The sequence below is a fragment of the Streptomyces sp. NPDC047079 genome, from assembly GCF_040643755.1.
GTDB lineage: Bacteria > Actinomycetota > Actinomycetes > Streptomycetales > Streptomycetaceae > Streptomyces.
Genome location: NZ_JBEYUZ010000032.1, coordinates 1 through 47,429 on the forward strand (window position 1 = coordinate 1; position 47,429 = coordinate 47,429).

Sequence of the window (47,429 nt, forward strand, 5' to 3'; positions counted from 1 at the left end):
CTTGGTGCTGGTCATGAGGGGGTGGTTCTCCTGTCGTGCCCTCTCAGGCTAACCCGACGAAGCGGGACGTCTCACCCAAGGCTGACAGAGAGGGCTCTGTGCGAGTGGCTGCGGACCCGCGCAGGCGAGGAGGGTGGCGCGTATCCCCGCATCTCCATGAACTCGCCAGCGCCGGTCGAGCTCATCAGGGACTCCGAGTTCAACTCACTCCTGGACGACCTCGACGGTGGCAAGGAAGCCCTAGCCCGCACCACCTCCAGGATCCTGCCGAACGTGTTCCGCGACCCGCAGGCCGGCCTCGACGAGATGCGCCGCACCGCCAAGGCTTCGGCGTATGAGGCTCGGATCATCGGGGAACTCGTTCAGCCGCTGGGTGACCCGGTATGGCGAGCCGAGTGGAGCTACCCGTACCACGTGGCGGCGCTGGCTCGGCAGTACCGCATAGCCACGACACTTGCCCAACGCAAGGACGCGCTGCTCAAACTCGCCGAGAGCGTGGCGCGCTGTGTCGGTGGGCTCGCCCTCGCGGTCCGGATCCACCGTCGACAGAGCTTCGACGACACTCTGCGCGGTCCCTTCAAGAAGGGCGGCGGAGCAACCTTCTGGACGTGGCAGAGTCAGATTTCAGATCTGGTCAAGGACGGACCCGTCCCCGAACTTCCGGAGCTGGAAGGGGCGCTTGACTCCGACGGTGTATTCACCCTGCTGGATCAAATTCGTGGGATGAGAAACGATTCTAGTCACGCGAGCAGGGTGCAGCCGGAGCACGAGCTGGAGCGGGAGGTCAGTCTTCTGGAGCCGGTGGTCGTATCAACCCTGGAATCAGTGGGATGGCTATCCGGCCTCCATTGGGACCTCGTTGACACATGCGCGTACACAGGCAATGGCGGGTTCACCCTGATCGGACGCCGCCTGAGGGGCAGCCACCCTGATTGGGAGCCCTTCGAGCGACCGTATCCAGGCACCGTCGAGCCGAACCGTATCTATGTACAGAGCCCCTCATCCGCTCAACCATTGACGTTGTGGCCCATTGCACGGGCTGAGGTGTGCACGGAATGCGACGCGCGGGAGCTGTTCCTGCTGCACAAGATTGATAGGACCAGTGGGGCAATTATCTTGCGCTGTGGCAGGGATCACACGTTCCCGCGGGACAGTACCTAGAGGAGGGGATGACCTTGAGCCTCCTTCTACGCGTTGACAAACGACTCCGCTGTTCAAGCCAGTTCTGCAGCCAAGTCGCGCAGCATTGGTACGAGTTCCGGATGGTCCCCGCGTGAGGCCGACTGTAGTAGCTCGGTGATGACGATGATTTGAGCGATGCGTCCGAGCTCTGTCTTCAGTACAGGGAAAGTGTTGCGGACGCGGTTGGTGAAGGCCGGGACGAGCAATGAGTAGGCCAGCAGCATGGCGGCGTCGTAACCGACCGGAGCCATGCCGAAGCCCTCCCAGTCGAGTAGGTAGGGGGTGGTGCTCGTGAGGTTGGCGGTGTGCAGGTCTCCGTGGGCCGTCATCCAGCCGGTGATCCGGGGGCCGGGCATGTCAAGGAAACGCGGGACGGTGCGGTCCACCCACTCCTGCCGTACGGCCACGCGGTCAGTGGAGACGCTGTTCACGTGCTCCAGGTCGGTGCGTAGGGAATCCCACCACTCGGTCGGAGGATCCAGGTCAGTGCGCAGGACGGGGCTGGAGGAGGTGATGGGCTCGGCGATGTACTGGTGCAGCTCGGCGCGGTACGTGTAGCCGTCGTTGCCTGACTTCTTGGTGTCGTAGAGCAGGGGCTTGTGGATGCGCCCGTCGAATAGCGCGGCGGCTTGGCGATTGCCCTCCCAGATCTTTCCCGCTGCTTTGTCCTGTGGTGCAGAGAGCAGTCTCAGCCAGCAGGCGCCTCGGTTCGGGTGCGCGACGTGGCTGCTGAGGGTTCGGCCGTACCAGCCCCAGACTTCGGGGCCAGTAATCGTGGCGCCCAGCGTCTCCGCTGACCGCGCGAAGGCTCGGCGCATGCGCTGCTGGTCCGCGAGGTCAGGCGGTGGCGAGTACATCCAGCACCTTTCGCAGCGTGGGGGCCGGGATGGAGGGGCTCCGCAGGGCTTCTTGTGCCTCGGCCCAGTGTGCCTGGGTTGAGGCGGAGAGCAGAATTCGTGTCACCCCCGGGCATGAGGCTGCCGCGAGGAGGCATGCCTGGGCGGTGGTGAGGTCTGGGTTCAGCAATGCGGTGAGTTCGCGCGTTGCCAGGTCGGCCAGCTCGCCGCCGAACAGAGGTGCCGAGGCGTATACCTGCCATCCGAGCTCGGCGGCCTGTGCGATCGGGCCATCGCCGTCCAGGGCTTGGACGAAGGCGGTGACGGTGACGAGGGATACGGGCAGTTGGACGGCTCGCAGGTGGTGCTGCTCCGTGCCAGCGGCTTCAACCGCCAGTTGGTGCAGGACGGGGGTGCTCAGGACACCAGTTTCGAAGCCGTCCCAGGTGGCGACGCCATACGCGGTCAGGGCGCCGGCTGTCGCTTCTGTTTCGAGGGCGGTGAAGGCGTCGCGCAGCGCTTCGTGTGGGTCGCCGTCGGTGCGTTCGGGGTTGTGCACGAAGACGAGGTCGAGGTGGTCACGGCCGAGTTCGGTTCGGTTGCGGGCGCACTGCCAGTGGACGTACGGGAGGCTCAGGCAGTGCCCGCGCTCCGCGTCACCGGTCGCGATGACTCCGTCGTCAACGGCGTCCTCCGCGGTCTGCGTGGTGAGGAATCCGATCTTCGTTGACACCGGGATCGGGTGCCGAGCGAGGGTCGGCGCCAGCAGCGACTGGGCCTGCCCATCAAGGTAGTTGGGCGCGGTGTCGATCCACGCTGTCGCTGGATCCGCGGCTACGCGGGCCACGGCGTCGCTCAACGCGGATGGCCGAATGCGGTAGGTGCCCAGGCCCAGGGCTGCCTTCGTCATCGCTCGCTTTTCCTCTCCATCGTGATCGCTTGGCCGACCATGAGTTCGGAGACGACAGCCGCCACATCTGCGACCGAGATTCCGGCTGCCTCGGCCAGCTCGCCGAGAGAGACGGCGGCCGGCGCGGCCGACATCAGCCGTTGGAGCAGCGGCACGGCCTCCTTCGCCATCTCCCACTCGTTGTCGCACGCCCGGAAGATCACCCCGTCCCCGTTGGACCCCAAGAGTGCCCGGGCGGTCGTGAGCCTGACACGGACGTTCGGGACTGCGGGGACGCTGGTGAGGTGGGGGAGACTCGGCCGCAGGCGGGTGAGGTCGGTTCCGTCGCGCATCGCCGTATACCGGAGGATGAGGTCTGGGTCTTCCAGAGCGGTGGTAACCGCGTTGCGCAGCCGCTTCAGATAGATCGCTTGCGCGGCGGCGGTCGCGTGTACGGGCAGGTCTTCGCGCAGGACGTCGTGTCGGCGCAGGTCGTCAGCGAGCCAGGACAGGAGCTGGGCACCGGTGGTGCTCTGGACGCCGAAGGTGAGGTGGAGCGAGTGTTCGCCCTCGGAGGCCGCCACCGAGTGCCACCAGCCACGGGGTAGATACAGCACGTCCCCAGGCCGAAGCACGAGTTCCGCGACCGGCTTCTCCGGCGGCGGTTCGGGCTCGTCGGTGTCCTTGTACATGGGGGCGGTACGGGTGGGGCCGTACAGCTTCCAGCGTTTGGCGCCGTCGATCTGGGTGACGACGACGTCGTGGTCATCCCAGTGCACGCCGAAGCCCTCGCGCGCTGTCCACGAGGCGTACAGGTTGGCCTGCACCCCCGTGCGCAGCCACCGTTCCAGCTCCATGGCTGCGCGGGCGACGGGCGGGTGTAGTTCGTCGACGGCGTCGATGACCAGGGAGGCGCCCTCGGCGAGCCGGGCGTGCAGCTCTGCGGGGTGCAGGCGCTGCCAGATGGTGTGCCGGCGGGTGGTGACCGGCGCGGTGTAGCGGTAGGCCGGCAGCATCTCGCCGTCCGCGGACAGGCGGAAACGAGGTGGCTCCAGGCGGTGGGTGGCCAGGATGGTGTTGACGTCGTCCCAGGTGATCAGCTTGTCCGGGTCCTGGATGGCTGCGGGGACGTGGCGGTAGCGGCGGTGGAGCACCTGGGCCAGGAACTCGTCCTGACCCAGGCGCGCCGCCAGATTCAGCGGCGACAACGCGTTTCCTCCCGGATCAGTCGTTGCCGTCGGTGCGGCCGGTGCTGCCGCCGTCGGACGGAGTGACGCCGCGCTCGCGGGCGGCCTGGATCCGGCGGCGTGCCTTGACCAGTCCGGCCGGGGTCGGCCCGGTCGTCGGGGCAGTGGCGGTGTTGTTCTGCATTGGTCCTCCTGTGGTTGGGATGAAGTGGTCTTGCGGGCCCGCCCCGGACGGTGCTCGACCTGTCCAAGGGCGCGGGCGGTTGATCAGCCCGGGGCGGGGGTTGGCGGCCCGCCCCTGCCGGGGCTTCTCGAGGTGGGGAGCCTTCCGATCAGCTACATCCGGCAGGGACGGGGACTCAGGGGCCGGCCTGGGCGGTGGAGACCGCGACGCCGATCACGAAGCCGCACGAGGCAGAGATCAGCACGATCAGCAGCGGGCCTGTGTAGCGGGCCAGCCGGCCCACTGTGTGGCCCATCACGGCTTCCACCACGCCTGTCGCGGACGGTTGATGACCTCCGACACGGCTGCGTGGGTGTTCACCGGCTCGCCTCTTCCAGAAGGGCGCCGATATACGGGTGCTGGAGGGCGGCGTGAAGGGTGTCGGCGTCGGTGAGGGTGTCGTCGTCGGGGAGTTCGCACCAGCCGCCGAACCAGTCGTCGATCAACTCCAGGCTGGGCGCGACGAGCCATGAGTTGATGGAGAGGTGCCGTACCGGCAGGTCGCTCCAGCTGTCGGAGGCGCCGGTCTGGATGGCGTAGTAGAGGCGTTCGTTGGGCCCGTCGTACAGCACCGGGCCGATTGCCGCTCCAGTAGCCCGCAGGTGCGCCAGGGCCAGGAAGCCCATCTCTGCGGGGGTTCGTACGAGGTCCCAGCCGTCGCCGACGCGGAGCAGGCGCAGCGTGGGCACGTCGTTGACCATGGGGGCGCTGCGCAGCGCGTCGCGAACGGACATCAGGTATCTCCCAGGCGCTGGAGGTCGGCACTCGCTCCGAGGGAGGGCGCGGAGGCCATTGTCGGCCTGGTAGTGGAGCGGACCACGAGCAGACGGGCTCTCGACACCGTTATCTGCCGCTTCCGTTCGCTGGCAACGCACTTCGGGCCGAGGTGGCTGAGGGCGGGAACCACGGCGCCATAGGTGTCGGGTAGTTCGAGCGCGTCGAGGAGTCCGACGAAGGCGGGGGAACGAACGGCCACTGCTGTGTCGCGGTCGGTGAATACGCCGCACAGGGTCAGTTCATGCTGTCGGCAGTACTCGGTGAGGCAGCCGACGAGCGCCGCGTGGCGGGCCAGGCCGCCGGTCACGTGGCGCAGGTAGCCGAAGACCTGGGGGAAGGCTACGGAGCGGCGTTCGGTGATGAGTTCGTCGTCCATGCCCACAGCTTCGATCGCTGTGAACGGCCTTGAAATGACCTGCTGTTGTACTTCCGTTGCACTTCCCGCCCCATGTCGTCACCGAGAGTGCTTCCATACGTGACGGAGGGAGGTCATCCGTGGTCAGCGTGCAGCAATGGACGGGTCGGGAGGCGAGCGCCCTGCGCGCCGCGCTGCGCATGAGCACGCGTGCTTTCGCAGAGCACCTCGGTGTCGCACTGCGCACGGTGGCCAAGTGGGAGAGCCTCGGGGCCGAAACGCAGCCCCGGCCGGACACGCAGGCCATCCTCGACACCGCCCTCGCCCGTGCGGACTCTGCCGCCCATTCCCGGTTCGAGGCGCTGTTGTTCCCCGAGCGGAGGAGCGCGCGGCCGGCGGACTACGAGGCCTGGACCGAGGACATCGAGCGCGCTGTCGTCTGCGTCAGCCGCCAGAACTTCCCCTTCGCTGCCACGCTGTTGAACCGCTGGCTGGGCAGCCACGACCCGCATCGCCTGGACGACAAGGGCCTCTACCTCTACGGCCGTTCCCTTGTTCTTCTCGGCGACCTTCAGCGTGACCAGGGATCGATCCTCGGCCCGCTCTCTGCCCGGCACTCGTATCTGAGCGCCCGCGGCATGTTCTCCGAGCTCGACATCCCGCGCCGCGTGGCCCAGATCGAGCTCTCACTCGCCGTGGTCCAGGAGATGTCCGGCCAGCTGGAGGTCTCGGCCCGCCAGTACGAACTCCTCGCCGCAGACGAGCGCTTGAGCCCCCGCGACCGTGCCAGGGCTCGACTCTGGGTGGGAACGGCCCTGAGCAAGGAGGGCAACAACGAGTACGCCACGAACGCGATGACGGCTGCCACTCGTGCCTTCGAGGATCTGGGCGAGCCGGAGGACTGGTCGGTCGCCCACCAGAAGCTGGCCCTGGCCTACCGCGGTGCCGGCGACCTGAAGCAGGCCCTGCACTACATCGACATCGCGCGCACCACCGGCACGGTCGACTCCCCGATGCAGCGGGTGAGGCTGGACACCGCGTACGGGCACATCCTTCTGTCGGATGCGGCGACCCGGAATGATGGGCTGTCCGTCCTCGATCAGGCGGCACAGGTGGCCCGGCAGTACGGGCTGAGCCACCAGCTGCGCAGTATTGAGGGCATCCGAAAGGGCCAGCAAGGATGAGCCAGGGAGTGCCAGTGCCGGAGCACCAGCAGCGCCAGATCACCGACGAGCAGTTCCACGACGCGACGCTGATCTGGAACTACCACCAGATGGGCCACGAACTGCGGCCCTGCTCGGCGGCGATCGGTCTGGGCAGCCACGACCTCGGGGTCGCGACTACTGCGGTCGACCTTTATCGCGCTGGCCTTTTCCCGGTCGTGGTCTTCAGCGGCGGCAACAGCCCCACCACCCGCGCTCGCTTCCCGCGCGGCGAGGCCGTCCACTACCGCGAGCATGCGCTGAGCCTGGGGGTGCCAGACGAGGCGATCATCGTGGAGCCGATGGCCGCAAACACCGGCCAGAACATCACGTTCTCAAGGGAGTTGCTGTCCGAGGCCGGCATCGCGGTCGAGTCGTTGCTGCTGATCTCCAAGCCGTACATGGAGCGCCGCTCGTACGCGACTTGCCGCAAGCTGTGGCCCGAGGCCGAGGTCGTGTGCGCCTCGGAGCCGCTGGAGTTGGACGACTATATCAAGTCCATCGGCGACGAGAAGCTCGTCGTCGACATGCTCGTCGGGGACCTGCAACGGGTGATCGAGTACCCAAAGCTCGGCTTCGCCGTGGAGCAGAACGTACCGGGGGATGTGCATGACGCTTATGAGCGCCTCTTGGGCGCCGGCTTCGACAGCCGCCTCATCAGCACCTGACACACGCCGACTCCAGGCGCCCGGCGGGGTGTGCGCGATCCATCAGCCGAACCTGTTCCCGCGGCTGTCCACGCTGGCCAAGCTGTACGCCGCCGACCGGTGGATCGTCCTCGACGACGTGCAGTTCGCGCGACGCGACTACCAGCACCGTGCACGGCTCGCCGCCCCGGACGATCCCGACCGGCAGCAGTGGCTCACGCTCCCTACGTGCCTGCCCCACGGGCGTCCCACGCTCGTCAATCAGGCACGACTGGCCGACTCACGACGCTCCCGGCGTACTGTCCGGCTGCTCATTCGCCAGTTCTACGGCCGTAGCCCCCACTGGGCCTCGGTGGGAGAGGTTCTGGACGCCGTCCTCGACCTGTTCGAGACCACGGACCGTGTGGCAGACCTGGCCAGGACGTCCACGATCGCCTTGCTCACCGCTCTCGGCTGGAGCGGGGAAGTACTGGACAGCAGCGGCGTCCCGACCCGTGAAGGCCGGTCGGAGCGCCTCGCCGATCTCGTCGTGACCAGCGGCAGCACGCACTACCTGTGCGGCTCCGGTGGCCAGCGCTACCTGGATCACCAGCCGTTCGCCGCCCACGGCATCTCCGTTCTTGCTTTCCACACGCCTGTGGACACAGAGGACCGGCTCTGGAGCCGGGCCCGGCGGATCAGCAGCCTCTGGGCATTGAGCGAGCTCGGGCCGCACAACCTCGCGGCCCGGCTGGATGCCGTACGAGAAGCTCAATTCCTTGGAGACTCCGCATGACCAATCCGAGTGCCTCCCACAAGAAGCCCTTCCTGTACGTCGTCGTGTGCGCCTGCGGCATCGCCGGCGACGTCGGCAGGCTGATCGCCGCCGCGCAGGAACGGCACTGGGACGTCGGTGTGGTCGCCACCCCGCAGGGTCTGGGCTTCCTGGACACCGAGGCGATCGAAGCCCAGACCGGCTATCCGATCCGCTCGGCCTGGCGTACGCCGGGCGAGGCCCGACCCCTGCCACCTGCGGACGCCATCGCGGTCGCGCCGGCCACCTTCAACACGGTTAACAAGTGGGCTGCCGGGATCTCCGACACCCTTGCCCTGGGCGTTCTGTGCGAGGCGTACGGCATGGGCATCCCCACGGCCGTCCTGCCATACCTGAACACGGCCCAGGCAGCCCATCCCGCCTACCGCCGAAGCCTGGACCAGCTGCGCGAGATGGATGTTCGGATCGGCAGCTACGAGCCGCATCGACCCAAGGCGGGCGGCGGCGCAGATCGCTTCCGTTGGGAAGAAGCCTTGGAGCTGCTGGAGCCCAGGCTCCCTGGTTGCCCCTGAGGGGCGGCTTGGTCAGGAGCTGGGAAGCAGAGCCAGGACGGTGGATTGGACGAGCTGGGCGGCGCCGAGGAGGTTGGGGATGCCGCCGCAGCGTTCGACGAGGTTCTGGAGCATGTAGCGCACCGTGCCGGGCTCGCGTTCGGGTTCGTCGAGGCGCGGCGTGATCATGTCGAGGTCACGCAGGGCGGCGTCTGCTTGGGGGTACTGGCCACGCAGTCCTTCCAGGCGTCGCCGGAGGTCCTCGATGCTTTCGCGGGCTTTGTCGACGGCTTCGTTGGTGATGTTGTTGGTCTGGGTGGCGTTCTGGGAGAACGGGGCGGCCTGGGCGGGCCCGGTCATGTCGCCGTTGTTGATGATCCCGAAGTTGGGACCGTTGGGGACCGGGTCGGGTTGGCGGCGGACGGTCATGCGGGGCTCCTGGGGGGCTTGCGGCTCAGTTCGTCATGGAGGGGTTGGCGGAGAACGGAGTGGCCTGTACGGGGCCGGTCATGGTGCCGCCGTTCATGACGCCGAAGTTGTAGATCGCGGTGGCCTGTTGCTGGTAGGCGGCGATGTCGACGTTGTGGTCGCGCAGGAAGATCTCGGTGGAGTCGAAGACGCGGCGCTGCATCATCTGCACGTAGTAGCGGGCGTCGTCGTTCATGTGCATGTCCTCGAGCCAGCGGACGCTATGGACCTCGCGGAGGCTGACCGGTCCGCTGCCGGGATCGAGTTCCGGGCGCTTGCGCGGCTTGTGGCGTATCAGCCGGTCGAGTCCGATGTAGATGTCGCCGAGGGCGTTGAACGCCGTGCGGGCGAGCCACTTCAGGCTGCGGGGGTCGGCGGGCTTGAGTCCGGCCACCTTCGGGTTCAGCGGACCCATGATGTGCGGGCGGACGGTGACGCGGAGGAAGCCGCCCTGGTAGGCGAAGTGGACGAGTATGGCGGCGATTAGTTCGCCATTCCAGGCGGTGACCCGCGCCCAGATGTAGCGGCGGGCGATCTCCTCGGCGGGCTTGTCGCCGAAGCTGTCCACGGCGAGGGTGTGCAGGCTGCGCCAAGTGTCGTCGTCGGTCTCGTCCCACCGCTTGTAGTGGATGCCTGCGATCCCGATGACCTCCATGCGCGGGATGGGGTGTTCGCGATGGTGAGCGGGTGCCGGGTCGTCCAGGCGGCGCGCGACATGAGCGTGCAACTGGGCGACGGCGAAGTGCTTCAGCGGCTTGCGGGCCACCGGCTTGTTGTGCTTGGCCAGCGCCTCCAGGACGGCCTTGGCCACGTCGGCCATGTCGGGCTGACCCGGGCTTTGCGTCGGTGAACCGAACCCTGGGGGTGGCCCGGTGGTGTCATTTTCCTCGTCCTGACCCTCGGGCGCGGGCTCCACGTCGATGCCGATGACTGCCTCGTGCCATGCCTGAAGACCTGCTCCGAGGAATCGGTGCCGGTCGCCGCTTGGACGGCGCTCGTAGAGGTACGGCAGGGCGTGAGCCTGCACGGCCGGCGTGGGCGCGTGCAGTTCGCCAGCCAGCAGGGCGTTGAACCGCATTTGTGCCAGATAACGCTCGACGAGGTAGACGCCCCACACACCGCCAGGCAGGACCAGAGCCGCCCAACCCGCCGTCAGAGCGCCGGCCATCGCCTGCCAGACCCCGAGCGCGATCATCGCGGTGACAGCTATTCGTCGTCTTCGCATGTGGCGGATGGCACGGTCGCTGGCGTGGATGACGGGTTCCTGGTGGAATCCGTAGACCGGCACCGGCCGCGGCGACTTCTTGATGCGGCGCCGGACCCAGACCGCGTAGTCCTCGCCCAGCACGACCGACGGAGGCGCTGGCTCGGACGCGTCAGCGGACTTCTCTTTCTGCTTCGCGGGAAACAGCCACCGCAGGCGTTTCCGCACGGCTGCCTTCAGCTTCTTCCACAGGTCTGCGAGTTGGGCGCGGAGCACGGCCAGCCAGTCCGTGCGGGCGAAGGCGGCGGCACTCAACCGGCGGGTGACGCCTTCGGTGTACACGCCGTGACGGATCACGTCTCCGGCGACATCTGCCGTACCCAGCGGTACCGCAGGCGCCGAAAAGACCGACTGATGCTCTGCGAACGCCAACTCCCCACCCCCGTGTCCACCGAGCCGGCCGGGATGACGTCTCGGCAGGCACAAAGGGGCATCGTCCACGCACGCGGCGAGTGCGGCCATAGCGCAAACCCGCACAAGCCGTACGCGGAGACGCTCATGTTGAACATTGACCGAAAGGTGCCTCTAGCCCGAAGCCACTCAATGCATGGTTCGGGTGCTCGGACCTGAACCAAGTGGTGGCGCCGTGGATGGAGACTCCTCGGCTCTGAGTCGAATGCTCCGGACAAGAACCCTTTCCTTCTCCAAGAACTGGATTTCGGATCAGGCCAGCCAGTGTCAGTGCCTACCCGTACGATCTGGACACTTGCGAGTCGTGGAATGGAAGTGACAGGTGGCACGACAGCGACCGTGGGCGATAGAGGACATAGCTATCGCTCAGAGTGATCAAGATCGGTTCGATCACCGTTCGGTGGCGCGACAGTTGACGCGCACGGTCAAGGAGGTGACGCAGTCCCTGGCGATCGGCCTACTGGGCCCCTTCGGGAGCGGCAAATCGTCCGTCGTGCGGCTGTTGACAACTGAGCTGTCTGTAAACGACGACTGGGCCGTTCTGCATGTGAGCGCGGAGCACCACAGCGGAGTCGCCCGAGCACGGGCGTTGATGTACGCGTTGTTGGACGCGGCTCATCAGAAGGGCTTGATCGACAAGGACACGTATCTCGGCGAGCGTGCCTGCCTGGAGGGCAGCCGACAGCGGACGCTTCCGCGTGCGGATCGCGCGGCTGGCACTGCGGGGAAGCCTGATCGATGGCGGTATCTTCGTGCAGCTCGTGACGGTGCTTGCTGGGTACTCGCGATGCTGCTTCTGCTATGGCTGCTTGGCGTTGGTGCTGTCGCAATTGTTCATCTCCTGGGGGCAGGCGGACGCGTGTCGGCCTGGACATGGTTCGCGCCAAAGGGCGCGACCTCGCTCACAGGAGTGCTGGTCAGCGCTGCTGCTGTTGCGGCTGTTCTGGCTGCGGGCAGGGAGGGAGCTCTGCAGTCCCTGAAGGCATACGAAATCACTCTCAGTACTCCGCGGCCCGACTCCACCGATGAGCTGGAGCAGGCATTCGTGCGGCTTTTGCAGCACATCGACCGGCGGTTGGTGATCGCCGTGGACGACATCGACCGGCTGGCCGCTTCGGACGTCCTCGAGGCGCTCGCCACGGTCCGTAGCTTGCTGTTGACCAGTACTCAGCACCGACGTCCACCGGTATTCATTCTGTCCTGCGACGAGGACATCGTGCGCGAAGCCATTGTGGGAGTCCGCCCTGGCCTCGCTCATCGACCGACCACAGGCGTCCCGGAAACCGAAACGGCCGAGCAGCAGTCGGCGCAGACAGGGGATGTCGCTGAGGCCGCAGTACGCAAGGTGGCTGAGGAAGCCGCACAGGAATACCTCAACAAGCTCTTCACCATCCGTCTGGTCCTGCCGGAGCACTACGACGCAGATCTACGCGACTACGCGGAAGAGCTGCTGCTGGGCACCGCACCACCCCACCCCCTGGTGGCAGAGCTTGGCGGTTCGACAGCGATCCGTACGTTGTTGCAAGTACTCGTCCACCGTCAGGTGCGCGACCCTCGACACGTCATCCGACTGCTCAACTCGTTCTGTGCTGACTTTCAGCTTGCCCAGCGCCGAGAGCAGCCAGTCGGGAACCGACCCGCGAGGATTGCGCCAGGAGAAGTCACGGGGCACCCCATTGAATTGGCGCGCCTGACCGTGCTGCGCTACGACTTCCGTGAAATGTACGACGCCGTTCGCGCAGAGCATCGCCTGCTCCATCTCCTGGACGATGCCCTTCTTGGGTCCCAGCAGGCGCTCAGCGATCCGCTTGTCGGCCCTTACAGGGCTTCCGGCCCGGGAGTCCGTCTCGACCTGGACCGATTCCCAGCCCTGGCCTTCTTGAATGCCACGGTCGCCCGTGCCCGCACACAGCGGCCCTTCCAGATCGGGCCTCTGATCACCTTGGGGTCCTCCAAGGCGAGCCGCCTGCTCGGCAGCCAGATGGCTACCGAGATCGACAACGAACTGGTGCAGCGTAACGGGGCCGCCCTGGCCGTCCGTCTTGCTGAAGGCGGACAACGCCTACGCGTGTTGCAAGCAGCGACCGCCTCTTTGGAATCCATTCGACGCGGACAGGACCTCGATAACGCCATCACGGCTGCCCTCGATGCCCTCGGATCCAACGTCGGCACCCTTACGACCGATCCGAGCGAGGAAGAGCAGCAGGCTGTGCATGCTCTGACTGACTGCATCGTCCGTCAACGCGACCACCTCAGCCTGCCCCTGCCCAGCCATCTACTCATCCCGCTGCTGAGCTTGAGCGCTCCCGCACACCTTCCGCGTCTTCGTGAAGCGCTGCGGCCGACACCATCTGAACCAGGTGAAGCCAGATCGTGGGCTGTAGCCCTCCTCACGTTGCCCCTCGGCAGGGATGCCGACATCCTCGCCCCATCCCTGGACGCCTACTTCGACGCTCTTGCTGAAGAAGGTGACAGCCAAGAGTTGGCCTTTTGGAGTAACGAGAGCCGTCAGCAAGTCGCCTCCGACTGGCCGCCCGCGGCACTCGGCGCATTGCTGGCGATGGCGGCGCGTCATGAAGACGTCGAAGTGACGCAGCAAGTCAGCCAACTGATCATCGACTTCGAAGACAGGCATGACTGGGACCGGGCGATCTTGCTGAGCCTGCTCGAATGCTTGTCCTCAAGCCGCGCGGTGCGTCAGGACGCGCTCCGAGTCCTGGCCCACGTCCCGGAGCTTTCTATGGACTGGGGACAAGGACTCGAGCGCGCCGACAACGTTACGTCCTTGGCTGCGCAGCTTGTTCTGGCCGTCGCTCAAGTCCTGCAGGAAGACGAAGACCGCGACACTCAGCTTGCTGCCATGGATCTGCTGATCCAATGGTTCCCGGCGGCGGAACGGCTGTCGGAGGCCGGCGTCGTCACGCAGGCCATCGCAGACGCTGCTGCTGCGTCGGCCACCGTCCATGCCGATCTCGTGGCCGGCGCTGACACGATCCTGGAGCAGCTCGGCGAGGAACAGGGGGCACCCTGCGTTAGAGCCATGGCTGAGCACTTGGCCGCTCACCGCGATGGCAACGACGCTGTTGGCGTCGCCTTGCGCGATCTGTTGATCGGATATGTGCGACGTGGTGAAGCCGTTGACTCAGAGCCGGTAAATCGTGCCGTAAGAGCGTGCACCGAAGCACTCACTGCCGACCTGGAGACTTTTACAACTGCTGGGCGATTTGCGCGGACCGCTCTGGTCATGCTCTTGACCACGGAATCCGGTCGGGATTTGTCTGCCGCTTTGGCGCAGCGGCTCACTACCGCCGTGCCGCCCAGTGACCCGACTCGAGCACAGGAACTGCTCCCTAGCCTTCACTTGCTTTTCCAAGACCAGTCGGTTCGAGAGGGTCAGCTTCCTCCTGCCTTGCAGCACCTCCAGCAGTTTATCAGCTACGGCCACCCAGCGATTCCGCTCGACTTCGCTGCGCACTACATCACCGATCCCATCATTGATGTGAATTGGCTGAACCTCTTCGCTGGGCATTGGGGCAGTCTCCCGCAATCCACGCGTACCCTTACGGCGGCCGTCGCCGAGCGTCCCGAACTGGGAGGCGTCCCGGCTCTGCGGGACAATCTGGTGCAGCATCTACTGGAAAGCGAGGAAGAGGAACCGTGGCGCTACGCAAACCTGCTGTGGCCCCTGGTATCTGCGGACCAGCAAAGCAGTCTGCTCGCCCGGGCCCGCACACGGTGTCCAGCGCTTGGCGAGTGCGCCGACCAGGCCGATGCGGAGTTGTTGAGCGCGGCAATGGTGAAAGCGGGAGATGAATTTAAAGAACTACTTTCCCTGATCGAAAATGCGCCGACATTCGACCATGCGGTCTTGCTGTACCTCAATCACTGTCTGGTGCAGCCAGAGTGGAAGTCCGCCGCAGCAAGGGGAGCTGTTAACGCGTCTAGCGCCTCGGAAGTTATTTGGGATCACGTCTTGTCCTTCATGGGTGAGGATCAGAGCAGCGCGACCCGTGCAGCCGATCTCATGGCCGAGCTCATCGAAAGCTCCCCTGGCGCGCTGCCTAACGATGTCGTCAGCCGTCTGTCTCCCGTGTTGATGAACGCCGAGCCTGATCTGGCTAGGGCCCTTGGCCTCGCCTTGCGGCCCCTTCCGAAGACGGCTCAAAGACTTCGTAAGGCCATGGATGGCAATAGCAGTACCCCCACACAACGGGCACGGAACACGGCGTTTAGGGAAGGAAGCGGTATCTAACAGTGGACTTCCGGCATCCAAACTACGGACGGCGTGGGTGGCGCCAGCTCTGTCCCGCCTACTGAATGCAGCCCACCCTGGATGCGGATGGGGTGGGTGAGATGTTTCTGTATCGGCATGGCCGTATCGGACTGGCAGTTGGCTGGCTGGCCGTGCTGCGGATCACCTCCTGCGGAAAAGGTTTTGGCCTTAAGCCTCCACATCTCAGGATTAGCGACGCCATGCTTGTTGCGGCTTCGGGGACGACGTGGCCGACGTCGTGGGGTTTGACCTGGCGCCGGCCTTCGCTGCCTGGGCCTGTGGTCCGGGGGCGTGGCGCTGGCCGAGGCGGCGGATGCGCCAGGTCAAGGCGCGGGCGGTGCTGCGGGCGTCGTCCAACGAGCGTTGGCTGAGCGCCTGGTTGAGGAGGCTGGACGCGTTGTGTCCCGCGGCCTCCGCTTCGGCGAGCACGGTGGCCAGGGCATCCCAGGCTCGGTCGTTGAGGATGCGTTCGGCGTGCTGGGGAGCCGCCTGCTGGATGTGGAGGGCATAGCGGCGCTTGGTCTGTGCCCCTGGTGTCCGGATGGCGAGGCCGACCAGGACCGGCTCGGCGACCTGCGCATACGCGACCTGCAGATGGACGAGGGCTTGTTCCGCTGCTGCCTCCTGTTGGGCGTGCTGGCGGGTGCGGTGCCAGTGAATCGCGTAGGCGACCGCGGTGAGCGCGACGTCCAGCAGCATTGCCAGCCCGGCACCGTCCCCGTGCCGTGCGGGGTCCTTCCAGATCGCCTGGACGCTGCGGCGCAGGACGCGGGTGCTGTCGAGGTCGGCGGCGATGCGAGAGCGGGTGGCGCGCTCGAAGACGGCCGCGGCCTGTTCGAGTTCGGCCTTCAGTGCCGCCGGTGCGGTGACCGGCAGGAGGTCCAGTACGGCCCCGAGCGCGACCAGCTGTCCTTGCCCAGTGGGGTCGTCGCCGTGGGTGAGGTCGTGGGGGATGCGTTCGGTGGCGGCGGTCGCCTGGTGCCACGGGTTGCCCGGCCGGACGGTGGCCGGTTCGGGGCTTGTGGTGGCGAGGCGTCGGCGGATCTGGGGGAGGGAGAGGTCCGGGGCGAGGGCGGAGCCGGAGTAGAAGACCGGCTCCCCCTTGTCGTTGGTGTCGCCAGGCAGGGCGAAGTTGCAGCCGAGTGCGTCGCCGGACGGGCCGCGCTTGAGGCGCACGGTCACACCCGTTGCCTCCAGCAGGGCGAAGAACTCCGCCTCGTCCCCTGCGGCGGCGACCGCACGGCGGACCCGCCGACGCAGGACATCGCGGGAGGCAGCCTCCTGGCCCAGGCGCTTGGCCTTGAAGTGCTCCTTACTGGTAGGGCGCTTGGCAGCGGTGCCGTCGCCAGGCTTCAACCGCCTCAGTCCGTAGTCGATTTCGATCTGGCGGGCCTCGCGCTGGACGGCGCGCTGGTCGTAGTCGCGCTGGGGGCGGCGGCCGTCTTGCCGTACGAGGGTGGCGGCGATGTGGATGTGGTCGTCGGCGTGGCGGACGGCCACCCAGCGGCAGGCTTCGTCGTCGCCTGCGGGGGCTATGCCGGCGGCGGCCACGATTCGGCAGGCGATGGTGGCCCATTGATCGTCGGTGAGGATGGGGTCTTCGGGGGCGGCCCGGACGGGGCAGTGCCACATGGTGTTTTTGGGTGCCTTGTCGCCGAGCATCTTCACGGGCTGGTCGAGCTGCGCGGCGAGCTGCGCCTCTACCTCCTTGGGGTCGCGGCGGGGGCTGCGGCCGGGGTCGGGGGCGAAGTCGTTCCAGGAGGCCACCAGGTGCGGGTCGATGTGCTCGTTGGCCCGGCCCTTGCCGAAGAGGTAGGCGATCGTGCGGCGCGTGGCCTCTGGCCCCTTGCCGAGGATGATCTTCGGGATCAAAGGCTCACCGCCCCTCGGTGATCTGCGCGACCGCGGTGTCCACCTCGGTGATGGATGCCTCGACGCGGTCCAGGAGTCGTTGGACGGTGTCGGGGTGGGGCCAGGCGCCGTCCTTGTTGAGGTGCCAGGTGAGCTGGTTGAGGTTGTTGCCGATGCCGCCGAGCTGCCGGTTGGCGGCCAACAGCGTCTGCACCATGGTGCGGTAGTCGGCGACGGCCGCGGTGGGGTCGTCGGCGCGGGCGGCGGCGAGCGCGCACTCGGCGACGTAGCCGCCGGGCTGCATGCGGCTCAGGGCGGCGGCCTTCTGGACCAGGGCGAACTCGTCGTCGTTGTAACGGGGGTGCACGCGGCGCTCGCGCAGCTGCTTGTCACGTAGACGGCGACGCGGCGCAAACTGCTGCGGCACATTCGACGACGGCTCGCTGCCCCCACTCCCGGTCGGCTCCCCCGGGCCGACCAACTCCGGTGCCCCTGCGCCGGATGCCTCCGCCCCCTCCAGGGCGGGAGCCGGGTAAGGACTCCTTACCCGACAACTTGCTGCGCGTGTGACGGGGGTGCGGGGCATCTGCTTCTGGGGCATGGGGTGTTCGGGGTGCAGGTCGCGCATCGGAGTACTCCGTTGGTGAGGGGGCAGCAGGTGTGTCACGTGCGTCGCATCCGTCCCATGCCTGGTCAGGACAGGTACGGACACTCGGGCAGGTACGGAGAAGTCCGTCCCGGCGAGGACATCCGTCCCCGCGCTGACCTGCGCGGGGACGGATGCGACGCATTGATACGGACCCTGGGGGAGGCGGGTCAGCGGGCGGGCTTGGGGCCGGCGGGTCCGCCGGGCGGGCCGATGGGCAGCTGGCCCGCCGGGGCGGCGGGCGGCTTGCCCTGCGCCGGGCGCGCGAGTGTGGCGTCGTGCGTGGGGGCGGGCGCTGTCTCGGTGAGGTCGGGGCAGTGGCGGGCCCAGCTGTCGAGGAACCGGTTACGGGCGTACCCCTTGGCCTGCCTGCCCTTGTCGAACCGGTAGTTGGCCGGGCGGATGTCGAAGTCCCGGAGCATTCTGCCCAGGTGGTAGGCGTTGAGCCCGTTGGTGCTGTGTTCCGCCCAGGGTGCGTCGGGGTCCTGGAGCAGGGCGGTGACCAGATCCAGGGAGGACAGGGCTTCGGGGTTGCCGTGTGCCTCGAAGACGCGGTGGATGTCGCGCAGCAGCCGCGTCTTGAGGTTGGTCTGCTCGTCCTGGACGGCCTCGAACCGGGTCATCGCCACGCAGGCTGCACGGGCATGGGCGGGCCAGTGGCCGCCGGCCAGGTCGGCGATGATGACCAGCGGTTCCCAGGTGTCCGCCGCCCGGTCCTCCACCGGCATGGTCGGTGCCATGCGCGCGGCCGTGCCGCGCAGCGGGCCCAGCCAGGCGGCCAGCTTGTCCCGCAGCGCGTTTAGCTCCGGTGTGGCGTAGCGCGAGCGGAACGGGGTCACCTTCTCGCCGGGCTTGCGCTTTTGCATGCGGAGCACGACCGCCCGGTCCGTGATCGTGTCGGGCAGGTCGCCGATCGAGGCCAGTGCGGCCATGGCGAAGGTCGGATACGGGGTCGGCTTGTGCTCTGGACCGGAGATGCGCCAGGCGGGCCGGTTGCGCTGGTGTCCGGCGTTCAGCAGGCCGCGCAGTTCCTCGTTCTCGCCGGCCTTGCTGAAGATGGTGTCGGCCTCGTCCACCAGGATCGTGCGCGGGTTCTTGCCGATGACGCGGAAGAGCACTGCCGTGGACATGTTCACCGTCATGATCGGCTGGTGGACGGTCTCGTGGAGTACGTCCAGCACCCGGGACTTGCCGCAGCCCTTCGTCGGGCCGACGACCGCCAGGCGCGGCGCGTGCTGCAGGACGCTCTGGATGTGCGTGGCCGCTACCCACAGGGTGACCGCGGTCAGCGCCTCGTCACTGGGCAGCACGACGTACTTGCCGATCGCTGCCCGCAACTCATCCAGCAGTACGGCACCCTCACCGGAACCCTGTTCCGAAGGGGCTGCCGGTCCCCGAGGAAGCCGGGGACCGATCTCGTGATCCGGTCCCCGTGCGTCGACGGGACCGGTCCCCTCCTGCTGGGCGGTGTCCGCCACGGGGTTGTCGGTCCCCATTGGTTGGCGGGGACTGTGCTCACGGTCCCCATTGCGGTCCCCTTGTGCACCTGCAGCCTCTTGGAGACCGGTCCCCGATTTCACGGCGTTGGCCTGCGGGTTTGCACCGGATGTCGATTCGGGGACCGGGGCGTGCGGGGGCCGAGTGCCGGGCACGTCGCGGGGACGGTCCCCAACAACGGCATCAGCAGACGGCTGGGGACGGTCCCCGTCTGCCTCCGCATCCGCCGGGTGTTCGGCGGTCCCCGACGCGGTGGACCGTGTTTCCTGCTGATCCCGGCGGCGCCAGGGGATGCCCTCGCCGGGGACGGCTGGAGTGGGCCAGGCGGTGGGGGAGGTGTTCGTGGTGTTGGGGGACGTAGAGTCCATAGGCGTTCCTCTCCGGTGAGGGGCAGGACGGGCAAGGTCCCGCCCCTCACCAGCTTGTTCGATCAGGGATGGGCGATCGGCAGGTGAGTCTTCGGCCCTCGGCGTTGGCGCGCCGGGGGCCGCTTCGTCGTCCGCGTCGGGCGCGGGGTCAGGCCGTGAGGTCGTACGACGTCTGGGCGTCCAGCCACGCGTCCACCTCCCGCCAGCGGTAGCGCAGGTGACGGCCGACCTTGTGGACGTTGGGGCCGATGCCCCGGTACTTCCACTGGTAGAGGGTCTTCACCGGCACTCCGAGATAGGCGGCGACCTCCTCAGGGGTGGCAAGGGGGCCACGCTGGGCAGCCGCGGCGGTGGCAGGGGCGTTGGTTTTATGGGGAGGGGGCTTCGGCACAGGGCTCCTTTTCGGTCTTGAATAATGGGCTGGACAACAAAGCCACACCACCCGGAGAAAAGTCCAGAGTTGGTTCTGAAACTCCTCACTACTTCTTTCGGTGTGGCCGGGGAGAGGGAAACAGTAAGGGGGGATCCCCGGTTGCCGAAATCGCTCCCGCCGGGCCCTAAATTTTCTTGAGGCGAAGCAACCGGTCGAGGTGCCGGAATCCGGTACCTCTGCAGCTCAGAGGTCACACCTGGCGGTCAGGGATGACGTGACTGGCCCACCGGTCATCATGGCTGATGTGTGTTCAAATCACCCATATCGAAAACGGCGAGGGAAGGTAACACGGCGCCTCGGCCGAAACGCCTCGCGATGTACCGGAATTCGACGAGATGAACGCCACTTCGACCCCGAACGACTATTGGAGAGTTTAAGAGCTAACTCTTGCCATGGCCGCCGGCTGCAAGTTACAGCTATCTGTCATGCCCAACCGACCTGTCGAAATAGGCCCCGCCGGCCTTCACACCGCCCGCGCCATCGAGCACCTACGCCTCCTGCGCGGGCTGACCCAGCACCAGCTCGCCGCCCGCTGCACCGCACTGGGCCGCCCGATGGCCAACACCGCCCTCAGCCGCACCGAACGCGCCCGCCGCCGCTGCGACATCGACGACCTCGTCGCTCTCGCCACTGCGCTCGGCGCCCCTCCCGCAGCCCTGCTGCTCCCGTGGCCGGCGCACGCCTGCGCGTCCCACGCCACCTCCCACTCCCTCACCCAGGAGGCCCTTCTTGGCTGACGTGTACGACCGCTGGCACAAGTCCCACCCCAAGCCCACCGAGACGGAGTGCGGCGAACACAAGAGCCGTACGAAGCGGATGGTCCCCACCGGCGACCACGGCGTCGGCAAGCGCTGGCAGGTGCGTTACCGCGACTTGGACGGCCATCAGCGCAAGGAGAACTTCCACACGAAGGCCGAGGCGGACAACCGCGCCGCCGAGGTCGATGTCGAGATCCGGCGCGGCTCCTACGTCGTCCCGGCCGAGACCAAGCAGACGCTCGGCGCCTACGCGCAGAAGTGGCTCGACGCGAACTCCGTCGGCCCGACGACCGCGCTCCGCTACGAGGCGACCGTCCGTAACCACATCGTCGAGCACCTCGGCCAGCGTGAGCTGCGGTCCCTCAACCAGCCCTTGGTCATTCAGGGTTGGATTCGCACGCTCCAGGACGCCGAACTGGAGGTGTCGACGATCGAGGGCATCTTCGACATCCTTTCCAGCATCCTCGGCATGGCCGTGGAGGACGGGCTGCTGCCGAAGAACCCGTGCAAGGCGAAGTCGGTCAAGCTCCCGACCGCGACCAAGAAGAAGATCATCCCCTGGTCGCTGGAGCGGGTCCGGGCGGTCATCGCCGGACTCCCGAGACGCTTCCAGGCCGGCGGTAAGCTCGCCTTCGGCTGCGGCCTGCGCCAGGGCGAGGTGTTCGGTTTCGCGGTCGAGGACATCGACTTCAAGGGCGGCTGGATCCATGTCAGCCGCCAGGTGCGGCTCGTCGGCACGAAGCCCGTCTTCGCCCTCCCCAAGGGCAACAAGATCCGGTCGGTGCCCCTGCCAGCCCAGCTCGCCGTCGCAATCAAGGCCCACATGAAGGAGTTCCCGCCGGTCGCGGTCACCCTGCCCTGGGCCAAGCCGGACGGTGGGCCGAAGACCTTCCGCCTCCTCTTCGTCGACGCGAAGGAGCGGGCGTACAACCGCAGCGTCTTCAACATGGGCGACTGGAAGCGCGCCCTGGCCGCCGCCGGCGTGATCCCTCCCCGAAAGCGGGGCGCGCGCTACCTCCAAGCGGCCCCCGAGGACGGCATGCACGCCCTCCGGCACGCCTACGCCTCCGTGCTCCTGGACGCGGGGGAGAGCATCAAGGCGCTCTCCGAGTACCTCGGGCACTCGGACCCGGGCTTCACGCTGCGGACGTACACGCACCTACTGCCCTCCAGCGAGACCCGCACCCGCAAGGCGATCGACGACGCCTTCACGGAAACGAAAGCCGAGGCGGAAGCGGAAGACGACGGCGACCCACCCGCCGCCCAGGGCACATCAGCACCCCCAGCAAAACCAATGTGCCCTCAATGTGCCCTGGCCGCCTGACGGCCCCTCCCGGGCACCAAAAGGGCGAGGTCCGAAGACCCCGCCCGAAACGACTGAAACCCCAGGTCACGGCCACACCAGGCAATACGGCTGATGCCCCGCCTCATGCAGCCGGTGGCTGAAGTCCTGCCACTCGTGCAGCAGCTGGTACACGTTGAACGCGTCCCGGGGGCCGCCGCGGTCCGGGACCGTGGACCAGATGAACGCCGCCGCGCCCACCGCCTCCTCGCCGATGCCACGCAGGGGGTCCACGACCGTCATGGGGAGCTTGACCACCGCGTAGTCGGGGTGCAGGACCACCAGTTCCAGCGGCGGGACCTTGTGCAGGGGGACGCCCTCGATGCCCGTGAGGACCATCGCCGCCATCGTCTCCGGCTTGATCTTGGTGAACATGCCGCCCATGCCGAGCTCGTCGCCGCCGAGTTCCTCGGGACGCATCGAGATCGGGACGCGGGCTGCCGTGGCGCCGTCCGGCGCGCCGAAGTATTTGTACGTCACCCCCACCCGACCACCATTCCCGCTCCCTACCCTGAGTCGGTCGACCGCGCGGCCCCTGCCGTCGATACGTGCCGCACGCTCGATTCGCTCAGGGTCGGCCGGCGAAGCCTGCGGGCCCTGCGCACCTTGTGCACTGCCCGGACCCTGCGCACCCTGCGCTATCTCCTCATCCGCCGAGCTGTGGGGAACCTGGGAACCGCGCGAACCCTGCGGCTCGTGCGCCTCGTAAGGCCCCTGCGCCCGACGTGTTTCCGCCGTCTCCTCCGCGTCGCGTCGGTGCCTTCCCCGCCGGGCACGCCGAGGACCCAGATCATCGGTCCCCTCGCCCAGTCCGCCACCGCGATGCATATCTCCACCCGACTGCTGTTCTAGGACGCGTGGCCCCCGCCGCGCAACCCGATCATCGTGTCAGTGACCTCCCCCACGGCCGCCCGCCGAAACGTGCGGTGAAACACCTGTCCGCGGGATCTTCGCGGCCTCTGACACCATGGCTAGTGTGAGCTATCCGTACGAAGCCCCAGTTTCGCAGACTCTTTTCGAGCGCGCGGCGGCCGTCACGCCCGGCGGCGTGAACTCTCCGGTGCGCGCCTTTCGCGCCGTGGGCGGTACGCCCCGGTTCATGGTGTCGGGTAACGGTCCCTATCTGACCGACGCCGATGGACGTGAATATGTCGATCTCGTGTGTTCCTGGGGGCCCATGATCCTCGGGCACTCCCACCCGGAGGTGATCGCCGCCGTCCAGGAGGCCGTCGCGCGTGGTACCTCCTTCGGGACTCCCGGTGAGGGCGAGGTCGCGCTCGCGGAGGAGATCGTCGCCCGGGTGGAGCCCGTCGAGCAGGTGCGGCTCGTCTCCAGCGGGACCGAGGCCACCATGTCGGCGATCCGGCTCGCCCGCGGGTTCACCCGGCGCGCCAAGGTGATCAAGTTCGCCGGTTGCTATCACGGGCATGTCGACTCGCTGCTCGCCGCCGCCGGCAGTGGCGTGGCCACCTTCGCCCTGCCGGACACTCCCGGCGTCACCGGCGCCCAGGCCGGTGACACGATCGTCCTGCCGTACAACGACCTCGACGCCGTGCGCGCCGCCTTCGCCGCCCACCCCGGTGAGATCGCCTGCGTGATCACCGAGGCGTCGCCCGGGAACATGGGCGTCGTGCCGCCGCTGCCCGGGTTCAACCAGGGCCTCAGGGATCTCTGCCACGCAAACGGGGCCCTGTACATCTCCGACGAGGTCATGACCGGATTCCGTACCAGCCGCGCGGGCTGGTACGGCATCGACGGCGTGAAGCCGGACCTGATGACCTTCGGCAAGGTCATGGGCGGCGGTTTCCCCGCAGCCGCCTTCGGGGGGCGCGCCGACGTCATGGCGCACCTCGCCCCGGCCGGGCCGGTCTACCAGGCGGGCACCCTCTCCGGGAACCCGGTCGCCACCGCCGCCGGCCTCGCCCAGCTGCGGCTTCTCGACGACGCCGCGTACGAGCAGCTCGACGCGGTGTCGATCGAGATCCGTACGCTCGTCACGGACGCGCTCACCAAGGAAGGCGTGGCGCATCGGCTCCAGAGCGCCTCCAACATGTTCTCCGTGTTCTTCACCGACCGGCCGGTGACCGACTACGAGGACGCGAAGGCGCAGGAGTCCTTCCGGTTCACCGCCTTCTTCCAATCCCTTCTCTCGCAGGGCGTCTATCTGCCGCCCTCGTCGTTCGAGTCCTGGTTCGTCTCCACCGCCCACGACGAGCGGGCGATCCAGCGGATCGCCGACGCGCTTCCGGCGGCGGCCCGGGCAGCAGCGGAGGCCACGGCAGCATGAGTGACATCACCGTCGTCCACCTGATGCGGCACGGCGAGGTCGCCAACCCGGACGGGGTGCTGTACGGGCGGCTGCCCGGCTACCACCTCTCCGAACTGGGGCGGCAGATGGCCGAGCGGGTCGCCGAGCACCTCTCCTCCCGGGACGTCACCCATGTCGTCGCCTCCCCGCTGGAGCGGGCCCAGGAGACGGCCGCTCCGATCGCCAAGGCGCACGGGCTCGACATCGCCGTCGACGAGCGGCTCATCGAGGCCGAGAACGTGTTCCAGGGCAAGACCTTCGGGGTCGGGGACGGCGCGCTGCGGCGGCCGGAGAACTGGAAGCACCTCGTCAACCCGTTCAAGCCGTCGTGGGGCGAGCCGTACGTGGAGCAGGTCGTCCGGATGATGGCGGCGCTGGACGCCGCCAGGGACGCCGCGCGCGGTCATGAGGCCGTGTGCGTCAGCCACCAGCTGCCGATCTGGATTCTGCGCAGCTTCGTGGAGAAGCGGCGGCTGTGGCACGATCCGCGCAGGCGGCAGTGCACGCTCGCCTCTCTCACCACGTTCACGTACCAGGGCGACAAGATCGTGTCCGTGGGATACACCGAGCCGGCCCGGGACCTGGTACCGGCTCATCTGCTGGCGGGCGCCAAGCCGGTGAAGGGTGCGGGCAAGGCGTTCGGAGCCTGAGCCGTCGAGTCGAGGCGTACGTCTTGCCGCTGAATCCGTGCCGCAAGACGTACGCCTAACGGCAAGGCGTACGCCTCGTAACAAAGCGTATTCAGTCCTGGCATGCGGTGTATCTTCGTAAAATCCGCTGCAGACAAACGGGTTGGCGGAACCGCCGTCTCCGTCGCGCCCTCTCCATGTGTGACCGCTGAGAGGGCGCTATGGGATGGGGACGGGATGCGGGACATCAGCCGACGCGGACTGATCGGGCTCGGGGCGGGCACTGCCGCCGCGATGGGGCTGGCGGCGTGCGGTACGCAGGGGCAGGACAGTACGCTGCCCGGCCGTCCCGGCAAGGGCGGCTCCGGCGCGTCCAGCAGCCCGACTGCCACCGCGCGTCCGCTGGGTGACGGTTCCACCGCAGACACCGGCAAGCAGCCGTACCAGCCTGGCAAGCCCGTGCCTTTGGAGCCCGGCGAGACCCCGCCGCAGTTCGTGGTCTTCTCCTGGGACGGCGCCGGCGAGGTCGGCAACGGTCTCTTCCCGCGCTTCCTGGACCTCGCCAAGGAGCACGGCGCGCACATGACCTTCTTCCTCTCCGGGCTCTATCTGCTGCCGGAGTCGAAGAAGCGCAAGTACCTCCCGCCGAACAACCAGCCGGGCGCCTCCGACATCGGCTACCTGACCGACGCGCACATCCGCGCCACAATCGAGAACGTCCGCCGTGCCTGGCTCGAGGGCCATGAGATCGGCACCCACTTCAACGGCCACTTCTGCTCGGGTTTCGGCACGGTCGGGCACTGGACGCCCAAGCAGTGGCTCAGCGAGATCCAGCAGGCCAAGGCGTTCGTCAAGGAGTGGAAGACCAACACCGGCTTCTCGGATCTGCCGCCGCTGCCCTTCGACTACGACAAGGAGCTGATAGGCGGCCGTACGCCCTGCCTGCTCGGGCAGGACAACCTGCTGCCCACGGCCCGTGAGCTCGGCTGGCGCTACGACGCCTCCTCGCCGGGCGGCCGGCAGCGCTGGCCGGTGAAGCGGCAGGGCCTGTGGGATCTGCCGCTCCAGCTGGTCCCGTTCCCGGGGCGGTCGTTCGAGGTGCTGTCGATGGACTACAACATGCTCGCCAACCAGTCGCTGAACACGACGAAGGCGCCCGCCTACAACTACCCCGGCTGGCGCACCCAGTCAGCGCAGGCGTATATAGCCGGATTTGAGCGGGCATACCGTACAAACCGTGCACCCTTCTTCATAGGCAACCACTTCGAGCACTGGAACGGCGGCATCTACATGGACGCCGTGGAAGAGGCGTTCAAGCACATCGCGCGCGAGAAGGAGAAGGGTGCCGACGTACGACTCGTCTCCTTCCGGCAGTTCGTGGACTGGCTGGACGTGCAGCGCCCCGAGGTGGTCAGCAAGCTCCAGACCCTGGAGGTGGGCCGGCAGCCGGCCGGCGGCTGGAAGGAGTTCCTCTCGGACACCGCCACCGGCAAGGGCGCGTCGAGCGACCCCTCGAAGGCCGCCTGAGACGCCCCCGGCGACCGCTTGGGGCGGTCTCGCGTGGGACGTCCGAAAGGCCCCAAGGGGCCGCCTGGGGCGGATCCCCCGTGGCCGCCTGAAAGGGTGGTCCCGAGGGGCCGCCTGGAAACCGCCTGGAAGAGGGCCCCCAAGGGCCGCCTCGAACGCGGTACTCGAAGGCCGACTGGAAATCGGCCCTCAAACGCCGCCTGAAATGCGGTTTTCCACCCGCAAGGGGGGTGCGCAAGATCCCCGGAACGGACATGCGAAACTTTTCACATGAGTGCCGCCTGCCGCGCCCCCCAGCGCCTGAACCGCACCCGTAGCCGCAGTCGCCGCGCCGCCCTCGCCACCGCCGGGGCCGCCGCGGCGGCGCTCGTGCTGTCCGCCTGTGGTTCCGGTGGCACCTCCGGAGGCTCAGGCAACACCAACTTCATCACCGGCAAGGACGGCATCGCGACCGTCGAGAAGGGCGAGCGGGCCGCCGCCCCCGACCTGTCCGGCACGACGATCGACGGCAAGAAGCTCGACGTCGCCGACTACAAGGGCAAGGTCGTCGTGATCAACGTGTGGGGCTCCTGGTGCCCGCCGTGCCGCGCCGAGGCGGTGAACTTCGTCACGGTGGCCAAGGACACCGCGGACAAGGGCGTCCAGTTCGTCGGCATCAACACCCGCGACACCAGCACCGAACCGGCCCGCGCCTTCGAGAAGGAGTTCGGGGTCACGTATCCCAGCCTGTACGACCCGACCGGCAGGCTGATGCTCCGCTTCAAGAAGGGCACCCTGAACCCGCAGGCGATCCCCTCCACGCTGGTCCTCGACCGGGATGGAAAGATCGCCGCGCGGACGTTGCAGCCCCTCAGCGAGGAGAAGCTGCGCGAGATGCTCGACCCGGTCGTCGCGGAGAAGTGACGTGACCGGAGTGTCCCAGCTCGCCGCGGCCACCGACCCGAACCAGACGGTCCTCAGCGGGGCCCTGCTGCTCGCCCTGCCGGTGGCCGTGCTCGGAGGGCTCGTCTCGTTCTTCTCCCCCTGCGTCCTGCCGCTCGTCCCCGGCTACCTCTCCTACGTGACCGGCGTCACCGGCACCGACCTGGCGGAGGCCCGGCGCGGGCGGATGGTCACGGGCGCGTCCCTGTTCGTGATCGGGTTCACGGTGGTGTTCGTCTCCGGCGGGGCGCTGTTCGGGTTCTTCGGGCAGACGCTTCAGGAGTACAAGGGCACGCTGTCCAAGGTGCTCGGCGCGCTCATGATCCTGCTGGGTGTCTTCTTCATGGGCCTGATGCCCTGGCTCACCCAGCGCGAGTTCCGCTTCCACCGGCGCCCCACCACCGGCCTGGTGGGCGCGCCCGTCCTCGGCGCGCTGTTCGGGATCGGCTGGACGCCGTGCCTCGGCCCGACCCTCACCTCGGTGCAGATGCTCTCCTTCAGCCAGGCGAGCGCGGGCCGCGGGGCCCTGCTGACCGTCGCGTACTGCCTCGGCCTCGGCATCCCCTTCGTCCTCGCCGCGGTCGCCTTCCGCAAGGCCCTCGGCGCGTTCGGCTGGGTCAAACGCCACTACACCTGGGTGATGCGCGTCGGCGGCGGGATGATGATCGTCACCGGCCTGCTCCTGCTGACCGGTGCCTGGGACAGTCTGGTGCAGCAGGCGCAGAGCTGGTCCAACGGCTTCACGGTGGGGATCTGATCCATGAGCGACACACGGAGCACCGACGTGCACAGCGACGAGACGCCCGCACGCCCCGAAAGCCCCGAGGGTGCCGAAACCCTCGAGCAGGGCGCGGAGTCCGACCTCGGCGACGCCGGCTCCCAACTGTCCACCGCTCCCGTCGAGGTCGCCATGCCCGGCTCCTTCGGCGGCTCCCGGGCGCCCGGCGCCCTGGGCTGGATCACCTGGACCGCACGCGAGGTCATCGGCTGGGCCCGCTGGTTCTGGCGGCAGCTGACCTCCATGCGGGTCGCGCTGATCCTTTTGTTCCTGCTGTCGCTGGGCGCCATCCCCGGCTCCCTGATCCCGCAGTCCGGCACCGACGCGCTGAAGGTGCAGGAGTTCCTGGACGCCCACAAGACGCTGGGCCCCGTCTACGAGAAGCTCGGGCTGTTCCACGTGTACAGCTCGGTGTGGTTCTCGGCGATCTACATCCTGCTGTTCGTCTCGCTCATCGGCTGTATCGTCCCGCGTACCTGGCAGTTCGCCGGCCAGCTCAGGGGTCGTCCGCCGGGCGCGCCCAAGCGGCTTTCCCGACTGCCCGCGTATGCGGCCTGGCGCACCGACACGGACCCCGAGCAGGTCCGCGAGGCCGCCCTGAGGGCACTGGGGCGGCGCCGCTTCCGCGCCCATGTCGCGGGGGACGCGGTCGCCGCCGAGAAGGGCTATCTGCGCGAGCTGGGCAACCTCGCTTTCCACATCGCCCTGGTCGTGATGCTGATCGCCTTCGCCTGGGGCCAGCTCTACAAGTCCGAGGGCAACAAGCTGATCGTCGAGGGGGACGGCTTCGCCAACACCCTCACCCAGTACGACGACTTCAAGTCGGGCAACCTCTTCACCGACGACGACCTGGTGCCGTTCAGCTTCGATCTGAAGAAGTTCACCGGCACCTACGAGCGCACCGGCCCCAACAAGGGCACCCCGCACACGTACCAGGCGGACGTCACCTACAGCGTGGGCGCCTACGGCAAGGAGAAGAAGACCACGATCAAGGTCAACGAGCCCTTGCACATCGACGATGCGAAGGTCTACCTCGTCAGCCACGGGTACGCGCCCGTCGTCACCGTCCGCGACGGCAAGGGCGGCGTCGTCTTCCACGGTCCGGTGCCGCTGCTGCCGATCGACCCCAACGTCACCTCGCAGGGCGCCGTGAAGGTCTACGACGGTTACCGCGACGCCCAGGGCCGGTCCGATCAGCTGGGCTTCGCCGCGTTCTTCGTGCCGACCTTCGCCGGCGCCGGCAAGGGCACGATGTTCTCCCAGTTCCCCGCGCTGGACTATCCGGTGCTCGCGGTGTCCGCGTACCACGGCGACCTGGGCGTCAACGCGGGCATCCCGCAGAACGTGTACCAGCTGAACACCAAGAAGCTGAAGCCGTTCAAGGACTCCAAGGGCGACCTCGTCAAGGCCCGGCTGCTGCCCGGCGAGACCATGCAGCTGCCCGGCGGCAACGGCTCGATCACCTTCGACAAGCAGGTCAAGGAGTGGGCGGGCTTCCAGATCGTGCAGCAGCCCGGCACCGGCTGGGCGCTCGGCGGCGCGATCGCCGCGATCTTCGGCCTGGCCGCCTCCCTGTTCATCCAGCGCCGCCGTGTCTGGGTGCGGGCCACCACCGGAGCCGACGGTGTCACCGTCGTGGAGATGGCGGGCCTCGGCCGCAGCGAGTCCACGAAGCTGCCCGAGGAACTCGGCGACCTGGCCGCCCTCGTCCACGAACAGGCACCCACGAAGACCGACGAGAAGGACGCCGACCCCGACCAGGAGCCGGGCGCCGCCACCCCCGTACCTGCCGCTGAAGGGGCTCAGAAGAAGTGACCCTCGCCACCGCCACCAACGAACACCTCGCGAACATCAGCAACACGCTGATCTACTCCGCGATGGCCGTCTACACCCTGGCCTTCTTCGCGTACATCGCCGAATGGCTCTTCGGCAGCCGCAGCAAGGTCGCCCGCACCGCCCAGGCCCTCACCACCGGCACCGCGCAGAAGGCTCAGGCGCCCGCCGTCACGGTCAAGAAGGCCGGCGGCACCGCGGTGCTGGAGCGGCCGAAGGTCATCACCCGGGCCGCGGCCGGTGCCCGTGATGTGCCGGACGGTCCCGGCGCCCACGGCGGTGACGCCCAGGGCGACCTCTACGGCCGGATCGCCGTGTCGCTCACCGCGCTCGCCTTCGCCGTGGAGCTGGGCGGCGTCATCGCCCGCGCGGCCTCCGTGCAGCGGGCGCCGTGGGGCAACATGTACGAGTTCAACATCACGTTCTCCACGGTCGCCGTCGGCGTGTACCTCGGACTGCTCGCCCTGAAGAAGAACGTGCGGTGGCTCGGCCTGTTCCTCACCACCACCGTCCTGCTCGACCTCGGCCTCGCCGTCACCGTCCTGTACACGGCCAGCGACCAGCTCGTGCCCGCCCTGCACTCGTACTGGCTGTACATCCACGTCTCCACCGCGATCTTCTGCGGCGCGGTCCTCTACGTCGGCGCGGTCGGCACCCTGCTCTACCTGTTCAAGGACTCCTACGAGAACAAGCTCGCGGGCGGTGGCAAGCCCGGCACCTTCGCCACCTCCGTCCTGGAACGGCTGCCCGCCGCCGCGACCCTGGACAAGTTCGCCTACCGTGTGAACGCCGCCGTCTTCCCGCTGTGGACGTTCACGATCATCGCGGGCGCCATCTGGGCGGAGTCGGCCTGGGGCCGCTACTGGGGCTGGGACCCCAAGGAGACCTGGGCCTTCATCACCTGGGTCGCCTACGCCTGCTACCTCCACGCCCGCTCCACGGCCGGCTGGAAGGGGCGCAAGGCGGCGTACATCGCGCTCATCGCCTTCGGCTGCTGGCTGTTCAACTACTACGGCGTGAACATCTTCGTCGGCGGCAAGCACTCGTACGCGGGCGTGTAGGTCCCGCCTCCCGAAGGCCGGTTGCGTGTGACCCGAGTCACCGGAACCGGCCTTTGCCGTACGGGCGGATGGGGAGTGTGGACACGCGTCTGAGGACACGCATCTGAGGACACGCATCCGCGCGGGCGATCACGACGCGTTCGGCGAACTCGTCGACGCCTGCGCCAGGTCACGGGCGTGAGCGCGGTGATCACGCGGGCCGTGGTGGACAAGGCGGCCGAGCGCCCGCAACACGTGCGCAACCCCGGCCGGCGGGCCAGGCTGGTGTCATGACCGATCCCATCGAAGAGGGTGTCGCCGAGTGCCGGGGGGACCTGCACGTGCGGCACTACCTGCTGCGCCTGCCCCGGCCCGTGGAGGAGGTCTGGCCAGCCCTCGCCACCTCCGCGGGCCTGGGGGAGTGGCTGGCCGCCGCCGAGCCGTTCGAACCACGGCTCGGCGGCACGGTGGCGCTCCGGCTGCCCGAGGGCACGGCCCGGGGCCGGATCACGGCATGGGATGTGGAACGGGTCGCCGAGTACACCGTGGAGGGCCGCGGCCGTATCCGCTTCCACCTGGAGCCGGGCCGTCCGGCGGGCACCACCGTGCGTTTCACGCACGAGAGCGAGCAGACCGGCGACCCGGGCTGGCGGGAGCGGTTCGAGCGCCTGCTCGCCGTCGTGGAGGGCGGTGCCCTCTGACGGGACTCACGCCGGCGGCAGGCACTCCTTCGCGGGCGGTTTGCCCTCCGGCCAGGCGAGCCGCACGAACCGCGACCCGCCCGACGGCATCAGTTCCACGACCGGCACGGCCTTGTCGTAGGGGTTCCCGTACCCGTCGAGGCAGATCCATCCGCTCGCGCCGTTCACCCGGTGCGACCCCTTGATGAACGACCACTCGTTGACCACCTCGGCGAGCGGCGGCACGGCCCGGCCCTTCGGCGTCGCCTCCCGCAGCCCCTGCACCGCGAGCCGCATCGCGTCGTAGGCGATGATCAGCTGCCCGTCCTCCAGGGCGACATGCCCGATCGGTCCGAGCGGCTGCTCCCTGCTGCGGGTGATCAGGTCGGTCAGTGTCCTCGCGTCCGCGGCACTGCCGCCCGTCGCCGGGCTCTCCTTCGTCCAGGCGTCCGGGTGGGCCAGCGAGGTGTAGCGGACGGCGAGGTTCCGGGTGAGGGCCTCCCGCTTGAGTTTCCTGTCGCCGGTGAGGTACGACCCCTCGTCCCCGGTGAGCACGGTGAGCTTGCGGTCCGTGCAGCCCCGCTCCCCCAACGCGTTCACCAGCTGCCGCAGTTGGGTGTGCCGTCCGGCGAACAGAAGCGTGTTCACGGAGGCGGGGGTGTCGCACACGACGGACGCGATCTGCCGGAACTGGTTCCCGGTCGTGCCGTCCAGCGTGCGGTCGTCGGGCGGCGTGAACGACTGCGGCTCGATCCGCGAGCCGGACAGCAGCTTCTCGAAGGACGTCTGGAGCGTCCGGGTGTAGGGGTCGCCCGGCTTGTCGTACACCAGCAGCGCCTTGCCGCCCGACACCCGGGCGAACGAGGTGAGGGCGCGGGCCTCGTCGGTGTTGGTGGGGGAGACGCGGGCCAGCCCGGGGTAGGGCTCTTCGCCGCCCTGCCCGTTGGCGAGGTCGTCGGCGGTGATCGAGGTGCCGATCACGGGAATGCCGCGCCGGGTCAGCGCCCTGACGGCCTTCTTGTTGCTGTCCGTGCTCTGCCCTATGCCGGTCACGGCGCGCAGTGTGTCCGGGCCCTTGGCCATCGCCTCCAGCCGGTCGACCACCGTCTGCCAGTGCGCCCCGTCCGCGCCGGGGTTGGCGAGGACGAGCCGGATCGCCGGGGACTGGTCGTCGGTGTCGTGGTTGGCCTGGTACTGGGCCAGATAGGCGCCCTGCAACTGGTGCTGGATGTCATTGAGGCTGGCCGGGGCGGACGCGGTGAACGGCAGGAACAGCGCGACCGTCACATAACCGCCGGGCTTGAGCCGGTGGTTCTCGCGGTCGATCGCCCGCACGGTCTCGGTGAACCGGGAACGGCCGAAGTCGTACGCCGTCGCCGACACCCCCACGCAGTCACTGCTGCCCTCGGGACGGGCCACACCTGGCGCGCAGGAGCGGTCCTCCCTGGTCATCACCAGGCCGAGCCACACCGCGGCGGCCACCACCAGGGCGGCCAGCAGCAGTGCCACGTACCGGCGGAAGCGAATCTCCCAGACGTCCTCGCGCAGCCATCTCCACAGCCGTGCCGCCATCACCGACCCCCGTCCTCGTACGAACCCGTCGCCCCCGTGCCGTTCGTGCCGCCCGTCACGCGCACGCCGCCGGGCACGCCCATGCAGCCGGTGCCGCCGGTCACGCTCATGCCGCCCGTCACTCCCGGCCCCCGTCCTCGTCGTCGCCCGGGATGCGCAGGGGCCGGCCCGCCAGCGCGTCCGCCGGCCAGTCCCGCGAGGCGCGCCACAGCAGGGCCGTGCCCCCGGGCCGCAGGTTCGACAGCTGCTCCAGCTCGAAACGCAGCCGCTCGGCCACCTTCGGGTCGGGCAGCACCAGCGGATCGGTCAGCTGCCACACCGCGTGCAGCAGCCTCCGCACGCGCAGATGCAGGGCGGCGTCCACGCCCTCGGGCATCCGCTGTTCCGGGTCCGTACGGCCGAGCGCCACCGCGGCCCGGTGGTCGTGGCCGTCGAAGTCGTGGCCCTCGGGGTCGTGCGCGTGGTAGTAGGGCGCGGACGCGATGAAGACCAGGGAGGACAGCCAGGGGCCGACCTCTGTGCCCGGGAAGGTGTCCCGAAGATGGGCCACCGCCAAGTCCGCCTTCCCGAGGGCCAGTTGGTGGTGCAGCCGATAGCGGGCCGCGTCCGGGGAGACCCGCCGGTCGTAGTGCTCGATGACCGCCCGGTGGACCGCCCGCCACTGTGCGTGGTCCGGGTCGAGGTGGTGCAGCCGCAGCAGGAGCAGCGCCCGCAGGAACGGGTCTCCGACGAACTGTCCGGCCGCCGTCGGCCACCCCTCATCGGCGAGCCGCTCCTGGAGGCCGAGCACCCCGGCCGCGCCGAAGTCGTCCGGGAGCCGGTCCTCGGCGAGCGACAGCGCGGAGTCCCGGTCGTGCGCCGCGGCGAGCACGGTCAGCTCGTCCAGTCGGCCGCCGGGCACCAGCCGGTCGAGCAGCTCCCGGTAGGCGGGGCGGCCGTCGTGGTCCGCGTGGAGGGCGACGTCCCCGGTGAGGAGCGTGCCGAGGGACCCGGCACCGCGGGGCAGGTTCTGCCGGGCCGACTCGGCGAGCAGGGTGATGCCGAGCGGATTGCCGCCGGTCAGCCGGTGAGTGGCGTGCGGAAGCTGGGGCGGCACGTCCAGGCCCCGGCAGAGCGCGCCCACGATGTGCAGGGTGTCGTCGGGCGTCAGCGGCGGCAGCGACACGAGCAGCGCCCGGGAGGACGGGGAGGAACCCGGCTCCCAGCCCGTGGCGCGGGCCACCTCGGTGAGGGTGCGGCGACCCGCGTTCCTGAGCGCGATGGGGCTACCCCCGCTCGAGCGCGGCCGCGCGTGGGGGAGGGTGTGCCCGCGGAGAGCCGAGAAGAAGGCGACCTGGTCGCGGATGCCGTCCGCACGGTCGCGCAGCACGGACTCCATGAGGCCGCGCCCGGCGGGCGACTGCACGTTGTCGATCAGCACGACCGGGCGGCCCAGCCGGTGGGAGCGCTGCATGACTCCGGCGTACGCGTCGTCCAGGTCGGCCAGCAGGGCCCGGACGAGATAGCGCTCGGCGTGGGTGCGGGAGTCGCCGTCCGCCCGGAAGTGCCCCGAGAGCAGGATGAGCCCCAGTTTGGGGTTGCCGCCCGCGTTCGGGTAGTCGCGGAACCACGCGGCGGCCCTGCGCAGCCGCCGGTGGGTGGGCGAGACCCCTTCGCTGAACGCCTCCAGGGTCGCCTCGATGATCGGCTCGACGACCGGACCGGCGTTCGACAGGGAGGCGATCAGCTTGGCGATCACCTTGCTCACCCAGCGGCCCGCCAACCCGTCCAGGAAGGACCGGGAGTCGTTCAGCAGCAGGATCCGCTCGGCCTCCTGTCGGATCCGCGCCAGGTTCCGGTCGCTCCAGCCGCCGGCCGCCACGGCCAGCAGCCCCGAGGCGAGCCGCGGGAAACTGATCCGCCCCGCTCCCTTCACCGGCTCGGCGAGCTGCTCGGCGACGGTCGTGAGGGCCTGTGCGACCGGCGACCACGCCTCGCCGGGCCGATTCGGGGGCGGCCCCGCGAACTGCGCCTCCTCGCCGTCGATCAGCGCGACGGGCGTATGTCCCTGGTAAGCGGTGCGCAGCTCGGCGAGCAGCGCGCTCTTGCCGAGCCCGCGCCCGCCCGCGAAGACCACGAAGGGCAGGTCGCCCTGGTGTTCGCACGGTGAGGAACGGAGCTGGTACGGGCGCAGACCGACGAGCCGCGCAGCGAGGCCGGGCGGGTCGGTGTCGAACAGCGGCCCCCGGCCGTGCAGCGATCTGTGCACCGCGTCTCCCCCCGGAGCGGTCCGATCCGATGTGCTGCTGTGAGGTCTACCAATACCAGTGTAAAAAGGGGGAGTTGATTCGGACCAGGGCGCGTGGTGTCCGTTGCGTTACGAAAGGCTTCGCAGTCGGCCACGAATGATCGTCCGGGAGCCCGGTTGCCGACCAAGGGGGCGCGGGCAGTTCCGCCGGTCGGTCCCCGGTCCCCTCAGCCCTTGGGGTCCTCGCCGCGTTCCCGCCGGCGCAGCTCCTCCTCGCGGCGGCGCAGATCGGCCTCCCAGTCCTTCAAAAGCGCCTCGTCCTTCTTGTTCTCTTCCTTCAGAGACCTGAGGAACCCGGGATTGTCGTCGGGCGCCACCCAGGCCGTGCGGTGGTTGCGGTGCCACTCGGAGGGCGTCGAGCCGTTCACCGGCGCGTGGCGCACCTTGCCCGCGACGAGCCAGGCGATCGGACCGACCAGCACCTCCCCGAACAGCAGGATGATGATGACCCAGACCACCTTGGGCAGCCCCCGGACCTGTTCCTCGGGCGTGTTCAGGCAGTCGATGAAGGCGTATATCCACAGCGCCAGGACGAGCAGGAAGGGCAGATACCGGAACATGGTCGAGCGATCCCCCAGGAGACGGCGACGGAGCGTGGCAAGGCCCCGGTGACGGGGTCAGGTTAGCCGGTACCGGATACTGGATCGCATGGCTTACGACGATCTTCGGTCCCTGCTCCGGGCGCTGGAGCGCGAGGGAGACCTCAAGCGCATCAAAGCCGAGGTCGACCCGTGTCTGGAGGTCGGGGAGATCGTCGACCGGGTGCAGAAGTCGGGCGGGCCCGCGCTGCTCTTCGAGAACGTGCGCGGGTCGAGCATGCCCCTCGCCATGAACGTGTTCGGCACCGACCGCCGTCTGCTGAAGGCGCTCGGCCTGAAGTCGTACGGCGAGATCTCGGACAAGATCGGCGGCCTGCTCCGGCCCGAGCTGCCGCACGGGTTCGTCGGGGTCCGCGAGGCCTTCGGAAAGCTCGGCGCGATGGCCCATGTGCCGCCCAAGAAGGTCAGATCGGACAGCGCTCCGGTGCAGGAGGTCGTCCTCAGCGGCGACGACGTCGATCTCGACGCCCTCCCCGCGCTGTTCACCTGGCCCAAGGACGGCGGGTCCTTCTTCAATCTCGGGCTGACGCACACCAAGGATCCGGAGACCGGGATCCGCAATCTCGGGCTGTACCGCCTCCAGCGCCATGACAAGCGCACGATCGGCATGCACTGGCAGATCCACAAGGACAGCCGCAACCACTACCAGGTGGCGGCCCGGCGCGGCGAGAGGCTGCCGGTCGCCATCGCCTTCGGGTGCCCGCCCGCCGTGACGTACGCCTCCACCGCGCCGCTGCCCGGTGACATCGACGAGTACCTCTTCGCCGGGTTCCTCGCGGGCCGGCGGATCGAGATGGTGGACTGCAAGACGGTCCCGCTCCAGGTTCCCGCGGCTGCCGAAGTCGTCCTGGAGGGCTGGCTGGAGCCCGGCGAGATGCTTCCCGAGGGACCGTTCGGCGACCACACCGGCTTCTACACGCCGCAGGAGCCGTTCCCGGCCCTGACGATCGACTGCGTCACCATGCGGAAGCGACCGCTGCTCCAGTCGATCGTCGTCGGCCGCCCCCCGACGGAGGACGGGCCGCTGGGCCGTGCCACCGAACGGTTCTTCCTGCCCCTCCTGAAGATCATCGTCCCGGACATCGTCGACTACCACCTTCCCGAGGCGGGGGGCTTCCACAACTGTGCGATCGTGTCGATCGACAAGAAGTACCCCAAGCACGCCCAGAAGGTGATGCACGCCATCTGGGGCGCGCACATGATGTCGCTGACCAAGCTGATCGTGGTCGTCGACTCCGACTGCGACGTGCACGATCTGCACGAGGTCGCCTGGCGTGCCCTCGGCAACACGGACTACGCCCGCGACCTCACCGTCGTCGAAGGCCCGGTCGACCACCTCGACCACGCCTCCTACCAGCAGTTCTGGGGCGGCAAGGCGGGCATCGACGCGACGAGGAAATGGCCCGAGGAGGGCTACACGAGGGACGGCGGCTGGCCCGACATGGTCCTGTCCGACCCGGAGACGGCGGCGAAGGTCACCCGCCGCTGGAAGGAGTACGGCCTGTGAGCAGCGCCTCCGCCGCGATCCCGCGGCCGGGACGCACCAAGGCGTTCCTGCGCCTGGTGATGATCGAGCACTCCGTCTTCGCCCTGCCCTTCGCGTACATCGCCTCGCTGACCGCGATGTTCCAGTGGGACCGGAACATCCACTGGGGACGCCTGTTCCTCGTGACCGTGGCCATGGTGGGCCTGCGCACCTTCGCGATGGCGGCGAACCGGATCATCGACCGTGAGATCGACGCCCGCAATCCGCGCACGGCCCAGCGGGAGCTGGTCACCGGCGCGATGTCGGTGCGGCACGCCTGGACGGGCGCGCTGATCGCGCTGGTCTTCTTCCTCGGTGCCGCGGCCCTGCTCAACCCGCTCTGCCTGGCGCTCGCCCCCATCGCGGTGATCCCGATGGTGGTGTACCCGTACGGCAAGAGGTTCACGAACTTCCCGCAGGCCATCCTCGGCCTCGCGCAGGCGATGGGCCCGGTCGGCGGCTGGCTGGCGATCAGCGGGCGGTGGGACTGGGACGCGGTGATCCTCGGCCTCGCGGTCGGCATCTGGATCGGCGGCTTCGACCTGATCTACGCCTGCCAGGACGTGGAGACCGACCGCGAGGTCGGGGTCATGTCGGTGCCGGCCCGCTTCGGCATCCCCGCGGCGATCTGGGGCGCCCGGGTCTGCCACGCGATCGTGCTGACGCTGTTCGTCTGGTACGCGGTCGTGACCGGCGCGGGCTTCTTCTTCTGGCTCGGCCTGGTGATCGTGGCGGGCGCCTTCGTCTACGAGCACTCGATCGTGCGGCCCCACGATCTGAGCCGTCTCAACCGCGCCTTCTTCAGCGTCAACGGGTTCATCGGCATCGCCCTGTTCGTCTGCGCGTTGCTGGATCTGCTGGTTCGCGGTCTCACTGTCTGAGCGATGAGAGCTGATGGATAGGCTCGAGGCCATGAAACCAGGACAGACGCAGCGGGCGCCTTGGATCGTGGGGGTGTCGGGAGCATCCGGCACTCCGTACGCGGCAGCCGTGCTGCGTGGCCTCCTGGCGGCGGGGGAGAGCGTCGACCTCGTGGTCAGCCGGGCCTCCCGGCTGACGCTGCTCGACGAGACGGGGCTGCCGTTCCGGGACGCCCACTGGCAGGACGACCTGGGGGCCTGGCTGTCCCGCGGCGCCGACGGGAAGCCGGGCACCTTCGACGTGGACATCACCGGGGTACGGCACTGGAGCGCCGGGGACCTGGCCGCCGGGCCGTCCTCGGGTTCGTATCCGGCCAAGGGGATGCTGATCGTGCCGGCCTCGACGGCGTGCGTGGCGGGGGTGGCGCTCGGACTGTCGAAGGACCTGCTGCAGCGGGTGGCGAGCGTGACCCTGAAGGAGGGCCGCCCGCTGGTCGTGGCCGTACGGGAGACCCCGCTGAACGGTCAGACGCTGCGCCATCTGGTGACGCTGGACGACGCGGGCGCGGTCGTGGTGCCCGCCTCGCCCGCCTTCTACGCCGGGGCCACGCACATCCAGGACCTGGTGGACTTCGTGGCCGGGCGGGTGCTGGACGCGGTGCGCGTCGAACACCGGCTCTACCGCCGCTGGGAGGGCGAACTGGGCGGCGGGAGCCGTGCGACGTGAGAACCGGCCGAGCGCGTCACCGACCCCGTCACCCGTCGAGTCGCAGTGCCCCCGTCACTTCCAGGAACTCTTCAGACCTCTTCAGACCTCTTCAGCGGAAGGCTTCGATCGCATGGACGCGGTGGACAGGCAGCTCATCCAGGCCCTGAGGGAGAACGGCCGGGCCTCCTACGCGGAGCTGGGACGCCTCGTCGGCCTTTCCGGGCCCAGCGTCACCGACCGCATCAACCGCCTCGAGGCGGCCGGTGTCATCACCGGTTACCGTGCGACGGTCGATGCCGCCTCCCTCGGGCTCGGGGTCACCGCCCTCATCGGCATCTCGCTCTCCGACGCCGCCGACCACGAGGACGTGGCGCACCGGCTGAAGGACCTTCAGGAGATCGAGGACTGCTGGTTCATCGCCGGCGACGACTCGTTCATGCTCAAGGTCCGCGCGACCGACGTGGACGGCCTGGAGAAGACCATCCGCCGGCTGTCCGGCACCAAGGGCGTCTCCCGTACGCGGACCACGATCGTGCTGTCCACGAAGTGGGAGAACCGGGTCGGGGAGCTTCCGGAGACGCACTAGGCGCACTGGACGCGCAGCTCCGGGTGGGGCCACCGGCCGCCAGGAGGACGGGGGGTACGGTGGGGTGGGTTTGTCCGAAGGGAAGGCGGAAGCATGGATGTCGGGCTCAAGCGCGAGCTGGAGGACAAGGTCCGGGCCGGTGAGCGGCTGACCCGTGAGGACGGCATCGCGCTGTACGAGTCGGACGACCTGGCCTGGCTCGGCGGCCTCGCACACGAGGTGCGGACCCGCAAGAACGGTGACGTGGTCCACTTCAACGTCAACCGCCACCTCAACATGACGAACGTGTGCACCGCGTCCTGCGCGTACTGCTCGTTCCAGCGCAAGCCGGGCGAGAAGGACGCGTACACGATGCGCATCGAGGAGGCGGTCCGGCTCGCCAGGACGATGGAGTCGGAGAACCTCACCGAGCTGCACATCGTCAACGGCCTGCATCCCAACCTGCCGTGGCGTTACTACCCGCGGTCGCTGCGCGAGCTGAAGGCCGCCCTGCCGAACGTCTCGCTGAAGGCGTTCACGGCGACGGAGATCCACCACTTCGAGACCATCTCGGGGCTGAGCGCCTCCGAGATCCTCGACGAGCTGATCGACGCCGGTCTGGAGTCGCTCACCGGAGGCGGTGCCGAGATCTTCGACTGGGAGGTCCGGCAGCACATCGTCGACCACAGGACCCACTGGGAGGACTGGTCGCGGATCCACCGCCTGGCGCACGAGAAGGGTCTGAAGACCCCTTGCACCATGCTGTACGGCCACATCGAGGAGCCGCGTCACCGCGTCGACCATGTGCTGCGCCTGCGTGAGTTGCAGGACGAGACGGGCGGCTTCCAGGTCTTCATCCCGCTGCGCTACCAGCACGACTTCGTGGACATGAAGGACGGCAAGGTCCGCAACCGCCTTCAGGCGCGCACCCAGATGGCGACGGGCGCGGAGGCGCTGAAGACCTTCGCGGTCTCCCGGCTGCTCTTCGACAACGTCCCGCACGTCAAGGTCTTCTGGGTCATGCACGGGGTGCAGACCGCGCAGCTGGCCCTCCAGCACGGCGCGGACGACATGGACGGCTCGGTCGTCGAGTACAAGATCACGCACGACGCGGACAACTACGGCACGCCGAACAAGCTGACCCGTGAGGACCTGCTCGACCTCATCCGCGACGCGGGCTTCCGCCCGGTGGAGCGCAACACGCGGTACGAGATCATCCGCGAGTACGAGGGCCCGGACCCGGCCCGCCGCGAAGCGCCCCAGCCGATGCGCGTCTGACCCTCCCGCGGCTCCCTTCTCCGGCTCCGAGCAGGCCCCGGCATCGCCGGGGCCTGCGGGTCTGTGGGGTGAGGGGCGCCACATCTGATGGAAGCCGCAACCAGGTAATGGATAGTCTCCCATTATGCCCCTTACCTTCGTTCTCGATCCGGCCGTGACCCCCGCCCTGCGCGACGACGTCCTCGAGCTGTGGACGGACGTGTCCAACGCCGACGGGGCCGTCGGGTTCGTGCCGCCCGTCACCCGAGAGGTGATACGGCCCGAACTGGTGCGGCACCTGGCGGCGATGAGCGAGGGGCGCACCCGGCTGCTCGCCGGGTACGACACCCAGGGGCGGGTGGCCGCGACCGCGTTCCTCACCTTCAACACGCACCGGCTGATGACGCACTGGCTGTGGCTGTACACGGTGATGGTGCACCCGCGGCACCAGGGCAAGGGGTACGGCCGCGACCTGCTGGCCGCCGCCGCGGACGCGGCCCGCGGCTTCGAGGGCATCGAGGCGATAAGGCTCACCTGCCGCGGCGGCCTCGGTCTGGAGCGCTTCTACGGGTCCTGCGGCTACAAGGAGGTCGGCCGGGTGCCCGGGGCCATCCGGGTGGCGCCGGGCGACGACCGCGACGACATCACGATGCTGCTGCCGCTGGGCTGACCGGGCAGGTGCCGTCCGGGCAACCGGGCCGCCCCGCACCCCCGTGCAAGATCGGGCGTCGCGCGTGCTTCACTGGACGGTGACCAACAGGGGGATTCCCACGGAACGGAAGAGTGGATACAGATGCTCCGCTACACGCTGATGCGCCTCGGTGTCTTCGCGGGCTGCCTCGTGGTGGTCTGGGGCCTTGTCTACTCGGGTCTCGCCCCGCGCGGCCTCGGCGCCTCCAACGGCCTGTGGATCGTCCTGCTCGCCCTGGTGATCTCGGCCCCGATCAGCTTCGTGGTGCTCCGCGGGGAGCGTGACCGGGCCTCCGCGCAGATCGTGCGGAAGGTCGACCGCATGAAGGCCGGCATCGAGGCGAACCGCGCCCAGGAGGACGTGGCCGACGACGCGGCGCGCGCACAGGGCCAGGCTTCCTGAGCTGACGGCCGCCCCCCGGGACCGACTGATCGTAGTCTTGCCCGCATGGGTTCCGTGAAGACCAGGCGGATGCCGCGGGCCGTGCGGGAACAGCAGATGCTGGACGCCGCCGTGAAGACCTTCGGCCGACGTGGCTACACGGCCGCGTCCATGGACGAGATCGCCGAACTGGCCGGGGTCTCGAAGCCGTTGGTGTACCTGTACCTGAATTCCAAGGAAGACCTCTTCACCGCCTGCATCCGTCGCGAGGCCGCCGCGCTCACGGCGGCCGTGCGCTCCGGTGTCCGGGCGGGTCTGCGCGCCGACCGCCAACTGTGGGAAGGACTCCGCGCGTTCTTCGCCCATACCGCGCGCAACCCGGACGGCTGGACGGTGCTGCACCTCCAGGCCCGTACGCACGGCGAGCCCTTCGCCGCCGAGGTCACCGCGATGCGCGAGGAGATCGTCGCGTTCGTGACCGAGCTGATCGCTCTCGCGGCGCGTGAGGCCGCCCTCCCCGAGGCTGTCGGCTGCGCCCGAGCGGGGAGGGACCCCCATGAGCCCGACCTGCCCGAACGCGACGTCGCCGGGCTCGCCGAGGCTCTCGTCGGTGCCGCGGAGTCCCTCGCGGCCTGGGCCAACGTCACTCCCGGTGTCTCCGCCCGGCAGGCCGCGGCGACCCTGATGAACTTCGCCTGGGCGGGCCTCGGCAACCTCATGGAGGGCCGTTCCTGGTCACCCCCGGACCGCGACTAGGACTCCCCTAGGCGGACTCCGGCGGGTGTTCCTCCGGGCTGCCGCCGTCGAGCGGCGGGTGCGGGGGCTGGTCGAAGTGGACCGAGATCTTCTCGAAGCCCTTGAAGGACTCCGTCGTCGCGTACGTCCGGTAGGCGCGCAGATCACCGGGGCTGAGGTGGACACGGTCGGTGAAGGGGCTCAGCAGGCTGCGCGGCCACAGCCGCAGGCACCGCACCGCGCAGACCTCCGCCGTGCCGATGTACACCAGCGCGCCGAGATAGAGCCAGGCGATCAGGCCGAGCACGATTCCGAAGAGCCCGTACGTCGCCGTGGTGCCCCTCAGGACATGGCCGACGTAGTACGAGCCGCCCCACTGGATTACCTGCCAGGCACAGGCTCCGGCCAGGGCTGGGGCGTACATCAGGCGCACCGGTAGCCGGCGGCGGGTCAGGATGCGGTAGCTGGCCATCAGCAGCCCGGCGTTGAGCGCGACGGCCGTCGCCGCGGCGGCGACGCGCACGCCGATGGCCAGCCGGGCGCCGAACACGCTGGCCTGGGACTCCCCGGCGGACAGGGCCGTGGTGACACAGAGCCCGAGCGCGAGCAGCGACAGGAATTTCAGGCCCTTCAGCCGCGAGCGGAGCGGGTCGGGGCGGGCGTGGCGGGGCACCGCGAAGATCTTGTTCAGGGCGAGCTGGGCGGCCTGCGAGATTCCCAGGGCGCCGTAGAGACTGCCCGCGATACCCACGCCCAGGGCGACACCGCTTCCGTGGAAGGAGTGGATGTTGTGCCCGAGCTGGTCGCCGATCACCGGGAATTCGCTCAGTGCCGAGTTCAGCACCGCCTGCTGCAGAGGCGGGTTTCCGCTGAGTATGGTGCCCAGGAGTGCGACAAGGAAGAGCAACAGCGGGAAGAGGGACACAAAACCGTAGTAGGTCAAAAGGGCGGTCAGATAGGCGGCCTGGTCGTCGAAGAACTTGTAGGCCACGGCCAGAGGAAAGCCCGCCCAGCGATGCCGTCGCTGGTAACCGTCCAGACGGGCCAGCACACCCATGGTGCCCCGGTACCCCTGTGGGCTGGTCTCATGCGGGCTCCGGGCCGTGCCGAGGACGGTTCTGCGCCGGGGTTCGGACCGGGTCCCCCCGAGTTCCGAAGGGGTCACCGCCGGAGGTCCGGCTGGTGTTACGGGGCCGTTTGCGGGGCTTGATTCCGTCGGTTCTCGGCTCCGTCCCCGACGTTTTCCGGCCCCGAGGCTTTCCCGGACGTCAGCCTTTCCGGATGTCACGGTTTCCGGACGCAATTCCCGGCGGGCGCGCGCCGGGCTCACTCCCGCAGGTGCCGTATCCCGCCGCGGAGGTGGAGCCTGTCCCCGCCGCGCAACTCGAAGCGTCCGCCCTCGGCCGCAAATATCACGGTGCCCGGCAGCAGGACGGGTGCCCCGAACTCGGCGCGCAGGTGCACGGCGGTGCCGGCCGGCTGCTCGGCGACACACCGGGCGACGCTCCACATGCCGTGCGCGATGGCCCGGGGGAAGCCGAACGGGCGCGCGGTGAGGCGGTGCAGATGGATGGGGTTGCGGTCCCCGGAGACGGCCCCGTAGCGGCGCCCGAGGTCGTCGGCCAGATGCCACTTGGCGAGAGCGGGCAGGGGAGCCCGTACGGTCGGCGGCTTCGCGGCCGGGGCCGAGGTGCGGTGCCGGGCGAGGTAGGTACTGGTCGACTCCCACACCAGGCGCTCCCCGGCGTGGGCCTCGGTGACGACGACGGCCTCGGTGCCGCGCCGGTGGGGCAGGAGTTCCCGGACCCGCACCCCGATGGCGTACTCCCCGTCCGGGGCGAGCGGCTCGCGCTGGGTGATCTCGACGGACGTGTGCACGAGACCGACGAGGGGCAGCGGAAACTCCCGGCTCGCCATGATCCGCATGGCGAGCGGAAAGCCGAGGACATGGGGGTAGGTGACGGGCAGCGCGTCGACCCCGGTCGGAAACCCGCAGACGCGCTCGTACGCGGCGAGCCGGTCCGAGTCGATCCGCACCCCCGGCAGGACGAGCCGCGTCCGGGGGAAGGGGGCGTCGGGCCGCGGGCGCTTGAAGGGGGAGAGAAGGGCACCCCGGGCCAGCAGCGGGGTCAGCCCGAGCCGCCGAGTGAGGAAACGGCCCGGGGCGGTTCCCGTGAAGCGCGGATAGCGGTCGGTCATCGTCCGGCTCCCAGCTCGCTCGACTGTTGACTCTGGAGTAAGGTTACCGGGGGTAAGTCCGGGCGCACGTCCGGGGGGAGGGGCGGGTCGAGATGAGCGGTTCCCGTGCCCGGCCGCGCCGGCCGAGTCCCCAGGCCGCATCGGCCGGGGCGCCGCTCAAACCGTGCGGAGTCGTCCGGGCCGCATCCGGGCGGCGGGTGAACGCGGAGGCTGCACACGCCCGTCCCCAGACCCTCCCCGAACCCGCACAGACTTCCCACGCGGGACCCGTACGATCCGGGTCCTGACCGGCGGTAACAGCGAGCCGCACCGCCGATGAACGTCTCGGTGCGCACAGTGCGTACCTCATGCAGCGAAGCAGTGCACCGCTGCAGGCCCCAGGAGCTGCCCATGCCCATCTCGTACTCGTCCGCTCCCGTACCCACGGCTCCGGCCGACCTCGACCACGACGGGAGCCCGGTGCTCGTGGAGCCGGAGACCCGGCGGCTGAACGGTGAGGTGCGGGAGGCGTATGTGCCCCCGCTGAAACCGCAGGTGACCCACGGTTCGCTCGCCGACCTGCCGTTCGAGAACGCGGCCGAGGTGCCCGGCCACCGGGTCCTCAGCCGCCGTGACGCGGACGGTGAGTGGACGGATGTGACGGCGGCTCGGTTCGCCGACCAGGTCCTGGCCGTGGCGAAGGGTCTGATCGCCGAGGGCCTGATGCCGGGCGACCGGATCGCCGTCATGGCGCGCACGACGTACGAGTGGACGCTCCTCGACTTCGCGGCCTGGGCGGCGGGCCTGGTGACGGTCCCCGTCTACCCCACCTCCTCGGTCTTCCAGACCCGCTGGATCCTCCAGGACGCGGGCGTCGCGGCCCTGGTGACGGAGACGGTCGGCCAGGCGGCGGCCCTCGGCCCCGAGCGCCCCCATCTGCCCGGCCTGCGCCATGTGTGGGTGATGGAGAAGGGGCACGTCGACCTTCTGGCGGAACTGGGGCAGCAGCTGCCGGACCAGGAGGTCTCCGTACGCCGGGGCGTTTTGGGTCCGGACACCCTGGCCACCCTCGTCTACACCTCGGGTACGACAGGCCGCCCCAAGGGCTGTGCGCTGACGCACGGCAACTTCCTCGCCGAGGTCGACAACGCCACCGAACTCCTCCACCCGATCTTCAGTGCGAAGAGCACCGACGAGCCGTCCACGCTGCTGTTCCTGCCCCTGTCGCACGTCTTCGGCCGGATGGTGGCCGTCGCCTGCATCCGCGCCCGGGTACGGCTCGGCCACGCGCCGAGCCTGCGGGCGCAGGACCTGCTGGCCGACCTGGCGAGCTTCCGGCCGACCTTCCTGCTGGCCATCCCGTACATGCTGGAGAAGGTCTACAACAACGCGCGGGCCGCCGCCGAGCGCGGCGGCCGGGCGGCGCTGTTCGACCGCGCGGCCGACGTGGCCCGCCGCTACGGCGAGGCGACGGAGGCCCGGCAGCACGGCACCGGCCCCGGCCCCGGCCGCGGCCTGAAGACGGCACGCGCCTTCTACGACCCCCTCCTCTACCGCCGCATCCGCAACGCCCTGGGCGGCAGGGTCCGGAATGTCATCTGCGGCGGCTCCCCGCTCGGCCACCGCCTCGCCGCCTTCTACTCGGGCGCCGGCATAGGGATCTACGAGGGGTACGGCCTGACGGAGACCACCGGCGCGGCCACCGTGACCCCGCCGCTCAAACCCCGGCTGGGCACGGTGGGCTGGCCGCTGCCCGGCACGAGGGTGCGCATCGCGGCGGACGGCGAGGTTCTGCTGTCCGGCGGCCAGGTCTTCCGCGGCTACTGGGACCCCAACGCGGGCGGGGTGGTCCCCGCGGCTGCCGACGGCTGGTTCGCGACGGGCGACATCGGGCGCCTGGACGACGAGGGCTATCTCACGATCACGGGCAGGAAGAAGGAGATCCTGATCACCGCGGGCGGCAAGAACGTGGCCCCGGCCCCGCTGGAGAACTGGCTCCGCTCCCACCCCCTGATCTCCCAGTGCCTGGTCCTCGGCGACGGCCGCCCCTACGTCAGCGCCCTGATCACCCTGGACCCCGAGGGGATCGTGCACTGGCGCCAGATGATCGGCAAGCACCCGGTGCCGCCGGAACTCCTGCTCGACGACGAGGAGTTGCACGCGGTCCTGCAACGCGCGGTGGACGAGACCAACAAGCTGGTCTCCCGCCCCGAGTCGATCCGCCGCTTCGCGGTCCTCCCCGTGGAGTTCACGGAGGAGGCCGGCCATCTGACCCCGTCGATGAAGCTCCGCCGGGAGGCGATCCTGCGGGACTTCGCCCGGGAGGTGGAGGGGCTGTACGCGCGCTAGTAGGACTCCGTTACGTCTGCCTCTCGGTCCTGTTTGGGGGCATGTTGAAGGTATGGACGCACATGAAGTGAACCGTGCTCGGGCGAAGTTA

The 47,429-nt window shown here is 68.9% G+C and carries 42 protein-coding genes and 1 pseudogene; 25 read left to right on the top strand and 18 right to left on the bottom strand.

Annotated features, from left to right (window positions below; all coding sequences use genetic code 11):
- Positions 1-1,161, top strand: a pseudogene (locus ABZ823_RS27420) (type I restriction endonuclease subunit M); the annotation flags it as partial.
- 53 nt (positions 1,162-1,214) lie between these two features.
- Here the strand turns inward: ABZ823_RS27420 and ABZ823_RS27425 are convergent.
- From ABZ823_RS27425 to ABZ823_RS27450, 6 genes are all read right to left on the bottom strand, one after another.
- On the bottom strand, positions 1,215-2,039 hold the full coding sequence (locus ABZ823_RS27425) for a phosphotransferase (protein ID WP_361665526.1): 825 nt from the start codon (positions 2,037-2,039) through the stop codon (positions 1,215-1,217).
- Complete coding sequence (locus tag ABZ823_RS27430; protein ID WP_361665527.1) at positions 2,020-2,928, bottom strand: aldo/keto reductase; 909 nt, start codon at positions 2,926-2,928, stop codon at positions 2,020-2,022. The genes ABZ823_RS27425 and ABZ823_RS27430 overlap by 20 nt, the downstream gene beginning before the upstream one ends.
- The gene (locus tag ABZ823_RS27435; protein WP_361665528.1) at positions 2,925-4,115 is read right to left on the bottom strand and encodes a cupin domain-containing protein; all 1,191 of its coding nucleotides are present in this window, start codon (positions 4,113-4,115) and stop codon (positions 2,925-2,927) included. Before ABZ823_RS27435 ends, ABZ823_RS27430 begins: the two co-directional genes overlap by 4 nt.
- A 16-nt stretch (positions 4,116-4,131) precedes the next feature.
- Positions 4,132-4,278 carry a hypothetical protein gene (locus ABZ823_RS27440; protein ID WP_199931939.1) on the bottom strand — a complete coding sequence of 49 codons (147 nt, stop codon included), beginning with the start codon at positions 4,276-4,278 and terminating at the stop codon, positions 4,132-4,134.
- Between the two features lie 356 nt (positions 4,279-4,634).
- Positions 4,635-5,051, bottom strand: coding sequence for a hypothetical protein (locus ABZ823_RS27445; protein ID WP_361665529.1), 417 nt, complete (start codon positions 5,049-5,051; stop codon positions 4,635-4,637).
- Positions 5,051-5,470, bottom strand: a complete 420-nt coding sequence (locus ABZ823_RS27450) for a hypothetical protein (RefSeq protein WP_361665530.1) — start codon at positions 5,468-5,470, stop codon at positions 5,051-5,053. The genes ABZ823_RS27445 and ABZ823_RS27450 overlap by 1 nt, the downstream gene beginning before the upstream one ends.
- A gap of 119 nt (positions 5,471-5,589) precedes the next feature.
- On the opposite strand from ABZ823_RS27450, the gene ABZ823_RS27455 reads away from it, so the two are divergent.
- The 4 genes from ABZ823_RS27455 to ABZ823_RS27470 are packed head-to-tail and all read left to right on the top strand — an operon-like array spanning position 5,590 to position 8,624.
- On the top strand, positions 5,590-6,633 hold the full coding sequence (locus ABZ823_RS27455) for a hypothetical protein (protein ID WP_361665531.1): 1,044 nt from the start codon (positions 5,590-5,592) through the stop codon (positions 6,631-6,633).
- Positions 6,630-7,319, top strand: coding sequence for a YdcF family protein (locus ABZ823_RS27460; RefSeq protein WP_361665532.1), 690 nt, complete (start codon positions 6,630-6,632; stop codon positions 7,317-7,319). Before ABZ823_RS27455 ends, ABZ823_RS27460 begins: the two co-directional genes overlap by 4 nt.
- A gap of 28 nt (positions 7,320-7,347) precedes the next feature.
- Positions 7,348-8,073: a WbqC family protein gene (locus ABZ823_RS27465; RefSeq protein WP_361665533.1), complete on the top strand. Its 726-nt coding sequence runs from the start codon at positions 7,348-7,350 to the stop codon at positions 8,071-8,073.
- On the top strand, positions 8,070-8,624 hold the full coding sequence (locus ABZ823_RS27470) for a flavoprotein (RefSeq protein WP_361665534.1): 555 nt from the start codon (positions 8,070-8,072) through the stop codon (positions 8,622-8,624). Before ABZ823_RS27465 ends, ABZ823_RS27470 begins: the two co-directional genes overlap by 4 nt.
- Before the next feature lie 12 nt (positions 8,625-8,636).
- Here ABZ823_RS27470 and ABZ823_RS27475 read toward each other — a convergent pair whose 3' ends face one another.
- Both ABZ823_RS27475 and ABZ823_RS27480 read right to left on the bottom strand, forming a co-directional pair.
- The gene (locus ABZ823_RS27475; protein ID WP_361665535.1) at positions 8,637-9,032 is read right to left on the bottom strand and encodes a hypothetical protein; all 396 of its coding nucleotides are present in this window, start codon (positions 9,030-9,032) and stop codon (positions 8,637-8,639) included.
- Positions 9,033-9,057: 25 nt separating this feature from the next.
- The gene (locus ABZ823_RS27480; protein ID WP_361665536.1) at positions 9,058-10,632 is read right to left on the bottom strand and encodes a hypothetical protein; all 1,575 of its coding nucleotides are present in this window, start codon (positions 10,630-10,632) and stop codon (positions 9,058-9,060) included.
- Between the two features lie 514 nt (positions 10,633-11,146).
- Here ABZ823_RS27480 and ABZ823_RS27485 point away from each other — a divergent pair.
- Positions 11,147-14,998 (top strand): P-loop NTPase fold protein, encoded by a 3,852-nt coding sequence (locus ABZ823_RS27485; RefSeq protein WP_361665537.1) that lies wholly within the window; start codon positions 11,147-11,149, stop codon positions 14,996-14,998.
- A 210-nt stretch (positions 14,999-15,208) separates the two neighbouring features.
- On the opposite strand, the gene ABZ823_RS27490 is transcribed toward ABZ823_RS27485, so the two are convergent.
- The 4 genes from ABZ823_RS27490 to ABZ823_RS27505 form a co-directional block, all read right to left on the bottom strand.
- Positions 15,209-16,891 (bottom strand): mobilization protein, encoded by a 1,683-nt coding sequence (locus tag ABZ823_RS27490; protein ID WP_361665538.1) that lies wholly within the window; start codon positions 16,889-16,891, stop codon positions 15,209-15,211.
- A gap of 4 nt (positions 16,892-16,895) precedes the next feature.
- Positions 16,896-17,297 carry a MobC family plasmid mobilization relaxosome protein gene (locus ABZ823_RS27495; protein ID WP_361665539.1) on the bottom strand — a complete coding sequence of 134 codons (402 nt, stop codon included), beginning with the start codon at positions 17,295-17,297 and terminating at the stop codon, positions 16,896-16,898.
- 389 nt (positions 17,298-17,686) lie between these two features.
- Positions 17,687-18,994 (bottom strand): DUF3631 domain-containing protein, encoded by a 1,308-nt coding sequence (locus ABZ823_RS27500; protein ID WP_361665540.1) that lies wholly within the window; start codon positions 18,992-18,994, stop codon positions 17,687-17,689.
- Positions 18,995-19,529: 535 nt separating this feature from the next.
- Complete coding sequence (locus ABZ823_RS27505; RefSeq protein ID WP_361665541.1) at positions 19,530-19,772, bottom strand: helix-turn-helix domain-containing protein; 243 nt, start codon at positions 19,770-19,772, stop codon at positions 19,530-19,532.
- 467 nt (positions 19,773-20,239) lie between these two features.
- On the opposite strand from ABZ823_RS27505, the gene ABZ823_RS27510 reads away from it, so the two are divergent.
- A complete protein-coding gene (locus ABZ823_RS27510) occupies positions 20,240-20,551 on the top strand; it encodes a helix-turn-helix transcriptional regulator (protein ID WP_361665542.1) in 312 nt (103 codons plus the stop codon).
- A 1-nt stretch (position 20,552) separates the two neighbouring features.
- On the top strand, positions 20,553-21,896 hold the full coding sequence (locus tag ABZ823_RS27515) for a tyrosine-type recombinase/integrase (RefSeq protein ID WP_361665564.1): 1,344 nt from the start codon (positions 20,553-20,555) through the stop codon (positions 21,894-21,896).
- 66 nt (positions 21,897-21,962) lie between these two features.
- On the opposite strand, the gene ABZ823_RS27520 is transcribed toward ABZ823_RS27515, so the two are convergent.
- Positions 21,963-22,460, bottom strand: a complete 498-nt coding sequence (locus ABZ823_RS27520) for a hypothetical protein (protein WP_361665565.1) — start codon at positions 22,458-22,460, stop codon at positions 21,963-21,965.
- Between the two features lie 421 nt (positions 22,461-22,881).
- On the opposite strand from ABZ823_RS27520, the gene hemL reads away from it, so the two are divergent.
- The 8 genes from hemL (at position 22,882) to ABZ823_RS27560 (ending at position 31,651) form a co-directional block, all read left to right on the top strand.
- Positions 22,882-24,201, top strand: a complete 1,320-nt coding sequence (gene hemL / locus ABZ823_RS27525; RefSeq protein WP_361665543.1) for a glutamate-1-semialdehyde 2,1-aminomutase — start codon at positions 22,882-22,884, stop codon at positions 24,199-24,201.
- Complete coding sequence (locus tag ABZ823_RS27530) at positions 24,198-24,872, top strand: histidine phosphatase family protein (RefSeq protein WP_361665544.1); 675 nt, start codon at positions 24,198-24,200, stop codon at positions 24,870-24,872. The genes hemL and ABZ823_RS27530 overlap by 4 nt, the downstream gene beginning before the upstream one ends.
- 216 nt (positions 24,873-25,088) lie before the next feature.
- The gene (locus tag ABZ823_RS27535) at positions 25,089-26,378 is read left to right on the top strand and encodes a hypothetical protein (RefSeq protein ID WP_361665545.1); all 1,290 of its coding nucleotides are present in this window, start codon (positions 25,089-25,091) and stop codon (positions 26,376-26,378) included.
- A 270-nt stretch (positions 26,379-26,648) separates the two neighbouring features.
- The gene (locus ABZ823_RS27540) at positions 26,649-27,281 is read left to right on the top strand and encodes a TlpA disulfide reductase family protein (protein WP_361665546.1); all 633 of its coding nucleotides are present in this window, start codon (positions 26,649-26,651) and stop codon (positions 27,279-27,281) included.
- A gap of 1 nt (position 27,282) precedes the next feature.
- Complete coding sequence (locus ABZ823_RS27545; protein WP_361665547.1) at positions 27,283-28,056, top strand: cytochrome c biogenesis protein CcdA; 774 nt, start codon at positions 27,283-27,285, stop codon at positions 28,054-28,056.
- A gap of 153 nt (positions 28,057-28,209) precedes the next feature.
- A complete protein-coding gene (locus ABZ823_RS27550; RefSeq protein WP_361665566.1) occupies positions 28,210-29,892 on the top strand; it encodes a cytochrome c biogenesis protein ResB in 1,683 nt (560 codons plus the stop codon).
- Complete coding sequence (ccsB, locus tag ABZ823_RS27555) at positions 29,889-30,971, top strand: c-type cytochrome biogenesis protein CcsB (protein ID WP_361665548.1); 1,083 nt, start codon at positions 29,889-29,891, stop codon at positions 30,969-30,971. The genes ABZ823_RS27550 and ccsB overlap by 4 nt, the downstream gene beginning before the upstream one ends.
- A gap of 269 nt (positions 30,972-31,240) precedes the next feature.
- On the top strand, positions 31,241-31,651 hold the full coding sequence (locus ABZ823_RS27560; RefSeq protein WP_361665549.1) for an SRPBCC domain-containing protein: 411 nt from the start codon (positions 31,241-31,243) through the stop codon (positions 31,649-31,651).
- Between the two features lie 6 nt (positions 31,652-31,657).
- On the opposite strand, the gene ABZ823_RS27565 is transcribed toward ABZ823_RS27560, so the two are convergent.
- The 3 genes from ABZ823_RS27565 to ABZ823_RS27575 all read right to left on the bottom strand — a co-directional run bounded on the left by ABZ823_RS27565 (position 31,658) and on the right by ABZ823_RS27575 (position 36,049).
- Complete coding sequence (locus ABZ823_RS27565) at positions 31,658-33,202, bottom strand: ABC transporter substrate-binding protein (RefSeq protein ID WP_361665550.1); 1,545 nt, start codon at positions 33,200-33,202, stop codon at positions 31,658-31,660.
- A gap of 118 nt (positions 33,203-33,320) precedes the next feature.
- Complete coding sequence (locus tag ABZ823_RS27570; RefSeq protein ID WP_361665551.1) at positions 33,321-35,450, bottom strand: hypothetical protein; 2,130 nt, start codon at positions 35,448-35,450, stop codon at positions 33,321-33,323.
- Positions 35,451-35,656: 206 nt separating this feature from the next.
- Positions 35,657-36,049 (bottom strand): PLD nuclease N-terminal domain-containing protein, encoded by a 393-nt coding sequence (locus ABZ823_RS27575; RefSeq protein WP_361665552.1) that lies wholly within the window; start codon positions 36,047-36,049, stop codon positions 35,657-35,659.
- A gap of 88 nt (positions 36,050-36,137) precedes the next feature.
- Between ABZ823_RS27575 and ABZ823_RS27580 the strand changes: the two genes are divergently transcribed.
- The 8 genes from ABZ823_RS27580 (at position 36,138) to ABZ823_RS27615 (ending at position 42,832) form a co-directional block, all read left to right on the top strand.
- Positions 36,138-37,595 carry a menaquinone biosynthesis decarboxylase gene (locus ABZ823_RS27580; protein WP_361665553.1) on the top strand — a complete coding sequence of 486 codons (1,458 nt, stop codon included), beginning with the start codon at positions 36,138-36,140 and terminating at the stop codon, positions 37,593-37,595.
- The gene (mqnP, locus tag ABZ823_RS27585; protein WP_361665554.1) at positions 37,592-38,494 is read left to right on the top strand and encodes a menaquinone biosynthesis prenyltransferase MqnP; all 903 of its coding nucleotides are present in this window, start codon (positions 37,592-37,594) and stop codon (positions 38,492-38,494) included. Before ABZ823_RS27580 ends, mqnP begins: the two co-directional genes overlap by 4 nt.
- Positions 38,495-38,525: 31 nt before the next feature.
- Positions 38,526-39,200: a UbiX family flavin prenyltransferase gene (locus ABZ823_RS27590; protein ID WP_361665555.1), complete on the top strand. Its 675-nt coding sequence runs from the start codon at positions 38,526-38,528 to the stop codon at positions 39,198-39,200.
- Positions 39,201-39,312: 112 nt separating this feature from the next.
- Entirely contained in the window at positions 39,313-39,768 is a 456-nt protein-coding gene (locus ABZ823_RS27595) for an Lrp/AsnC family transcriptional regulator (RefSeq protein WP_361665556.1), read from the top strand.
- Positions 39,769-39,861: 93 nt separating this feature from the next.
- Positions 39,862-41,025, top strand: coding sequence for an aminofutalosine synthase MqnE (mqnE, locus tag ABZ823_RS27600; protein WP_361665557.1), 1,164 nt, complete (start codon positions 39,862-39,864; stop codon positions 41,023-41,025).
- A 124-nt stretch (positions 41,026-41,149) separates the two neighbouring features.
- Positions 41,150-41,674, top strand: coding sequence for a GNAT family N-acetyltransferase (locus ABZ823_RS27605; protein WP_361665558.1), 525 nt, complete (start codon positions 41,150-41,152; stop codon positions 41,672-41,674).
- 123 nt (positions 41,675-41,797) lie between these two features.
- Entirely contained in the window at positions 41,798-42,097 is a 300-nt protein-coding gene (locus ABZ823_RS27610) for a DUF4229 domain-containing protein (protein WP_361665559.1), read from the top strand.
- 45 nt (positions 42,098-42,142) lie between these two features.
- A complete protein-coding gene (locus ABZ823_RS27615) occupies positions 42,143-42,832 on the top strand; it encodes a TetR/AcrR family transcriptional regulator (RefSeq protein WP_361665560.1) in 690 nt (229 codons plus the stop codon).
- Positions 42,833-42,839: 7 nt separating this feature from the next.
- Here ABZ823_RS27615 and ABZ823_RS27620 read toward each other — a convergent pair whose 3' ends face one another.
- Positions 42,840-43,868: a YihY/virulence factor BrkB family protein gene (locus ABZ823_RS27620; protein ID WP_361665561.1), complete on the bottom strand. Its 1,029-nt coding sequence runs from the start codon at positions 43,866-43,868 to the stop codon at positions 42,840-42,842.
- Between the two features lie 269 nt (positions 43,869-44,137).
- Positions 44,138-45,010 carry a MaoC/PaaZ C-terminal domain-containing protein gene (locus ABZ823_RS27625; RefSeq protein ID WP_361665562.1) on the bottom strand — a complete coding sequence of 291 codons (873 nt, stop codon included), beginning with the start codon at positions 45,008-45,010 and terminating at the stop codon, positions 44,138-44,140.
- A gap of 390 nt (positions 45,011-45,400) precedes the next feature.
- Between ABZ823_RS27625 and ABZ823_RS27630 the strand changes: the two genes are divergently transcribed.
- On the top strand, positions 45,401-47,338 hold the full coding sequence (locus tag ABZ823_RS27630; RefSeq protein ID WP_361665563.1) for an AMP-binding protein: 1,938 nt from the start codon (positions 45,401-45,403) through the stop codon (positions 47,336-47,338).
- The last annotated feature ends 91 nt before the right edge of the window (positions 47,339-47,429 follow it).

What these genes read in the sequence shown, in the direction of transcription:
- ABZ823_RS27450 (WP_361665530.1), bottom strand. Translation starts at nt 5,470, where the DNA reads ATGGACGACGAACTCATCACCGAACGCCGCTCCGTAGCCTTCCCCCAG.
- ABZ823_RS27430 (WP_361665527.1), bottom strand. Translation starts at nt 2,928, where the DNA reads ATGACGAAGGCAGCCCTGGGCCTGGGCACCTACCGCATTCGGCCATCC.
- ABZ823_RS27535 (WP_361665545.1), top strand. Translation starts at nt 25,089, where the DNA reads ATGCGGGACATCAGCCGACGCGGACTGATCGGGCTCGGGGCGGGCACT.
- ABZ823_RS27425 (WP_361665526.1), bottom strand. Translation starts at nt 2,039, where the DNA reads ATGTACTCGCCACCGCCTGACCTCGCGGACCAGCAGCGCATGCGCCGA.
- ABZ823_RS27610 (WP_361665559.1), top strand. Translation starts at nt 41,798, where the DNA reads ATGCTCCGCTACACGCTGATGCGCCTCGGTGTCTTCGCGGGCTGCCTC.
- ABZ823_RS27550 (WP_361665566.1), top strand. Translation starts at nt 28,210, where the DNA reads ATGCCCGGCTCCTTCGGCGGCTCCCGGGCGCCCGGCGCCCTGGGCTGG.
- ABZ823_RS27530 (WP_361665544.1), top strand. Translation starts at nt 24,198, where the DNA reads ATGAGTGACATCACCGTCGTCCACCTGATGCGGCACGGCGAGGTCGCC.
- ABZ823_RS27620 (WP_361665561.1), bottom strand. Translation starts at nt 43,868, where the DNA reads ATGGGTGTGCTGGCCCGTCTGGACGGTTACCAGCGACGGCATCGCTGG.
- ABZ823_RS27470 (WP_361665534.1), top strand. Translation starts at nt 8,070, where the DNA reads ATGACCAATCCGAGTGCCTCCCACAAGAAGCCCTTCCTGTACGTCGTC.
- ABZ823_RS27630 (WP_361665563.1), top strand. Translation starts at nt 45,401, where the DNA reads ATGCCCATCTCGTACTCGTCCGCTCCCGTACCCACGGCTCCGGCCGAC.
- ABZ823_RS27575 (WP_361665552.1), bottom strand. Translation starts at nt 36,049, where the DNA reads ATGTTCCGGTATCTGCCCTTCCTGCTCGTCCTGGCGCTGTGGATATAC.
- ABZ823_RS27440 (WP_199931939.1), bottom strand. Translation starts at nt 4,278, where the DNA reads ATGCAGAACAACACCGCCACTGCCCCGACGACCGGGCCGACCCCGGCC.
- ABZ823_RS27560 (WP_361665549.1), top strand. Translation starts at nt 31,241, where the DNA reads ATGACCGATCCCATCGAAGAGGGTGTCGCCGAGTGCCGGGGGGACCTG.
- ABZ823_RS27595 (WP_361665556.1), top strand. Translation starts at nt 39,313, where the DNA reads ATGGACGCGGTGGACAGGCAGCTCATCCAGGCCCTGAGGGAGAACGGC.
- ABZ823_RS27445 (WP_361665529.1), bottom strand. Translation starts at nt 5,051, where the DNA reads ATGTCCGTTCGCGACGCGCTGCGCAGCGCCCCCATGGTCAACGACGTG.
- ABZ823_RS27565 (WP_361665550.1), bottom strand. Translation starts at nt 33,202, where the DNA reads ATGGCGGCACGGCTGTGGAGATGGCTGCGCGAGGACGTCTGGGAGATT.
- ABZ823_RS27605 (WP_361665558.1), top strand. Translation starts at nt 41,150, where the DNA reads ATGCCCCTTACCTTCGTTCTCGATCCGGCCGTGACCCCCGCCCTGCGC.
- ABZ823_RS27590 (WP_361665555.1), top strand. Translation starts at nt 38,526, where the DNA reads ATGAAACCAGGACAGACGCAGCGGGCGCCTTGGATCGTGGGGGTGTCG.
- ABZ823_RS27460 (WP_361665532.1), top strand. Translation starts at nt 6,630, where the DNA reads ATGAGCCAGGGAGTGCCAGTGCCGGAGCACCAGCAGCGCCAGATCACC.
- ABZ823_RS27540 (WP_361665546.1), top strand. Translation starts at nt 26,649, where the DNA reads ATGAGTGCCGCCTGCCGCGCCCCCCAGCGCCTGAACCGCACCCGTAGC.
- ABZ823_RS27475 (WP_361665535.1), bottom strand. Translation starts at nt 9,032, where the DNA reads ATGACCGTCCGCCGCCAACCCGACCCGGTCCCCAACGGTCCCAACTTC.
- ABZ823_RS27510 (WP_361665542.1), top strand. Translation starts at nt 20,240, where the DNA reads ATGCCCAACCGACCTGTCGAAATAGGCCCCGCCGGCCTTCACACCGCC.
- ABZ823_RS27580 (WP_361665553.1), top strand. Translation starts at nt 36,138, where the DNA reads ATGGCTTACGACGATCTTCGGTCCCTGCTCCGGGCGCTGGAGCGCGAG.
- ABZ823_RS27615 (WP_361665560.1), top strand. Translation starts at nt 42,143, where the DNA reads ATGGGTTCCGTGAAGACCAGGCGGATGCCGCGGGCCGTGCGGGAACAG.
- mqnE (WP_361665557.1), top strand. Translation starts at nt 39,862, where the DNA reads ATGGATGTCGGGCTCAAGCGCGAGCTGGAGGACAAGGTCCGGGCCGGT.
- ABZ823_RS27625 (WP_361665562.1), bottom strand. Translation starts at nt 45,010, where the DNA reads ATGACCGACCGCTATCCGCGCTTCACGGGAACCGCCCCGGGCCGTTTC.
- hemL (WP_361665543.1), top strand. Translation starts at nt 22,882, where the DNA reads ATGGCTAGTGTGAGCTATCCGTACGAAGCCCCAGTTTCGCAGACTCTT.